General features: G+C 65.9%; 48 protein-coding genes and 1 tRNA gene (2 of these 49 cut by a window edge). 28 read left to right on the forward strand and 21 right to left on the reverse strand.

What is annotated here, in order from left to right; translation table 11 throughout:
- From ACDA63_RS05325 to ACDA63_RS05390, 14 genes are all read left to right on the forward strand, one after another.
- Positions 1-812, forward strand: partial view of a FemAB family XrtA/PEP-CTERM system-associated protein gene (locus ACDA63_RS05325; protein ID WP_373662158.1) — the 3' portion only. The gene continues 235 nt to the left of window position 1, outside the view; 812 of the gene's 1,047 nt are visible here — the last part of the coding sequence; its start codon lies beyond the left edge, outside the window; the stop codon is at positions 810-812.
- Positions 809-2,041 (forward strand): TIGR03087 family PEP-CTERM/XrtA system glycosyltransferase, encoded by a 1,233-nt coding sequence (locus ACDA63_RS05330; RefSeq protein WP_373662159.1) that lies wholly within the window; start codon positions 809-811, stop codon positions 2,039-2,041. Before ACDA63_RS05325 ends, ACDA63_RS05330 begins: the two co-directional genes overlap by 4 nt.
- Complete coding sequence (xrtA, locus tag ACDA63_RS05335) at positions 2,041-3,573, forward strand: exosortase A (protein WP_373662160.1); 1,533 nt, start codon at positions 2,041-2,043, stop codon at positions 3,571-3,573. The genes ACDA63_RS05330 and xrtA overlap by 1 nt, the downstream gene beginning before the upstream one ends.
- A complete protein-coding gene (locus tag ACDA63_RS05340) occupies positions 3,570-4,709 on the forward strand; it encodes a TIGR03088 family PEP-CTERM/XrtA system glycosyltransferase (RefSeq protein ID WP_373662161.1) in 1,140 nt (379 codons plus the stop codon). The genes xrtA and ACDA63_RS05340 overlap by 4 nt, the downstream gene beginning before the upstream one ends.
- Positions 4,710-6,304: 1,595 nt before the next feature.
- Complete coding sequence (locus ACDA63_RS05345; RefSeq protein WP_373662162.1) at positions 6,305-8,209, forward strand: XrtA/PEP-CTERM system amidotransferase; 1,905 nt, start codon at positions 6,305-6,307, stop codon at positions 8,207-8,209.
- A gap of 20 nt (positions 8,210-8,229) precedes the next feature.
- Complete coding sequence (locus ACDA63_RS05350; protein WP_373662163.1) at positions 8,230-9,105, forward strand: glycosyltransferase family 2 protein; 876 nt, start codon at positions 8,230-8,232, stop codon at positions 9,103-9,105.
- A complete protein-coding gene (locus tag ACDA63_RS05355) occupies positions 9,105-10,319 on the forward strand; it encodes a TIGR04063 family PEP-CTERM/XrtA system glycosyltransferase (protein ID WP_373662164.1) in 1,215 nt (404 codons plus the stop codon). The genes ACDA63_RS05350 and ACDA63_RS05355 overlap by 1 nt, the downstream gene beginning before the upstream one ends.
- Positions 10,316-11,539 (forward strand): glycosyltransferase family 4 protein, encoded by a 1,224-nt coding sequence (locus tag ACDA63_RS05360; protein ID WP_373662165.1) that lies wholly within the window; start codon positions 10,316-10,318, stop codon positions 11,537-11,539. The genes ACDA63_RS05355 and ACDA63_RS05360 overlap by 4 nt, the downstream gene beginning before the upstream one ends.
- A complete protein-coding gene (locus ACDA63_RS05365; protein WP_373662166.1) occupies positions 11,532-12,842 on the forward strand; it encodes a putative O-glycosylation ligase, exosortase A system-associated in 1,311 nt (436 codons plus the stop codon). The genes ACDA63_RS05360 and ACDA63_RS05365 overlap by 8 nt, the downstream gene beginning before the upstream one ends.
- Positions 12,839-13,831 carry a polysaccharide deacetylase family protein gene (locus tag ACDA63_RS05370; RefSeq protein ID WP_373662168.1) on the forward strand — a complete coding sequence of 331 codons (993 nt, stop codon included), beginning with the start codon at positions 12,839-12,841 and terminating at the stop codon, positions 13,829-13,831. The genes ACDA63_RS05365 and ACDA63_RS05370 overlap by 4 nt, the downstream gene beginning before the upstream one ends.
- Before the next feature lie 16 nt (positions 13,832-13,847).
- Positions 13,848-14,993: a glycosyltransferase family 4 protein gene (locus ACDA63_RS05375; protein ID WP_373662170.1), complete on the forward strand. Its 1,146-nt coding sequence runs from the start codon at positions 13,848-13,850 to the stop codon at positions 14,991-14,993.
- A complete protein-coding gene (locus ACDA63_RS05380; RefSeq protein ID WP_373662171.1) occupies positions 14,990-16,480 on the forward strand; it encodes a lipopolysaccharide biosynthesis protein in 1,491 nt (496 codons plus the stop codon). The genes ACDA63_RS05375 and ACDA63_RS05380 overlap by 4 nt, the downstream gene beginning before the upstream one ends.
- Positions 16,481-16,523: 43 nt before the next feature.
- Positions 16,524-17,228: a class I SAM-dependent methyltransferase gene (locus ACDA63_RS05385; protein ID WP_373662172.1), complete on the forward strand. Its 705-nt coding sequence runs from the start codon at positions 16,524-16,526 to the stop codon at positions 17,226-17,228.
- Complete coding sequence (locus ACDA63_RS05390) at positions 17,225-18,514, forward strand: glycosyltransferase family 4 protein (RefSeq protein ID WP_373662174.1); 1,290 nt, start codon at positions 17,225-17,227, stop codon at positions 18,512-18,514. The genes ACDA63_RS05385 and ACDA63_RS05390 overlap by 4 nt, the downstream gene beginning before the upstream one ends.
- On the opposite strand, the gene ACDA63_RS05395 is transcribed toward ACDA63_RS05390, so the two are convergent.
- Positions 18,489-20,561 (reverse strand): S9 family peptidase, encoded by a 2,073-nt coding sequence (locus tag ACDA63_RS05395; protein ID WP_373662175.1) that lies wholly within the window; start codon positions 20,559-20,561, stop codon positions 18,489-18,491. The two genes, ACDA63_RS05390 and ACDA63_RS05395, sit on opposite strands and share 26 nt — an antisense overlap.
- Positions 20,558-21,556 carry a glycosyltransferase family 9 protein gene (locus ACDA63_RS05400; protein WP_373662176.1) on the reverse strand — a complete coding sequence of 333 codons (999 nt, stop codon included), beginning with the start codon at positions 21,554-21,556 and terminating at the stop codon, positions 20,558-20,560. Before ACDA63_RS05400 ends, ACDA63_RS05395 begins: the two co-directional genes overlap by 4 nt.
- Before the next feature lie 179 nt (positions 21,557-21,735).
- On the opposite strand from ACDA63_RS05400, the gene ACDA63_RS05405 reads away from it, so the two are divergent.
- The 4 genes from ACDA63_RS05405 to ACDA63_RS05420 all read left to right on the forward strand — a co-directional run bounded on the left by ACDA63_RS05405 (position 21,736) and on the right by ACDA63_RS05420 (position 27,393).
- Positions 21,736-22,770: a glycosyltransferase gene (locus ACDA63_RS05405; RefSeq protein ID WP_373662177.1), complete on the forward strand. Its 1,035-nt coding sequence runs from the start codon at positions 21,736-21,738 to the stop codon at positions 22,768-22,770.
- A 406-nt stretch (positions 22,771-23,176) separates the two neighbouring features.
- On the forward strand, positions 23,177-25,414 hold the full coding sequence (locus ACDA63_RS05410; RefSeq protein ID WP_373662178.1) for a trehalose-6-phosphate synthase: 2,238 nt from the start codon (positions 23,177-23,179) through the stop codon (positions 25,412-25,414).
- A 28-nt stretch (positions 25,415-25,442) separates the two neighbouring features.
- Complete coding sequence (gene otsB / locus ACDA63_RS05415) at positions 25,443-26,192, forward strand: trehalose-phosphatase (RefSeq protein WP_373662179.1); 750 nt, start codon at positions 25,443-25,445, stop codon at positions 26,190-26,192.
- 64 nt (positions 26,193-26,256) lie between these two features.
- A complete protein-coding gene (locus tag ACDA63_RS05420) occupies positions 26,257-27,393 on the forward strand; it encodes a mechanosensitive ion channel family protein (RefSeq protein ID WP_373662180.1) in 1,137 nt (378 codons plus the stop codon).
- 25 nt (positions 27,394-27,418) lie between these two features.
- Here ACDA63_RS05420 and ACDA63_RS05425 read toward each other — a convergent pair whose 3' ends face one another.
- Complete coding sequence (locus ACDA63_RS05425) at positions 27,419-29,230, reverse strand: ABC transporter ATP-binding protein/permease (RefSeq protein ID WP_373662181.1); 1,812 nt, start codon at positions 29,228-29,230, stop codon at positions 27,419-27,421.
- Positions 29,231-29,512: 282 nt separating this feature from the next.
- Between ACDA63_RS05425 and aqpZ the strand changes: the two genes are divergently transcribed.
- Positions 29,513-30,214 (forward strand): aquaporin Z, encoded by a 702-nt coding sequence (aqpZ, locus tag ACDA63_RS05430; protein ID WP_373662183.1) that lies wholly within the window; start codon positions 29,513-29,515, stop codon positions 30,212-30,214.
- Between the two features lie 54 nt (positions 30,215-30,268).
- Here aqpZ and ACDA63_RS05435 read toward each other — a convergent pair whose 3' ends face one another.
- The 3 genes from ACDA63_RS05435 to ACDA63_RS05445 all read right to left on the reverse strand — a co-directional run bounded on the left by ACDA63_RS05435 (position 30,269) and on the right by ACDA63_RS05445 (position 35,390).
- The gene (locus ACDA63_RS05435) at positions 30,269-30,754 is read right to left on the reverse strand and encodes a GFA family protein (protein WP_373662185.1); all 486 of its coding nucleotides are present in this window, start codon (positions 30,752-30,754) and stop codon (positions 30,269-30,271) included.
- 16 nt (positions 30,755-30,770) lie between these two features.
- Positions 30,771-33,011: an amylo-alpha-1,6-glucosidase gene (locus ACDA63_RS05440; protein ID WP_373662186.1), complete on the reverse strand. Its 2,241-nt coding sequence runs from the start codon at positions 33,009-33,011 to the stop codon at positions 30,771-30,773.
- Between the two features lie 117 nt (positions 33,012-33,128).
- Positions 33,129-35,390 carry a heavy metal translocating P-type ATPase gene (locus tag ACDA63_RS05445; protein ID WP_373662187.1) on the reverse strand — a complete coding sequence of 754 codons (2,262 nt, stop codon included), beginning with the start codon at positions 35,388-35,390 and terminating at the stop codon, positions 33,129-33,131.
- Positions 35,391-35,456: 66 nt separating this feature from the next.
- Here ACDA63_RS05445 and cadR point away from each other — a divergent pair, with 66 nt between their 5' ends.
- The gene (gene cadR / locus ACDA63_RS05450; RefSeq protein ID WP_373662188.1) at positions 35,457-35,888 is read left to right on the forward strand and encodes a Cd(II)/Pb(II)-responsive transcriptional regulator; all 432 of its coding nucleotides are present in this window, start codon (positions 35,457-35,459) and stop codon (positions 35,886-35,888) included.
- Between the two features lie 90 nt (positions 35,889-35,978).
- Here the strand turns inward: cadR and ACDA63_RS05455 are convergent, their stop codons facing one another.
- The 10 genes from ACDA63_RS05455 to ACDA63_RS05500 all read right to left on the reverse strand — a co-directional run bounded on the left by ACDA63_RS05455 (position 35,979) and on the right by ACDA63_RS05500 (position 47,775).
- A complete protein-coding gene (locus ACDA63_RS05455; protein ID WP_373662189.1) occupies positions 35,979-37,826 on the reverse strand; it encodes a pectate lyase in 1,848 nt (615 codons plus the stop codon).
- A gap of 341 nt (positions 37,827-38,167) precedes the next feature.
- Positions 38,168-38,842 (reverse strand): alpha/beta hydrolase, encoded by a 675-nt coding sequence (locus tag ACDA63_RS05460; protein ID WP_373662190.1) that lies wholly within the window; start codon positions 38,840-38,842, stop codon positions 38,168-38,170.
- Complete coding sequence (locus ACDA63_RS05465) at positions 38,839-40,413, reverse strand: MDR family MFS transporter (protein ID WP_373662191.1); 1,575 nt, start codon at positions 40,411-40,413, stop codon at positions 38,839-38,841. Before ACDA63_RS05465 ends, ACDA63_RS05460 begins: the two co-directional genes overlap by 4 nt.
- Before the next feature lie 30 nt (positions 40,414-40,443).
- A complete protein-coding gene (locus tag ACDA63_RS05470; protein WP_373662192.1) occupies positions 40,444-40,887 on the reverse strand; it encodes a MarR family winged helix-turn-helix transcriptional regulator in 444 nt (147 codons plus the stop codon).
- A gap of 95 nt (positions 40,888-40,982) precedes the next feature.
- Positions 40,983-42,428, reverse strand: a complete 1,446-nt coding sequence (gene dacB / locus ACDA63_RS05475; protein WP_373662193.1) for a D-alanyl-D-alanine carboxypeptidase/D-alanyl-D-alanine-endopeptidase — start codon at positions 42,426-42,428, stop codon at positions 40,983-40,985.
- 4 nt (positions 42,429-42,432) lie between these two features.
- Positions 42,433-43,308, reverse strand: coding sequence for a LysR substrate-binding domain-containing protein (locus tag ACDA63_RS05480; protein ID WP_373662194.1), 876 nt, complete (start codon positions 43,306-43,308; stop codon positions 42,433-42,435).
- 57 nt (positions 43,309-43,365) lie between these two features.
- Entirely contained in the window at positions 43,366-44,538 is a 1,173-nt protein-coding gene (locus tag ACDA63_RS05485) for an FAD-dependent monooxygenase (protein WP_373662195.1), read from the reverse strand.
- On the reverse strand, positions 44,522-45,883 hold the full coding sequence (gene pepP / locus ACDA63_RS05490) for a Xaa-Pro aminopeptidase (RefSeq protein ID WP_373662196.1): 1,362 nt from the start codon (positions 45,881-45,883) through the stop codon (positions 44,522-44,524). Before pepP ends, ACDA63_RS05485 begins: the two co-directional genes overlap by 17 nt.
- Before the next feature lie 48 nt (positions 45,884-45,931).
- Complete coding sequence (gene murU, locus ACDA63_RS05495) at positions 45,932-46,621, reverse strand: N-acetylmuramate alpha-1-phosphate uridylyltransferase MurU (protein WP_373662197.1); 690 nt, start codon at positions 46,619-46,621, stop codon at positions 45,932-45,934.
- Positions 46,618-47,775: a PhoH family protein gene (locus ACDA63_RS05500; protein WP_373662198.1), complete on the reverse strand. Its 1,158-nt coding sequence runs from the start codon at positions 47,773-47,775 to the stop codon at positions 46,618-46,620. The genes murU and ACDA63_RS05500 overlap by 4 nt, the downstream gene beginning before the upstream one ends.
- Here ACDA63_RS05500 and ACDA63_RS05505 point away from each other — a divergent pair.
- From ACDA63_RS05505 to ACDA63_RS05515, 3 genes are read left to right on the forward strand one after another with little or no spacing between them, the layout of a single operon-like run.
- Positions 47,774-48,082 carry a YqjD family protein gene (locus ACDA63_RS05505; RefSeq protein ID WP_373662199.1) on the forward strand — a complete coding sequence of 103 codons (309 nt, stop codon included), beginning with the start codon at positions 47,774-47,776 and terminating at the stop codon, positions 48,080-48,082. The genes ACDA63_RS05500 and ACDA63_RS05505 overlap by 2 nt on opposite strands.
- Positions 48,079-48,507, forward strand: coding sequence for a phage holin family protein (locus ACDA63_RS05510; protein ID WP_373662201.1), 429 nt, complete (start codon positions 48,079-48,081; stop codon positions 48,505-48,507). The genes ACDA63_RS05505 and ACDA63_RS05510 overlap by 4 nt, the downstream gene beginning before the upstream one ends.
- A complete protein-coding gene (locus tag ACDA63_RS05515; protein ID WP_373662203.1) occupies positions 48,504-48,776 on the forward strand; it encodes a hypothetical protein in 273 nt (90 codons plus the stop codon). Before ACDA63_RS05510 ends, ACDA63_RS05515 begins: the two co-directional genes overlap by 4 nt.
- Positions 48,777-48,855: 79 nt before the next feature.
- On the opposite strand, the gene miaB is transcribed toward ACDA63_RS05515, so the two are convergent.
- Both miaB and ACDA63_RS05525 read right to left on the reverse strand, forming a co-directional pair.
- Positions 48,856-50,190, reverse strand: coding sequence for a tRNA (N6-isopentenyl adenosine(37)-C2)-methylthiotransferase MiaB (miaB, locus tag ACDA63_RS05520; protein WP_373662204.1), 1,335 nt, complete (start codon positions 50,188-50,190; stop codon positions 48,856-48,858).
- Positions 50,191-50,532, reverse strand: coding sequence for a hypothetical protein (locus ACDA63_RS05525; RefSeq protein WP_373662205.1), 342 nt, complete (start codon positions 50,530-50,532; stop codon positions 50,191-50,193).
- A 219-nt stretch (positions 50,533-50,751) separates the two neighbouring features.
- Between ACDA63_RS05525 and ACDA63_RS05530 the strand changes: the two genes are divergently transcribed.
- Positions 50,752-50,828 (forward strand) — tRNA-Met (locus ACDA63_RS05530).
- A 55-nt stretch (positions 50,829-50,883) separates the two neighbouring features.
- Here the strand turns inward: ACDA63_RS05530 and ACDA63_RS05535 are convergent.
- Positions 50,884-51,264, reverse strand: coding sequence for a hypothetical protein (locus ACDA63_RS05535; protein WP_373662206.1), 381 nt, complete (start codon positions 51,262-51,264; stop codon positions 50,884-50,886).
- A gap of 10 nt (positions 51,265-51,274) precedes the next feature.
- A complete protein-coding gene (locus tag ACDA63_RS05540) occupies positions 51,275-52,045 on the reverse strand; it encodes a DUF2092 domain-containing protein (RefSeq protein WP_373662207.1) in 771 nt (256 codons plus the stop codon).
- Positions 52,046-52,161: 116 nt separating this feature from the next.
- On the opposite strand from ACDA63_RS05540, the gene ACDA63_RS05545 reads away from it, so the two are divergent.
- The 4 genes from ACDA63_RS05545 to ACDA63_RS05560 all read left to right on the forward strand — a co-directional run bounded on the left by ACDA63_RS05545 (position 52,162) and on the right by ACDA63_RS05560 (position 57,347).
- The gene (locus ACDA63_RS05545) at positions 52,162-53,322 is read left to right on the forward strand and encodes a UbiH/UbiF family hydroxylase (RefSeq protein WP_373662208.1); all 1,161 of its coding nucleotides are present in this window, start codon (positions 52,162-52,164) and stop codon (positions 53,320-53,322) included.
- 37 nt (positions 53,323-53,359) lie between these two features.
- Positions 53,360-54,115, forward strand: a complete 756-nt coding sequence (locus tag ACDA63_RS05550) for a DsbC family protein (RefSeq protein WP_373662209.1) — start codon at positions 53,360-53,362, stop codon at positions 54,113-54,115.
- 254 nt (positions 54,116-54,369) lie between these two features.
- Complete coding sequence (locus ACDA63_RS05555) at positions 54,370-56,214, forward strand: polysaccharide lyase family 1 protein (RefSeq protein WP_373662211.1); 1,845 nt, start codon at positions 54,370-54,372, stop codon at positions 56,212-56,214.
- A gap of 125 nt (positions 56,215-56,339) precedes the next feature.
- Positions 56,340-57,347: a nucleoid-associated protein gene (locus ACDA63_RS05560; RefSeq protein ID WP_373662212.1), complete on the forward strand. Its 1,008-nt coding sequence runs from the start codon at positions 56,340-56,342 to the stop codon at positions 57,345-57,347.
- Between the two features lie 6 nt (positions 57,348-57,353).
- On the opposite strand, the gene ACDA63_RS05565 is transcribed toward ACDA63_RS05560, so the two are convergent.
- Positions 57,354-57,671 carry the final stretch of an acyltransferase family protein gene (locus ACDA63_RS05565; protein WP_373662213.1) on the reverse strand. 765 nt of this gene lie beyond the right edge of the window, so 318 of the gene's 1,083 nt are visible here — the last part of the coding sequence; its start codon lies off the right edge, out of view — the gene reads right to left on this strand; its stop codon occupies positions 57,354-57,356.

Genomic DNA, 57,671 nt, shown 5'->3' on the forward strand with positions numbered 1-57,671 from the left:
CACTCAGCTCGATGCCCTTCGCGGCCTACGGCGGCATCGTGGCGGATGACGCCGACGCGCGGGGCGCGCTCGAAGCCCACGCCGATGCGCTGGCCCGCGAACGTGGCGTGCAGCATCTCGAATACCGCAACCTGCAGGCCGCACACGCCGACTGGCCGAACCAGGACCTGTACGTCACCTTCCGCAAGACGCTCGAAGCCGACGAAGAGGCCAACCTGCTGGCGATTCCGCGCAAGCAGCGCGCCATGGTGCGCAAGGGCATCGCCAATGGCTTGCATGCCGCGCGGGACGACGATGCGCGCCGTTTCTTCGCGGTGTATGCCGACAACGTGCGCCGCCACGGTACGCCGGCCATGCCGCGTCGGTGGTTCGAAGCGCTCATGCACACCTTCGGCAACGATTGCGAAGTGATGACCGTCACCGACGGGCAGGGCAGGCCCGTGTCGAGCGTGCTGTCGTTCTACTTCCGCGACGAGATCCTGCCGTATTACGCCGGCGACATGACCACGGCGCGCGAACTGGCCGCCAACGATTTCAAGTACTGGCAACTCATGCGGCGCGCGCTCGAGCGCGGCTGCACGGTGTTCGACTACGGGCGCAGCAAGCTCGGCACGGGTCCGTACCACTTCAAGAAGAACTGGGGCTTCACACCCGCGCCGCTGTCGTACGAATACGTGCTCTATCGCCGCGACAGCGTGCCGCAGAACAACCCGATGAACCCCAAGTTCCGCGCCTTCATCGCGCTGTGGCAGCGCCTGCCGCTGCCGGTGGCGAACACGCTCGGGCCGCATATCGTGCGCAATCTGGGATGAAGCCGGCGCTCCTCTACCTCGTGCATCGCATCCCCTTTCCGCCGAACAAGGGCGACAAGGTGCGCTCGCACAATCTGCTGCGTCACCTCGCGCGCAACTACCGCGTCTTCCTCGGCACCTTCATCGACGATGACGACGACTGGCAGCACGTCGGCGCGCTCCAGGCGTGGTGCGAAGAGGTCGAGGTGATTGGCCTGTCGCCACGCCTCGCTCGCCTGCGTTCGCTCGCCGGCCTGTTCGGCAGCGAGGCGCTGTCGCTGCCGTACTACCGCTCGGCGCGCCTGCAAGCGTGGGTGAGCCGCGTCATGGCGGAGCACGATATCCGGCGCGTGGTGGTGTTTTCTTCATCGATGGCGCAGTACGCGCCGCAGGCCGACGGCGTGCGTTGCGTGGTCGACTTCGTCGATGTCGACTCCGCCAAGTGGAGCCGCTACGCCGACGATCACCGTGGTGCCCTGGCCTGGCTGTACCGCCGCGAAGGGCGGCGTCTGGCCGAATTCGAAGCCGCCACTGCGCGCCGGGCAGATGCCAGCGTGCTGGTGTCGGATGCCGAGGCCGAACTGTTGCGTGCGCTCGTGCCCGACGCGCGCACACGCATCCACGGCGTGAGCAACGGTGTCGACGCCGAGTTCTTCTCGCCCGTGCAGCAACTGCCCGATCCCTACCAGCCGGGCACGTGCGCGGTGGTATTCACGGGCGCCATGGACTACTGGCCCAACATCGACGCCGTGCAATGGTTCGTGGGCGAAGTGTGGCCGCGCCTGCGCGCGCAGCGCGACGATCTGTCGTTTTATATCGTCGGCATGAATCCGGCGATGAGCGTCAAAGCGCTCGACGGTCGCGACGGCATCGTGGTGACCGGCCGCGTGCCCGACGTGCGGCCGTATCTTGCACACGCGGTGGTCGCGGTGGCCCCGCTGAGACTGGCGCGCGGCATCCAGAACAAGGTGCTCGAAGCGATGGCGATGGCGCGCCCGGTAGTGGTGTCGCCGCAGGCGGCCATCGGCATCGATGCGCGTGAAGGCGACGAGTGGCTGCTCGCCAGCGACGTGCCAGCCTGGCTGCGGCAGATCGGGCGCGTGCTCGACGGGCACCTGCCGGGCCTCGGGCCGCGCGCGCGAGCGCGCGTGCTCGCCGCCTACAGTTGGGAGGCCAACCTCGCACGCTTCGACGCCCTCATCGAGGGCGAGACCGTGGCGTTCCGCCAGCCCGCCGAGGTTGCGCTCTGATGGCGCCCGACGAACAGGCCACCTCGCTCATGAGCGCACAGCGCTCGCGCTTGCCGCTGTGGCTGGCAGGTGCGGCGGTGCTGTGGGTGCTGGCGCTGTATGCGCCGACCGTCGCTGCAATGGTCGGCATCTGGTATCGCTCGGACACCTTCGCCCACGGCTTCGTGGTGCTGCCGATCAGCCTGTTCCTGATCTGGCGCGCGCGGGCCAGCCTGTTCGGCGCGGGTTTCGCGCCGGCCTGGGGCGCGCTCGTGCCGCTCGCGCTGTGCGGCGCGCTGTGGCTGGTCGGGCGCACGGCGGACGTCAACGCCGCCATGCAGGCCGGCGTGGTCGGCATGGCGGTGTGCGCGGTGTGGGCATGCTGGGGGCATCGCGCGGCATGGGCGGTCCTGTTCCCGCTGGCCTTCGTGTTCTTTGCCGTGCCCTTCGGCGAATTCCTCGTGCCCACGCTCATGCAGCACACGGCCGATTTCGCCGTGGCGGCGATTCGCGCCAGCGGCGTACCCGTGTATCGCGAAGGGTTGTACTTCATCATTCCCAACGGCGCGTGGTCGGTGGTGGAGGCATGCAGCGGCATCCGTTATCTCATCGCGTCGGTGATGGTCGGCGCGCTGTTCGCCTACCTCAACTACACCAGCGCATTGCGGCGCGTGCTGTTCTTTGCCGCCGCCATCGTCGTGCCGCTCGTGGCCAACTGGCTGCGCGCGTACATGATCGTCATGCTGGGCTATCTCTCGGACAACCGCATCGCCGCCGGCGTGGATCACCTCATCTACGGCTGGCTGTTCTTCGGCGTGGTGATCTTCCTGCTGTTCTGGGTGGGATCATGGTGGCGCGAGGACGCCATGCCGCTGGTTGCCGCGACGGCGCCTGCGCCGCGCACGGCAAGCGTGGCCCGGCATGCGCTCATGCTGGCCGCGGTGCTCATCGTCAGCGGCGTGTGGCTGCCGCTGCATGCGGTGCTCGCCGCGCCGCGCCAAGCCACGTCCATCACATTGCAAGCGCCGGCCGCACGCGACGGCTGGCAGACGGCGGATACCACCGTGCCGTGGCAGCCGGTCTATGAGGGCGCGCGCGCGCATCTCGTGCATTCGTATCGCAAGGGCGACGCGCTGGTGACGCTGCACATCTACTACTACGCCGCGCAGGCGCCGGGGCGCGAACTCGTGCAATGGGGCAACCGCCTCATCCCGGGCGAGAGCAACGTCTGGCGCATCGTTGGCGCACAGACCGAGGCTGCACCCGTGGCGGGCGAGCCCCTGCAAGTGCAGTACACCGAAATCGCCGGCGCCCAACGCGCGGCCGTGTGGCACTGGCTGTGGCTCGGGGATGGCGAGACGACGCTGTCCGATCAGCGGGCCAAGCTGGCGCTGCTCCGCGACCGCCTCATGCGGCAACCGGACGATGGCGCCGCCGTGTTCGTGGTGAGCGACATGACGCAAGGCTCGACGGTCGCGCGCCAGGCGCTGGCGGACTTCATGCGCGCCCACCGCGACGGCATCGACGCCGCCCTTGCCGGGGCGCGTCCATGAACGGCGGGCCGGCGCTGATCGCGCACATCGTCTACAGCTTTCGCGTGGGCGGGCTGGAAAACGGCATGGTCAACCTCATCAACCGGCTGCCGGCGACACGCTATCGGCACGCCATCGTGTCGCTGACCGATATCGACGAGAGCTTCTGCGCGCGCATCACGCGGCCCGACATCGAGTACATCGCGCTGAACAAAAAACCCGGCCACGGCGCGACGCTGTTCCCGCGCATGTACAGCCTGCTCGGCAAGCTGGCGCCCGCCGTCACCCACACCCGCAACCTTGCCGCGCTCGAAATGAACGCCCCCGCCTGGGCCGCGCGCGTGCCGGTGCGCGTGCACGGCGAGCACGGCCGCGATGTTTCCGACCCCGACGGCACCAATCGCACCTACCAATGGGTGCGTCGCGCCTACAAGCCTTTCGTGACGCACTACATCGCCCTGTCGCAGGACCTCGAGTCCTATCTTGCCGGCCCCATCAAGGTCGCCGCGCAGCGCCGCTCGCTCATCTGTAACGGCGTCAACGCCGAGCGCTTTGCGCCGTCGCGGCACGAAGTCTCGCCGGCCGGATTCCCCTTCGACGACCCGGCGCTCTACGTATTCGGCACGGTGGGCCGGTTACAGGCGGTCAAGGACCACGTCGGCCTGGTGCGCGCCTTCGCCGCCTTGCGCGCGCACGGCGACATGTCGCATGCGCGGCTGATGATCGTCGGCGAAGGTCCGTTGCGCGCCGAAGTCGAACAAGCCGTGCGCGATGCTTCGCTGGAAGGGCTGGTGTGGCTGGCGGGTGAGCGCGAGGATGTGCCGGCGTTGATGCGAAGGATGGATTGCTTCGTGCTGCCGTCGCTGGCGGAGGGCATTTCGAACACCGTACTGGAAGCCATGGCCTGCGGCCTGCCGGTGATCGCCACGCGGGTAGGGGGCAACGCCGAGTTGGTGGAGGAAGGGGTGACGGGCGCGCTCGTCCCTGCGGCCGATCGGGATGCGCTGGCGCGCTGCATGGCGAGGTATGCGGGGCAACGAGGGATTGGCGAGCGGCAGGGCATCGCCGCTCGCGTGCGGATCGAGCAGGCGTTCAGTCTTGATGCGATGGTGGGGAGGTATGACGCGTTGTATCAACGCTTGCTGAGTGGGACGTAGAGCGGCGCGGTTCTTGTCGATGCTCGGCGGCCGAATCAGCCGGCGCAGCCGAATGGCCGCGGTGGGGCGTGCGGCCCTTGGCAGGCTCGACTATTGGTGCTCGACGAGCGGGTCATCGTCTCGACAGGGGCCGGCGCTCCCTGTGTGGCGGCTTCCTTGAAAAGCCCTTTCTTGCTTCTTGGGGGCTGATTGTTCGAGCTCGGTCTCGACTGCTTGGGTGCGTTGGCCGGGAGTTCGCCCCGGCGGGCGAGTAACTTCTTTGTTATCGACAAGAAGTCACCAAGAAAGCGACCCCTGCATCGCCGCCAGCCTGCGGGTGGTTCCCTGCGCTACGCGTCAAGTCAGGCGGCTGCGGAACTCGTCGCGGGCGCTCCCCAGACAGTCCTCGCCGGCCCGCTACGTGGGCAACCTGACTTGCCTGCGTTGCTCGGCGGCTCAGAAGGGGCCGGCCATAGCAAACACCTCGAAGTGCATGGAGCTAGAGCCTCTTCATCGTGTGTGGCGCACCGTGCGTGTACCGCAAAGCGCATGCAGCAGGCGCAGCGAGATTCCAGATGTCGCGGTAGTGCGTCGGGCGGAGAAGCGAAGCGCCATCCGCCGTTCGCGAACTGACGACATCGCTCCATCAGTGAGGATGTTGAATTGGTACAAGCTCTAGCGGGAGCACGAAGAAGTAGAAGCGAGGGGTTTTTTGCCTTTCGCCCGAACAACCATGCTGCGTGGCGTGGGCACCCCATTCAGCGTCTCCGAGCAGCACAGGGCGAGAAGGTTGCGGCGTAGCCGTCGGCGAGGACTGTTTGAGGAGCGTAGCGACGAACGCCGCACCGCCTTCTCGACCGCGCAGCGCAGGGGATGGGCCGCAGGCCGACGACGCTGTGGGGTCGCTTTCTTGGTGACTTCTTTGTCGATAACAAAGAAGTTACTCGCCCGCCGGGGCGAACTCCCGGCCGACGTACCCCAGCAGTCGAGACCAGGCCTAGAAAAACGAAGCCCCAAACAAGAAAGGGCCTTTCAGCGCGGCGCTCATGGAACGTAATAGCGGATGACACTTCGCCCTTCCGCCCTACGGCCCTTTCTCCGAGGTCGATCTGAACAACCCCGAAAGCGTTACCCATGTCCCCGTACAGGTGTTACCTATGTCTCCGGTCCATACATCGATAACAAAGAAGTTACTCGCCCGCCGGGGCGAACTCCCGGTCAACGCACTCAAACAGTCGAGACCAAGCTCGAACAACCAGCCAAAAGGCAAAAAAGGGCTTTTCAATCAGCCCAACCCGAAGAAACCGCCATGGCGGATAACGCTCCGTTCAACCCCGTAACCCCCCTGTGGCCGCCAAGAAAACCAGCCGCAACGGCCCTCAAAACACCCAATGACCAGCCGCCCGCAAGGGCAGAGGCGCCCTGTAAAGGCGCCAAAGCGCCAGAGAATCACACCAACCGAGGCGCATTGCACGGCGAACGCCAGGCAAACGCGCTGTAATCCACGGGAGAACACCCAGACAGATCGCCGGTACGGGCGACGGCAACACCCTCAACAGCGAGCGCCTCACGTCCGGCGCGTGGCATCAACCGGCTTCAAACTGGAAGGCGATGGCATGTGTGGCATAGCAGGCATGTTCGACACCGTCGGTACGCGCGAGGCCCCTCGCGGACTGGTCGAACGGATGAGCAACGTACTGTCGCATCGCGGCCCCGACTCCGCTGGCTTTCATTTCGAGCCCGGCGTGGCGCTGGCGCATCGTCGCCTGTCGATCATCGACGTCGAGGGCGGCTTCCAGCCCCTGTTCAATGAAGACGAATCGGTGGTGGTCGTCTTCAACGGCGAGATCTACAACTTCCAGCAACTGGTGCCCGAGCTCGAAGCGCTGGGGCATGTCTTCCGCACGCACAGCGACACCGAAGTCATCGTCCACGCGTGGGAAGCCTGGGGCGAAGGGTGCGTGGCGCGCTTTCGCGGCATGTTCGCCTTCGCGCTGTGGGACCGCAACCGTCGCACCTTCTTTCTGGCGCGCGATCGCCTGGGCGTGAAGCCGCTGTTCTACGCGGTGCTGCCCGACGGCATGCTGCTGTTCGGCTCCGAGCTCAAAGCGCTGATGCAGCACCCGGGCCTGTCGCGGAATATCGACCCGCAGTGTGTGGAAGAGTATTTCGCGCTCGGTTACGTGCCCGAACCGCGTACCATTTTTACGTCCGCCGCCAAGCTGCCGCCGGCACATACGCTCACGCTGCGCGCTGGCGAGCGCGTACCGGCGCCGCGCGAGTACTGGGATGTCCGCTTTGCCCCCGACATCGCCATCGACGAGGCGGAAGCCGCGCGCGGGATCATCGAGCGGCTGACCGAATCGGTACGCCTGCGCATGATTGCCGATGTGCCGCTGGGCGCCTTCCTTTCGGGCGGCGTCGATTCCAGCGCGGTGGTCGCCACCATGGCCGGCTTGTCGGCCTCGCCGGTGGTGACCTGCTCGATATCGTTCGACGATCCGTCGTTCAACGAATCGCAATTCGCCGGCATGGTGGCCGAGCGCTACCGCACCGCGCATCACGTCGAACAGGTGGCGAGCGACGACTTCGACCTGCTCGACACGCTGGCGGAGTTGTACGACGAACCGTACGCCGACAGTTCCGCCATCCCGACCTGGCGCGTGTGCCAGTTGGCGCGACGGCATGTGACGGTGGCGCTGTCGGGCGATGGCGCGGACGAAAGCCTCGGCGGCTATCGCCGGCATCGCCTGCATCTGATGGAAGAGCGCATGCGCCGCGCGCTGCCGCTGGGCGTGCGCCGCCCGGTGTTCGGCATGCTGGGACGCTGGTATCCGAAAGCCGACTGGGCGCCGCGCGTGTTCCGTGCCAAGACGAGTTTCCAGGCGCTCACCCGCAGCGCGGTGCAAGCGTATTTCCACACCGTATCGGTGATGCGCGACGAGCAGCGCCAGCAACTCTACAGTGATGCCTTCCGTTCGCGCCTGGCCGGCTACAACGGCATCGAAGTGTTCGACCGCCACGCCCTGCGCGCCGGCACCGACGACGCGCTGGCCCTGATCCAGTACCTCGACCTCAAGACCTATCTGGTCGGCGACATCAACACCAAGGTCGACCGCGCCTCGATGGCGCATTCGCTCGAAGTGCGCGAGCCGCTGATGGATCACGAACTCGTCGAATGGCTGGCGCGCGTGCCCAGCGACCTGAAGATCCGCGGCAACGAAGGCAAGTACGTCTTCAAGCGCGCACTCGAACCGATGCTGCCGCACGAGGTGTTGTACCGGCCCAAGATGGGGTTCGCCGTGCCGCTGGCGCGCTGGTTCCGCGGGCCGCTGCGCGAGCGCGTGCGCCATGCGCTGCTGGGGCCGGTGCTGGCCGATACGGGGCTGTTCGATGCGGCGACCCTGCACGAGTGGGTCGATGCGCACCAGTCGGGGCGGCGCGACTACAGCGCTTCGATCTGGAGCCTGCTGATGTTCGAATCCTTCCTGCGCCGCCAGGGTGCGGCCGCGATCGCTTGAGAGTGGGGACCGACATGCGCGTGAGCATTGCCGTATTCGCACACAACGAGGCACGCCGCATCCAGCGCTGCCTGGACAGCCTGCATGGCGCCACCGAAGGGCTGCGCGTGCACATCGTGGTGCTCGCCAATGGCTGCCGCGACCACACGGCCGACATCGCCCGCGCCTGGTCGACGGGTGCTGCCGATCGCGTGACCGTGCGCGTGGCCGACATCGCGCGCGGCGACAAGGCCAACGCGTGGAATGAGTTCGTGCATCAACTCGCGGGCGAGGCCGATCACTACGTGTTCTGCGACGGCGATTGCTACTTCACCCAACACGCTGTGTCGCGCCTGCTCGATGCGTTCAGGACGGACCCGCACGCGCAGGCCGCCGCCGCGTTGCCGGTGACCGGGCGCTCCATGCGCCGGGTGCGTCCGCTCATGGCGCGCAATCGCGAACTGGCCGGCAACCTCTACGCATTGCGCGGCGATTTCGTGCAGCGCATCCGGCGCGCGGGCATTCGCATGCCGATTGGATTGGTGGGCGAGGATTCCCTGGTCGGCGCCTTCGCCAAGTTCGATCTGCTGCCGGTGCCGGGGCGTTGGGACGACTCGCGTGTACGCCCGGTCCCCGAAGCGGGTTTCGCGTTCGATTCGATCAATCCGACCGCGCCCGGCGATGTGTCGATGTACTGGCGTCGCCGCATTCGCTACAGCGTGCGCCGGTATCAGTTCCTGGCGCTGCGCGAAGTGTTCCTCGCCAAGGGCTTCGCCGCCATGCCGTCGCGCGTCGAAGACCTCGCCACGCTGGCCGACACCGCGCCGCGCCTGGCATGGCGGGGGGCCGATACGCTGTTCGACTGGCTGGCCTTGCGGCGCATGCGAAACGAATACGCGCTGACAGGGAGACATTGATGCGCGTGCTGCACGTGATGGACCATTCGCTGCCCCTGCACAGCGGCTACACGTTCCGCACCGCCGCCATCGTGCGCGAGCAGCGTCTGCGCGGATGGGAGACCTTCCACCTGACGTCGCCGAAGCAGGGCGCGTGCTCGCGTGGCCTCGAAGAGGTCGACGGCCTGGAGTTCTATCGCACCACGCCGCCCGCCGGGCCGATGACGCGCATGCCCGTGATGCGCGAATTCGCATTGATGCGCGCGCTGGAGTCGCGCCTCGAACGCGTCGTCATGCAATTGACGCCGGACGTGCTGCACGCACATTCGCCCGTGCTCAATGCGTTGCCCGCGTTGCGCGTGGGGCGTCGCCACGGCATTCCGGTGGTGTACGAGGTGCGCGCTTTCTGGGAAGACGCCGCCGTTGACCATGGCACCACCCGCGAAGGCAGCCTGCGCTACCGCACCACGCGCGCGCTCGAAACCTGGGCGCTGCGTCGCGCCGACCAGGTCACCACGATCTGCGAAGGGCTGCGCCGCGACATGCTCTCGCGCGGCATTTCGGCCGACAAGGTCACCGTCATTCCCAACGCGGTCGACGTCGACAGCTTCTCGCCCGGTGGCGCGGCGGACGCGGCGCTCGGACGTTCGCTCGGACTGGAGGGCGCCGTGGTCGTCGGGTTTATCGGTTCCTTCTACGCCTACGAAGGGCTCGACCTGTTGCTCGACGCCTTGCCGCGCATGTTGCAGCGCCAGCCGCGCCTCAAGGTCCTGCTCGTCGGCGGGGGACAGGAAGAGGCCGCCCTGCGTGCCCAGGCCCAGCGACTGGGCGTGGCCGATGCGGTGGTGTTCGCTGGACGCGTGCCGCACGGTGAGGTGCAGCGTTATTACGATCTGGTCGACATCCTCGCCTATCCGCGCCACCCGATGCGCCTGACTGAATTGGTCACGCCGCTCAAGCCGCTGGAAGCAATGGCGCAGGAGCGTCTGTTCGTCGCCTCCGACGTTGGCGGGCACAAGGAGTTGATCCGCGATGGCGAAACCGGCGTGCTGTTCCGCGCGGGGGACGCCGATGCGCTCGCCCAGGCCGTGTTGCGGCTGCTCGATGCGCGCGACGCATGGCCGCGTTTGCGCGCCAACGGTCGCGCCTTCGTCGAGCGCGAACGCACCTGGGCCAACAGCGTGGCGCGCTATGAGCCGATCTACGAACGACTGGCGCATGGAGCGCGCGCATGATGCCGCCGCGCACGCACCCCATCCGCACGCTGTTGTTCTCGACGCTTTACCCGTCGAGCACGCGGCCGCATCACGGCATATTTGTCGAGACGCGGTTGCGTCATCTGCTCGATAGCGGCGAGGTGGACTCGCGCGTGGTCGCACCGGTGCCATGGTTTCCGAGTACGCACGAGCGCTTCGGCGACTGGGCGCGCATGGCCGCCACGCCGGCGCACGAGGTGCGACGAGGCATCGAGGTGCACCACCCGCGCTACGTGCTGCCTCCGCGCGTGGGCATGAACATCGCGCCGTGGGCGCTGGCGCTCGGCGCGCGCCGCACGGTGGCGGCGTTGATCCGCGACGGATGGGATTTCGATCTTATCGACGCGCATTACTACTATCCGGACGGTGTCGCCGCGAGCATGCTGGCGCGCTGGTTCGGCAAACCCTTCGTCGTCACGGCGCGCGGCAGCGACCTGAGCCTCATCCCGCAATTCCGCTGGCCGCGCCGGCTGATCCGCGATACCGCACGGCGCGCGGCGGCTTCCATCGGCGTGAGCGCATCGCTCACGGAACTGCTCGCGGCGCAGGGCGCGGATCGGGCCAAGCTGCACGTGATGCGCAACGGCGTCGATCTCGAACGTTTCTCTCCGCAACCGCGCGAGCCGCTGCGCCGCGTACTGGGCGTGGAAGGCGACATGCCGTTGTTGTTGTCGGTGGGGCATCTCATTGAGCGCAAGGGGCACCACATCGCCATCGACGCGCTGGCAGCGCTCGGCGGGATGCCCGAGGCGCATCTGGCGATCGTCGGCGAAGGCCCGCTGCGCGAATCGCTCCATGCGCAGGCGCAACGGCTGGGCGTGGGCGCGCGCGTGCATTTTGCCGGCGCCGTGCGCAACGAAGAACTCGCCCACTGGTACAGCGCGGCCGATCTGCTGGTGCTGGCTTCCAGCCGCGAAGGCTGGGCCAACGTATTGCTGGAAAGCATGGCCTGCGGCACGCCGGTGGTCGCCACCGCTGTGAGCGGCACGCCGGAAGTCGTGAGGAGCGACGCGGTCGGCTCGCTGGTGGAGGCGCGCGATGGTGCGAACTTCGCACGCGCCATCGCCCTGCAATTGGCCCGCGCGCCTTCGCGGCAGACGGTGCGTCGCTACGCCGAAGGCTTCTCGTGGCAGGACACCACCGACGCGCAAGTCGCGCTGTTCCGCCGCGTCATCGACGGAGAGGCGATCCATGCGTGACCTTGGCTTCCTGATCCTGCTGGTGGGCACGGCCGTGTACGCGCTGCGCCATCCGTGGATCGGCATCATCGGCTGGACCATCATCAGCATGATGAATCCGCACCGCTACCTGTGGCACATCTCAAACTATCCGGTGGCGGCATTGATCGCCGCGTGCACGCTACTCGGGCTGGTGATCACGCGCGATCGCAAGGGCATGGCGTGGCGACCGGAAGTGGTGCTGCTGGTGCTGTTCTCGCTGTGGATGACGCTCATGTTCGCGTTCACCTTCTACCCGGACCAGAGCTACGAGATGTGGGATCGCGTCATGAAGATCAACCTCATGACGCTGGTTGCCATCTATGCGCTGCAGGACCGTCGCCAGATCATGGCGTTCGCCTGCGCAGTGGTGTTTTCGATCGGCTGGTTCGGGACCAAGGGCGGCCTGTTCACGCTGCTTACCAATGGTAACTATCGCGTGTGGGGACCGCCGGGCTCGTTCATCGAAGGCAACAACGAGCTGGCACTGGCGCTGATCGTGGTCATCCCGCTCATGCAGTTCCTGCGTCTGCAGGCGCCCAAGCGCTGGATGCGCAACGCCTTGCTCGCCTGCATGGTGCTGTCGGCCTTTGCTGCCATCGGTTCGCACAGCCGTGGCGCGCTGGTGGCGATCGTGGCGATGGGGGCGGTGTTCTGGTGGCGCAGCGAGCGCAAGCTGGCAGTGGGTCTGTCGATCTTTGCCGTGGCCCTGGCCCTGCTGTCGCTCATGCCGCAGGAATGGTACGAGCGCATGGGCACCATCGAGGCGTACGAGGAGGACGGCTCGGCCATGGGGCGGCTGAATGCCTGGTCGATGGCATGGAACCTGGCAGTGGACCGCCTGCCTGTGGGCGGCGGTTTTGCCATCTACGAGCAGGACATCTTTGCGCGCTACGCGCCCGACCCCGCCGACATCCACGCGGCGCACAGCATCTACTTCCAGGTGCTGGGCGAGCATGGCTTCATGGGGCTCGCGCTGATGCTGCTGATGTGGACGTGCACGTGGTTCAACTTCGGCTGGCTGCGCCGGCGTGGCGGCACCATGCCCGAGACGCGATGGTTGCGCGACCTCGGCGCGATGGGGCAGGTGGCGCTGGCGGGCTATGCGGTGGGGGGCGCGTTCCTGAGCCTGGCGTACTTCGATCTACCGTACAACATCCTGGTGCTGGGCGTGGTGGCGCGGCGCTGGTTCGAAGCGCGCATGTGGGAGCTCGAAGTCGACGGAAAACTCGTGCCGCGCGGCGAGGATGGTTTCGCACGGCCGGCGCAGGCGGTGAACTCATGATGCATTCACTCCTGCAGGCACTCTCGCCGAAGGGGCGCGATGCCCGCCTGTCGATCCTGATCTTCCATCGCGTCACCGCACAATGCGATCCGCTGTTCCCGGGCGAGATGCACGCCCGGCGTTTCGACGCTACCCTGGCGTGGCTGGCGCGCTGGTTTCAGGTGCTGCCGCTGCGCGACGCCGTCGCGCGCCTGCAGGCGGCCGAATTGCCGGCGCGTGCGCTGGCGATCTCTTTCGATGATGGCTATGCGGACAACGTTGAGGTCGCGCTGCCCATCCTCCAACGTCATGGCATGCCGGCGAGCTTTTTCATCGCCAGCGATTTTCTCGGCGGTGGTTGCATGTGGAATGACGACATCATCGAAGCCGTGCGCGCCAGTACGCTCGATGAGCTGGATGTCGGCCCGCTGGGGCATTATTCGCTGCGCACGGTGGACGCGCGCCGCCGGGCGATCGCCCAACTCATCGGTCAGATCAAATACCTGCCGCCGCTGGCGCGCGCAGAGGCCGTGCACGAAGTACAACGCCGCTCGGGATGCGGCGCCGCGCCGACGCTGATGATGCGCCCCGAAGGCGTACGCACCCTGCATCGCGCCGGCATGGAGATCGGCGCGCACACCGCCACACATCCGATCCTGGCGCGGCTGAACCGCGTCGATGCCGCCAACGAAATCGCGCGCGGGCGCGCCGCGCTGGAGGACATCATCGGCGAGCCAGTGACGGGTTTCGCGTATCCCAATGGCAAGCCGGACACTGACTATCTTCGCGAGCATGTCGACATGGTCCGCGCGCAAGGCTTCGCCTACGCCGTGTCGACCGCACCGGGCGCGGCGCGCCTGGGGGACGACGTATTCGAGCTGCCGCGCTTCACACCATGGGACGACACACGCCTGCGTTTCGGCCTGCGCATGGCGCGCAACCTGGCGTCGTCGCGCCGCCGTCCGCAATCGTGCGCGGGCGAGCGGGTGCCCGCGGTGCAGCCGGGCTGATGCGATGCGTATCCTGATGGCAGTACCGCATTCGCCGTTCGGCGATTCATTTGGTGGGCAGCAGCGCACCGCCTTGCTGCTGCGCGCCTTGCAGCGCCATGGCGACGTGGACGTGGTGATGGTGCGCGAAGCGGATCGCGACGGTGTCGTCGCCGCGCCGGAAGCGGGCGTCCACGCCGCGCTGGAATGGCGCCCGCGCGCTGGCGGGATCAACCGCTTTGCGCCGGCGCACGCGCTCGTCGCACCTGTGCAATTGGCACTGGGGCGATCGCTGGCGGACTACGATCTCGCGGTCGGCCATCACCTTTATCCGCTGTGCAAGCTGCCGTGTCCGGCGCACGTGCCGACGCTGGTCGACCTCGACGATATTTCGCCGCTGCTGTGGTCCGGGCGATGCGATGCGCGTGCGATGGTCGATCTTGCTCGCCAGGTGGTGGGGCGCACCTTGGCAAATCGACAGTTGGACCGCTTCGATCACTATCTCTTCGTATCGCAGCGTGACCGCGACCGCCTGCCTGGCCTGCGTGGGGACATTCTCCCCAACGCGCCGCGCGCCGTTGCGGCGACGCCGGATTTCGACCGGCCCTCGCTGCAGATCCTGTTTGTCGGCGCGCTGTGGTATCGCCCCAATGCGGACGCGATGGATTGGTTCACCTCGGCCGTGTGGCCTACGGTACGCCGTGCCGTACCCGAAGCCCGCTTGCTGATCGTCGGTGCCGCCTCACCCGAGGTGCGGGAACACTGGAACCGGATCGATGGCGTGCGGGCCCCGGGCTTCGTGGATGATCTGAGCGAGGCCTACCGCGACAGCGCGTTCGCCATTTCGCCAACGCGCCTTGGCGGCGGGAGCAACATCAAAGTGCCCGAAGCGTTGGCCCATGGCCGCACGTGTGTGCTCACGCCGTTCAGCCTGGCGGGCTTCCGTGGATTGTTCGAATCGGGGCGCGAGCTGCTCATGGCTGTCGATGCCAAGGATTTCGCACGTACCTGCATTGAGCTGCTGGGTAATCCGGAGCGTCGCGCGGCGCTGGCCCGCGCCGGACATGCGACCGTGGCGCGTGAGCTGGCGCCTGCGCGCAGCGCGGCGATCATCGACGCGGCCATTGCCGCAACGCTGTCGCGCCGCGCGGCACCGGTGCTCGCATCGCAGGTGCGGGCATGACTTCGGCGCAGATGACCGGTGCGCTCTTGCGCGGCACGCTCTGGTCGCTCGCCCTGCGTTGGTTTACACGCGCCATCGGGCTGGTCAGCACCATTGTGCTGGCGCGCCTGCTGCTGCCCGACGACTACGGCGTGGTGGCGATGGCGATGCTGGTCACCGGGCTGGTGGAGGTCTTCCTTGCCTCGGGCGCGGACAATGCGCTGCTGCGCCAGCCGAACGCCACGCGCGAGTACGCCGACTCGGCATGGACCATGAAGGTGATCGAGTCGTTGATCGTCGCCGCCACGGTGGCCGCGATCGCGCCCGTGGCCGAGTGGTACTTCAAGGAGCCGCGCGTGTCGCCCGTCATGTGGGCGCTGAGCCTGGGTTTCGTGATCGCCGGTTGCGGCAGCGTGGGCCCGCTGCTGGCGCGCAAGGAGCTGGACTTCGCGCTCGAGGTGCGACTGGGCGTGATCGCCAAGATCATTTCGTTCGTGGTGACCGTGGCGTGCGCATGGGGGTTGCGCAACTACTGGGCGCTGGTGATCGGCGTGCTCACTGGTCACCTGTCGGGGGCCGTGCTCAGCTATGTGCTGCACGCCTACCGCCCGCGCTGGTCGCTGCGGCACGTGCGCGAGTTGTGGTCGTACTCGCAGTGGCTGCTGGTGTCGGGCATCGGCAATTACTTCGCCAGCAAGATCGATGAGTTCGCCGCCGGCCGCATCGGCACGCCAGCCGAGCTGGGCCTGTACCGCGTATCGAGCGAACTGGGCACGATGGTGTCGACCGAACTGGGCGCGCCGATCAATCGCGCACTGTTGCCGGTACTGGCTGCCATGCAGGGCGAGCCCGAGCGCATGCGCCGCGCGCTGATGAAGACCGTGGCTGCCGTCAACACGCTCACGCTGCCGGCCGGCGTGGGGCTGGCGCTGGTGGCGCAGCCGGCCGTGGCGGTGCTGCTGGGCGCGCAGTGGGCGGCTGCCGTGCCCTACTTGCAGGCCTTTGCACTGCTAGGCGCGGTGCGCTTCATCGTCGGACCGTACTACACGATTTTCATGGCGACGGGACAGTCGCGCGTGCTCGCCAAAATGTCATGGTGCGAGCTGATCCTGTTCGGCGTCTTTGCGATTCCGCTCTCGGCGAGCCATGGTGTACCAGGCCTGGCTGCCGCCAAGCTGTGTTCGAGCGTGCCCATCGTGGCGCTGTGGGTGCTGCTCGGGCATCGCCATGGCCTGCGTTTCGGCGAGCTGGCGCGGCAGGTGGCACGTCCGCTCGCCGGTTGCCTGCTGATGGCGTCCGTGCTGTGGTGGATGCCCGTCATGAGTGCGTCGGCGTTGCTCGATCTGGCGCTGCGCGTGGCGCTGGGCGCCGTCGTGTACGGTGGGTGGATGGCTGTTTCGTGGCACCGTTGCGGGCGACCGGAAGGTGTCGAATCGATGCTGTTCCGGCGCGTGGCTCCCTGGTTCGGCCGCCGCCCTGAGAACCTGGAACGCAACGAAACGTCATGACGTTTCGCGATATTCCGGGTTCCGAGACTGCGGAGCCGTCGTGATGGTCGAGGAATCCTACGGGGAGCAATATGCCGCATGGAAAGGCTGGGAGCCCGCCCAGTTCGGCACTTGCCGCGCGCCGGTCGCACGCCAGTTTGCGGCCGAGCTGGCGCGCCTGCCGTTGCCATCGCGCGCGTTGCGCGTATTGGACGTGGGCTTTGGCAACGGCGCCTTCATCGGTTGGGCACGGGGTGAGGGGCACCGCTGCGACGGCGTGGAGCTGAACCCGGTGCTGCGCGAACTGGCGACCCGCCATGGCGTGAGCGCCTTCAACGATCTCGCGGCCGTACCGGCCGCCGCGTACGACCTGCTGACGGCCTTCGATGTATGCGAGCACATCGATGTGCAGGATCTTGTGCCCTTTTTCAAAGAGGCGCGCGCCCGTCTGGCGCCGCAGGGCGTGATGCTGGTGCGCGTGCCCAACGGCGACAGCCCCTTGTCCGGCATCTACCAGCGCGGCGACATGACGCATCGCACGCTCATCGGCAGCGGCATGCTGCGCCAGATCGCCGATCAGGCCGGCATGGACCTGCTGTTTGCCGATGCCCCCGCGCGATCGGGCGAGAGCCTTCAGCAGCGCGCCCGCGACCTCGGTCGGCGATGCGTGGAATACGTCATCGGCCGCTTGTACTACGACGGACAGGTCGTGAGCTTCGACCCCAACCTTGTGGCGGCCATGCGCCCGCGCCGGGCGGTGTCGGCATGAATCGGAGCGCCGCCGGATTCAACGTGATCGGCTACCTCGGCGCCGCCATGGGGCTGGGCGTGAGCGTTCGCATGCTGGTCCAGGTGCTGCGCGAGGCGGGGCACGATGTCGTGGGACTGGATATCGATGGTCTGGCCGGTGTGCAGCGGGCGCGCGTAGCGCATGACATCCCGCTGGTAAGCAGCGTCGAACAATTGCCTTTCCGTCACAACATCATGTGCGCGGCGGTCCAGACGCTGCCGGCCTTTCTGCTGCGGCGCCTGTCGGGCTTGCTCGCGCCCCGGTTCCGTAACGCTGCATACGTCTTCTGGGAGTTACCCGCCATCCCGCGTGCGCTGCGTCCGGCGCTGGCGCTGTTCGACGCGACCCTGGCGGGCAGCCAGTTCACCAAGCAGGCGATCGAGACTTCGGTGAGCGGCTCGCGCAGCTTCCTGATGACCCACGCCTTGCCGCGCGATCTGTACATTGCGGCCCGATCTGATGTGCGTCGCCGCTTCGGTCTGCCGGAAGATGCCTATCTGTTCTGCGCGAGCTTCGATCTGTTCAGCGGCGTGCAGCGCAAGAACCCGGAGGCGCTGATCGAGGCCTTCACGCGCGCCTTTCCCCCTCAGCAGCGGGACGCGCATCTGGTGCTCAAATGCAACGGCGATCCGGCGCTGGCGCGGGCCAGTCCGCTGATGCGCAGACTGTTGCAGCGCGTGATCGATGATGGGCGCGTGCATCTCATCATCGAGACACTGGACTACGCCGACGTCATGGGGCTGTACGGCGCCTGCGATGCGTATCTGTCGTTTCACCGCGCGGAAGGGCTGGGACTGGGGGCGATGGAGGCGATGTGGCTGGGTCTGCCGGTGATCGCCACCGGCTACTCGGGCAACATGGATTTCATGAATGCGCGCAATTCCATCCTGCTGCCGTACCGCCTGGTGTCGACGGCCGGTGCGGAGTGGCATTATTCGCCGGCTTTCTGCGGCCGCGCGGCGCAGTGGGCGGATGTCGACGTGGCGGAAGCCGCGCAGGCCATGCGGCGCTTGCACGACGATGCGAACCTCGGCCGGCTGCTCGGCGCGCGCGCCAGGCGCGACATTGCCGAACTGCAGGACGTCGCGTGGACCGCGCCATGGTTGCCGCAACTGCAGCGGGCGCTCGATGAGCGCGACGGCGGCGCGCGGCGTGCCATCGATACGCTGCGCCTGCGCTCTGCCGAATGGCTCGATCCGGTGCTGCTGCGCCTGAATGCGCAGGCAGCCATGAGCCGCGTCATGCGCCGCGTGCGGCCATCGTAGTCAGCGCGAAAGCCACCTGCCGCGCGCGTTCGCGCAATTGCTCGTAGCGGCCCGATGCGCCGCCATGTCCCGCTTCGAGGTGGGTGACGAGCAACAGCGGATTCGCGTCGGTCCTGGAGGCACGCAGACGCGCAGCGTACTTGGCCGGTTCCCACACCATTACCTGGCTGTCGTGCAGCGCCGCTTCGATCAGCATCGGCGGGTAGGCTTGCGCGGCGATGTTGTCGTAGGGCGACCACGACAGCATGCGGCGATAGTCCGTGGCGCGCTGCGGGTCGCCCCATTCCTCGTATTCGCCCACCGTCAGCGGCAGGCTCGGGTCGAGCATGGTGGTGACCACATCCACGAACGGCACTTCGAGAATGGCCGCGCCGAAGAGTTCGGGACGCAGATTGAGCACGGTTGCCACCAACAGGCCGCCTGCGCTGCCGCCCTGCGCGAGAATGCGGCCCGCCGAGGTGTAGCCGCCTTCGACCAGGCGTTCGGCACAGGCGATGTAGTCGGTGAAGCTGTTGCGCTTGTTGGCGAGCCGACCGCCGTCGTGCCAGCGCTGGCCCAGGTCGCCGCCACCGCGCACGTGCGCGAGGGCAAAGATCCAGCCGCGATCGAGCAGCGACAGTCGAGTGCTGGAGAACCACGCGTCATTGGCCATGCCGTAGGCGCCGTAGCCGTCGAGCCACACCGGTGCCGTGCCATCGAGCGGCGTGTCGCGCCGACGTACCAGCGAAACGGGGATCTGCGTGCCGTCGGCCGCTACCGCGTGGATGCGTTCCGACACATAGTGCGCGGGATCGAAATCGCCGAGCACCGGGGTGAGCTTGAGAAGCGTCGCCTGCCGCGTGGCGGGATCGTATTCGTAGATCGAATCGGGCGTGGTGAACGATTCGTACGTGTAGCGCAGCGTGGCGCTGTCCCACTCCGGCAGGTCTTCGATATCCACGACGTAGGCCGGATCATCGAACGCGACGCGATGGGTCGTCGCGTCCTGCAGATCGGTGATCGACAATTGCGGCACGCCCGCCATGCGCTCCGACACCACCAGCCAGCGTTGGTAGAGATCGATCTGTTCGAGAACGATGCCATCGGCGTGCGCGATGCGCTCCACCCAGTTGGCTTCGACCGGATCGGCAAGCGGCGCTTCGACGAGGCGGAAGTTCGGGCCCGTATCGTTGATGCGGATGAACAATCGATCGCTGTGGTGATCGACCTCGTATTCGATGTTGGCGCGGCGACGGCGCACCATGCGCCAGCGGCCGAGCGGCTGGTCGGCGGGCAGGATGCGCGTCTCGCTGGTGGTATGGCTGGCCGACACCATCATCAGCAGTTGCTGGCTGCGTGTCTTGGCGACGAGCAGATTGAAGCGTTCGTCGCGTTCTTCGAAGATGAGTGTTTTTTCTCGTGTTTTCAGATCGAGGCGCCACAGGCGGTCGGCGCGATGCGTACGCGTGTCTTCGGTGACGTAGAAGAGCGTTTCATCATTGGCTGCCCAGGCGATGCTCGCTACGCGATTGATGGCAAAACGTTGGGTGCGGCCGGTGGCGAGATTGCGCACCCGCAGCCGGTAGTGGCGGTTGCCTCGCGTGTCTTCGCCCCAGGCCAGCAGCATGCCGGAAGGGCTGACCTCGTAGTCACCCACCTCGTAGAACGTGTGGCCCCGCGCCTCGGCGTTCTCGTCGAGCAACACTTCTTCGGGCGATCGTTCCCAGCCGTCCGGCGTGATGCGGCGGCGCACGTGGATGGCATATTGCTGACCGGCTTCGGTGCGGCTGTAGTACATCCACGGCCCGAATCTGACCGGCACCGACAGGTCGGCTTCCTTGATGCGCGCGAGCATCTCGCGATAGAGCGACTCTTGCAGCGGCACCGTCGGCGCCATCGCGCGGGCGGCGTATTCGTTCTCGTCCTGGAGGAAGGCGCGCAGCGCCGGATCATCGATGCGTCGCATCCAGTGATACGGATCGATGCGTGTGTGTCCGTGCTGCGTGAGTTTGCGGTCGCGGCGCGCGGCGATGGGCGGCGTGCCCGAGAGGTCGAATTCGATCGTCATGCCAGGCGCGCGTCCAGGGAGGCGAGCGCGTCGACGACCTCGGTGACGGAAATATCGGTGGCTGCGTGGCTGGCCGGCTGGATCACGCGATAGGGCACGTCCCAGGGGTGCCAGCGTGCAACGTCGGACTGGCCGAACATGGCGACGATGGGCTTGGCCAGCGCGGCGGCAAGATGCATGTGGCCGCCGTCGGAGCACAGCAGCGCGTCGGTGAGCGACAGTCCGGCGATGAGTTCGGCCAGCGAATGCGTCGGGCAGGGAGCCAGCGGCACGTCGGTACAGGCGTTGAAAATGGCGCGCGCCTTGTCATCGTCGCCCGGATGCAGCGGATTGTTCTCGGCGCCCGGCGACCAGAACAGCGCGAAGCGTACGCCGGGCCTGCGCGCGTGCAGCGCACGCATCAGTTCTACGAAGCGCTCCGCCGGCCAGCGTTGCGAAGGCTTGCGCGAACTGATGTGTACGCCGAGCAGCGGGCCCCCATCGCGCGGCGCGAGACGATCGCGCAAGGCTTCGCGCAGTTCGGGGCGGGGGACGACGTGCGCGGCGGGCAGCGGATTCGTGGCCACGCCCAGCGCGCGCAGGATGTTGGCGGTGCGTTCGACTTCGTGGCGGGCTTCGTTCGAGGCGGGCACATCGTCCTGGCTGAGGACGCGGGCCGCGCCGATGAGGGTGGCCATCTGCTGCGCGCTGCGCTGCGTGCCGGACGCAGGCAGCAGGATCAGGTCGAGCTTGCGCTGCCGCAGCGACCACAGTTGGCGAACGCGCGCCAGCGTGTTTTTGACGAGACTTTCGCCCGGCCCCAGGTGCTTGGCCTTCTGATAGCTGAAGACTTCGTCGATGTCCGGGTTGGCGTGCAGCACTTCGGCGTTGTAGCGGGTGACGAGTGCGCCGATCCAGGCGTCGGGGTAGTGGGCCCGGAGTGCGGCGATCATCGGCAGTGTGCACACCAGATCGCCGATGTTGTCGCGGCGTATGACGAGGATGTTCAAGCTCATTGGGAATCGGTCGTTGATATGCAAACGGGGCCCGGCAGCGCGAAGGCCGCGTCATGCCGCACTGCGGCAAGCGAAGACTGCGAATTCTGCGCAGAATGGCGTGCCTTTGTCCATGGAAGACGGGTTTTGTCTTCTGCTAGCATCGGCCGTCAATACAACAATGAGACTTGTCCAGACCCATGCCGCTGTCCCATATTCACTTTTACAGCCGCAAGCGCTTCGACGTCTGGCGTGATCTCGAAAAGCTCGGCCCGGACGATATCGCAGCCGGGCAGGCCCGGTTCCGCTCCGGTGTCGATGTGTGGGTGGTTCAGACCTATCTGTATGTCGCTGCGGCGTTGCGCGAACGTGGCCTTGTCGTCACCGCCGGGCCTCAGGTGCCGCGCGATGCAATCATCGTGGCTCACCGCGACGACCTGAATCGATTCTTCGGCGGACTGCACCGCAGCTTCATCGTCGGCGTGCGCGCCGATCGCTCGCCGGTGACGGTGGCCGATATCGAAATCCTGCAGAACGACCTCGAAGTGAGCGCTGCGTATCAGCGCTACATTCCGTTGTGGCCCCAGCCCGGACTATTGCGACGCGATGCCGCGCGGGCCGCGCGCGTTCAACGGCTGGCATATTTCGGACGCGTGGATTCATTGCCTCCGTGGATGAGGAGCGACGCGTTCCTCGGTGAACTGGCGAAGCTCGAAATCGAATTCGACATTCGTGGCGTGGCGTGGAACGACTACCGCGACATCGACGTCGTGCTCGCGCATCGCATCGAAGCGCCGAGCATGCTGGCACAGAAGCCGGCCACGAAACTCTACAACGCGTGGCTGGCGGGTGTGCCGGCCTTGCTGGCGCCGGAGCCGGCGTACCAGAAACTGCGCCAGTCGCCGTTCGACTATCTCGAAGTGCAGGGGCCGGAGGATGTCATCGCGGCGCTGACTCGCATCAAGAATGAGCCGGGCCTGTATGCGGCGATGCGCGCGCAATGCGACGCACGTGCGCCGGAATTCAGCATCGAGCGCATTGCGCAGATGTGGCTGACGGTACTTGGCGAAGCGGTGGAGCACTATCCAGCCTGGCGCGCCGGGCGTGCGTCGTTCGCCGCGTGGCCCGACTACGTTCGACGCCTGATGCAGCAAAAGCGCGAGGCGGCGGACTTCCGCCAGCGCATCGACCGCGAACTCGCCGCCATCGACGCGCCCGCGCCTGTGCGGCAGTAGATCCGCCTCGGGCGATGCGGCGCGGTGCCGTCAAAGCCCCGCGCCGTGGGGCCTCCTGCCGGTGCTCGCCGCTGCGGGCGATTTTCCTCGTGGAGTGCTGTGGTCATTCGTCCTACAGTTCTGGTGTGGCGTTTGCTTCAGAATCAGGCAGACACCAACAAACCTCGAGGGCCACTGCTCTGATCGATGGCCGATGAGTCGTCGGCCGGCACGCGCAACGCGTACCGGTATGCGGTGAGGCACATCCCTCGGGAACAATGCGCCGTGTGGACACCCACGCGGATTCGCGTGAGGGCCGATCTGCAATGAACCATGCTCGATCCCGCGGGCGCACTGCGCTCCGTTCGTCAATCGTGTTGCGCGTCCGTTCCACCCATCGCCATCCGGCGGCGCGAGGAGGCCGCGCATGAATACGCTGCGCCTGCAACTGCGCTTCATCATTCCGCTGCTGATCGCGCTCGCCATCACGGCTTATGTGACGGTGCCGCTGGTCGACCGGCTGACGCTGCGATGGTCGTTGCGCGACCTGGATACCCGTTCGCACCTGATCGCATCCACACTCGACGACACCCTGGTCGATTCGCTGGCCTACAACGATCTGCCGCGCGCCGAGCAGTCCTTCGCCCGCGTCTTGCAGGACGAACGCATTCTGGCGCTCGGTCTGTGCGACCGCAATGGTTCGCTGGTGGTGCATACGCAGAGCTTTCCCGACGAAGTGAAATGCCCGGACCCGGCCGATCCCACGTCGCGGGCCGCTCACCTGCTCAAGCTCCCGCGCGGTTCGGTGCACGTGACGACGACCGCCGTCGGCGGACTGGTACCCCCTATCGGCACGCTGGTGCTGGTGCACGACGTGAGCTACGCGGAAAAGCGCAGCGAGGATACGCGCAAGTACTTCATTGGTCTGTTCATCGGGCTGGGCGCGATGATCGCGCTGATCACCATGATCATCGCGCAGTTGTCCTGGCGCGGCTGGGTGGCCGGCGCGCGCGCGATCCTGCGCGGTGAAGGGCTGTTGCGGCCCATCGAGGCGCCAATGCCGGAACTGCGCCCGCTGGCCCATGACATGCGGATGATGCTGCGCGAACTCGACGATGAGCGCCGCGCGCGCGAAGAACTCTCCGATAACCAGTGGCAGCCGCAACGCCTGCGCAAGCTGCTGCACGAAGAGCTGCGCGGCGATGAGGTCATCGTGGTGTCGAATCGCGAGCCGTACATTCACGAGGACACGCCCGACGGCATCGTCGTGCGTCGTCCGGCCAGCGGGCTGGTGACGGCCGTGGAGCCGGTCATGCGCGCCTGTTCCGGCACGTGGATCGCACATGGCAGCGGCTCGGCCGACCGCAAGGTGGTCGACCGCAACGATTGCGTGCCGGTGCCGCCGGACAAGCCGGCATACAAGCTCAAGCGCGTGTGGCTGACCGAGGCGGACGAGGCCGGCTATTACTACGGGTTCGCAAACGAAGGACTGTGGCCACTGTGCCACGTGGCGCACGTGCGCCCCGTGTTTCGCATCGGAGACTGGGAACGCTACCGCGCGGTCAACCAGCGATTTGCCGATGCCGTGGTCGCGGCGGCGCGCACCGACGATCCCGTGGTGCTGGTGCAGGACTACCACTTTGCGTTGCTGCCCAAGATGGTGCGCGAGAAATTGCCGCGCGCAACGATCATCACCTTCTGGCACATCCCCTGGCCGAACCCGGAATCGTTCGGCATCTGCCCGTGGCGCAAGGAGTTGCTCGAAGGGATGCTCGGCAGCACGATCCTGGGCTTCCACACGCGCTATCACTGCAAGAATTTCCTCGAGACGGTGGATCGCTTCCTGGAGGCGCGCATCGAGCACGAGCACACCACGGTGACCTACGGCGGCCGCGACACGCTCGTCAAGAGCTATCCGATCTCGATCCACTGGCCGACGGCAGAAGAAACCGCCGTCGTCCCACCCATTGCCGCCTGCCGTGCCGAATTGCGCGAACGGCTGGGCGTGGCGCCGGAGCATTGCGTTGCCATCGGCGTGGATCGGTTCGATTACACCAAGGGCATCCTGGAGCGCGTCAACGCGGTCGAGCGCATGCTGGAAAAGCACCCGTCGATGGTCGGGCGTTTTTCGCTCGTGCAGATCGCCGCGCCCACGCGCAGCTCGCTGGACGAGTACCGCATCTTCCGCGAGCGCCTGCAGGCACGGGTCGAAGCGGTCAATGCGCGTTTCGGCTTTGGACGCTACCTGCCGATCCATCTGCTGTCTTCGCATCACGAGCCCGACACATTGGTGCGCTATTACCGCGGTGCGGATGCCTGCGTGGTGACGAGCCTGCACGACGGCATGAATCTTGTTTCAAAGGAGTTCATCGCGGCCCGCGACGATGAGCAGGGCGTGCTGGTGCTGAGCCAGTTCGCTGGCGCGGCGCATGAACTCCTGGAGGCGCTCATCGTCAATCCCTATCACGTCGAAGAGACGGCCGACGCGTTGTATCGCGCGCTGACCATGCCTGCGGCAGAGCAGGGGGAGCGCATGCGCAGCCTGCGCTACGTGGTGCGCGAGTACAACGTCTATCGCTGGGCCGGACGCATGCTCATCGACGCGGCGCGCTTCCGCCGCCGTGGCCGCATCGAACAGCGGCTGCAGGGCGGCGATCGACAGTGAGGCGAGCACGGAAAAGAGAGGAGTCGTTGTGCGTTACCTGTTGTCACCCTCCGGGCAGGAGGCCTTGTATGCGTTGCTCAGACAGCGGCCGCTGCTGGCTTTCGATTTCGACGGCACGCTTGCGCCGATCGTGCCTTTGCCGGACGACGCGCATGCCTCGACCGCCGTGGCCACGGCCATGAGCCGGCTGTCGCAACTGGCACCCGTGGCGGTGGTTACCGGGCGCGCGGTGGCGGACGTGCGCTCGCGCCTTGGTTTCGTGCCCGGCTACATTGTCGGGAACCATGGCGCCGAAGGGCTGACTGAAGAGGCTGGGGACTGGGCGCGCTCCATCGAGCGGCAGGTGGCGCAGTGGCACATGCAGATCGAAACCTGGCGCCTGCCGCCGGGTGTGCTGGTGGAGGACAAGCGGCGCTCCATCACGCTGCACTACCGCCTGGCAAGCGATCGCGGCGCGGCACAGGCCTTGCTGGGCGACCTCGCGCGCACGCTCAATCCGGTGCCGCAGATCATCGGCGGCAAGTGCGTGGTGAATCTGCTGCCTGCCGAGGCGCCCAACAAGTATGACGCCGTGGTTGAACTGGCCCGGCGCGCTGAGGCGGGGAGCGTCATGTTCCTGGGCGATGACGACACCGACGAGATCGTCTTCCGCCACGCACACCCGGGCTGGCTGACCTGCCGCATTGAGCGGCGCGAAGACTCCGCTGCGCGCTTTTACCTGAATGCGCAGAGCGAGGTCGCCGGCCTCATCCAGTTCATCGAGCGCGCCATGCGCTAGCCGCATCGCGCAGCGCACCGGGGCGGCAGGCCGCCCGCGCTATCCAAGGAAAGGACCCCCTGCCATGTGGAAAACCCTCTCGGCGATCTATCACGACAATGCGGCCGAGCAACTGCTCGTCGCGCTCGGCGTGACGCTGGTGCTCTACCTCGTACTGACCGGCGTGCGCGGTATCCTCGCAGGCCGCCTGCAAGCCTGGGCCGATCGCACGTCGCGCCGGTGGGACGACATTTTCGCGACGCTCGTGCGGGCAACGCATGGTGTATCGATCTTCGCCATCTCGCTTCTCATCGGGCTGCGTTCGCTGGACATGCCCGACAACGCCGGCACCCTGGTCGAACGGGCGATGGTCCTGGTGCTGCTGTTGCAGGTGGGCCGCTGGGGCAGTGCCGCCGTGGCCGCGTGGCTGGATCACCGGCTCACGCATGGCGAAGCCTCGCAGGACGGCAAGACGGTGATGAATCTCGGCATCGTCGCCTTCGGCCTGAGGCTGTTGCTGTGGGTAGTGCTGGTGCTGATGATCCTCGACAACCTGGGCGTCAACATCACCGCGCTGGTGGCAAGCCTTGGTATCGGCGGCGTGGCGGTGGCGCTGGCGGTGCAGAACATCCTCGGCGATCTGTTCGCGTCGCTGTCCATTGCGCTCGACAAGCCGTTCGTGGTGGGCGACTTCATCATCGTCGACGACATGATGGGGACGGTAAAACACATCGGCATGAAGACCACGCGCATTCAGAGCCTGTTCGGCGAGGAGCTGATTTTCTCGAATGCCGATCTGCTCAAGAGCCGCATACGCAACTACAAGGCCATGCAGCAGCGTCGCGTGGTGTTCAATTTCAGCGTCGCCTTCAGCACGCCGGTCGACAAACTGCGGCGCATCACCGAGGCCGTGCGCGAGGCGATCAACCAGCATGGCGACAGGGTGAGGGTGGACCGCGTGCACTTCCAGGCGATCGGCTCGGGCGGGTTGGCGTTCGAGGTGGTGTATTACGTGATGAGCGGCGACTACAACCAGTACATGGACATCCAGCAGGACATCAATTTCAGCATCATCGAGCGGTTCGCCGCGGAGCACATCGAGTTCGCCTTCCCTACGCAGACCCTGCATATTGCATCGGTGGCGTCGTCGGACGACGAAGAAGGGTACGGCGTGCGCGGACCCGGCCGGACGGAACTTCCGCGGGGAAGAAAGCCGAACTAGCCGGCGATACGCCTCGCATGCCCCGTCAGACCGTCGCCAGTCTTTCCTCGGCGTCCTCCTGCTGCTGCAGCGCCCACATCTGCGCGTAACTGCCGGATAGCGCGAGCAGTTCGGCGTGCGTGCCGCGCTCCACCACCCGTCCGGCCTCCATGACGAGAATCTCGTCGGCGTTCATCACCGTCGACAGACGATGGGCGATCACCAGAGCGGTCCGCCCCACGGCGGCTGCTTCCAGTTGTGCCTGGATGGCCTTTTCGGTGCGCGAGTCGAGTGCCGATGTCGCTTCATCGAAGATCAGCACCGAAGGATTCTTGAGCAGGGCACGCGCGATGGCGACGCGTTGCTTCTCGCCCCCCGACAGCTTGAGGCCGCGCTCGCCTACCCGCGTAGCGTAACCGTCCGGCAGTTGCGCGACGAATTCATGCAGTTGCGCCGCGCGCGCGGCGGCGAAGACTTCTTCTTCGCTTGCGCTCGGGCGACCGTAATGGATGTTGTAGTAGAGCGTGTCGTTGAACAGCACCGTGTCCTGCGGAACGATGCCGATGGCTCGGCGCAGGCTCGACTGGCGCAGGCGACGCACATCCAGGCCGTTCAGCGTGATGCCGCCGTCGACGACGTCGTAGAAGCGGAACAGCAGGCGTGCAAGCGTTGATTTGCCTCCGCCCGAATGGCCCACGACGGCCACCGTGCGGCCCGGCGCGATGGTAAAGCTCACGTCGTGCAGCACGGGGCGGCGAGGGTCGTAGGCAAAACTCACGTTCTCGAAGGCCAGGGTCACCGGGCCCGGCGGCAGGTCGACTGCGTCCGGCGCGTCTTCGACTTCGCGCTGCGTGCCCAGCAGGCCGAACATGCGTTCGATATCGATCAGCGCCTGACGGATCTCGCGGTAGATCACGCCGAGGAAGTTGAGCGGCACGTATAGCTGGATCATGAACGCGTTGACCAGCACGATGTCGCCGATGGTCATCTCGCCGCTCTCCACGCCGCTCGCCGCGCGCCACATCATGGCGGCGATGCCGGTGGCAATGATCAGCGCCTGCCCCGCGTTGAGGGCCGACAGCGAATACTGGTTGCGCACCTGGGCGTGGATGTAGGCATGCATCTGTTCGTCATAGCGACGGGTCTCGAATGCCTCGTTGTTGAAATACTTGACCGTCTCGTAGTTGAGCAGGCTGTCGATGGCGCGCGAGTTGGCGGCTGAATCCAGCTCGTTGGCCTGCCTGCGCAGCACGCTGCGCCAGTTCGTCACCAGCACCGTGAACAGGATGTACGCGATCAGCGTGACGAAGGTGATCAGTGCGAACACCGGTCTGTAGTTGCGCAGGAGGATGCCCATGACCAGGGCGATCTCGACCAGCGTGGGCAGGATGCTGTAGATGGCGAAGCTGATCAGCGAGCCGATGGACCGCGTGCCGCGCTCGATGTCGCGCGACAGGCCGCCGGTCTGGCGCTCGAGGTGAAAGCGCAGGCTCAGCGCATGCAGATGCTGGAACACCGCCAGCGCGATGGCGCGCACGGCTTCCTGCGTCACCCGGGCGAAGAGGATTTCGCGCAGCTCGGCGAAGGCCGAGCTGGCAAAGCGCAGCGCGCCGTAGGCCACCAGCAGCGCTGCCGGCACGACGACGACGGCCTGCTGGGGCGTGACGGTGAGCGCATCGACCACGTGCTTGAAGACGATCGGCACGGTGACGTTGGCGACCTTGGCCGCGATCAGGAACACAAACGCCAGGGCGACGCGGCCGCGCCAGCGCCACAGGTAGGGCAGCAGGCCGCGCAGCGTCGACCACGGATGAAGCTCGCCCGGCGCGGGCGGGGGCAGGGAAGAGTGACGTCTCATGCCTACATTCTAGCGGCGAGTGCTGCTCCACATTTACTGATGGTGTCGGACAAGTCTCGGTGAAGGGCGCCTGTTCTTGATGAGATATTCAGCGTATCTCGGAACGCAGGCGGATGTTTCCTACGCATGGCGCGCCTGAGCGCTAAGACAAGCAAGCGCCCTTGCCCAACCTCAATGCCTTTTGTCGCCCGCCCATACAGGCTTGCCGCCGAGTCTTAGCGGCTCGCTCCGACACGCGCTCATCGCGCGCGTGGGGCTCCACATGACAAGAGGAAAACACATATGAAACTCACCACGAGAATGTTCGCCGAAGTCTTCGGCACGTTCTGGCTCGTCCTCGGCGGCTGCGGCAGCGCCGTGCTGGCCGCAGGCTTTCCGCAACTGGGCATCGGTTTCGTCGGCGTGTCACTGGCCTTCGGCCTGACGGTGCTGACCATGGCCTACGCGATCGGCCACATTTCGGGCTGCCACCTGAACCCGGCCGTGACCGTCGGCCTGGCTACCTGCGGCCGCTTCAGCTGGCGCGACGTCGTGCCCTACATCGTTGCGCAACTGGTCGGCGCCATCGCCGCCGCCGCCGTGCTGGCTTTCATCGCCCAGGGCAAGGAAGGCTTCGACCTGGTCGCCAGCGGCTTCGCCGCCAACGGCTTCGGCGCGCATTCGCCCGGTGGCTTCGCGATGGGCGCAGCGTTCGTCGCCGAACTGGTGCTGACCGGCATGTTCCTGTTCGTGATCCTGGGTGCTACCGATCGCCGCGCGCCGGCAGGCTTCGCACCGATCGCCATCGGCCTGTGCCTGACGCTGATCCACCTCATCAGCATTCCGGTCACCAACACCTCGGTGAACCCGGCGCGTTCGACCAGTCAGGCCCTCTTCGTGCAGGGTTGGGCGCTCGACCAGTTGTGGCTGTTCTGGGTTGCCCCGCTGATTGGCGCGATGATCGCCGGCCTGATCTACAAGTGCTTCTTCGAAGCCCGTCAGTAATGCTGGCGTAATCGCACGGGTGGGCGTTGCGACGCTCGCCTGTGCGGCACGTGCTCAGCGCAGCAAACCCTGCCGCGCGTGCCAGTCGTGCAGTGATTCTTCCGGCCACAGCGCGCAATGCCTGTGGCCGCGTCCTTTTGGCACATCCACCCACGGCGCGGCGTACGCCAGCGCTGCTTCCACCACTTCCGGCGGCCGGGGCAGCGGTGTGTCGATGGCCGACGCGTGCGGATGCACCAGTTCCGGCCAGCGCGGATCCCACAGCCACAGCGCGCTGCCGCACTTGAGGCAGAAGTGGCGCTGCGCCGGCGACCTTCGGGCGCGTTGCCCTTCTTCTCGCATCACCGCGTGGTAGATGCCGATGTGCTTGCGTCCGCGTACCTTGAGCGTGCCCGCATCGCCCCCCAGGTTGATCGCATAGCCGCCGCCCCCCGCTGTCTTGCGGCAGATCGAGCAATGACAGTGCATGAACGGGTAGGGGGAGTCCGATTCCAGGCTGAAGTGGACCGCGCCACAGTGGCAGGAGCCTTCCAGGTGCATGCTTGATTCTCCCGCGTCAGCGCTGCTCGGCGACCGGCTCGTCGACGATGCCGGCGAGGGGGTCTTCCTCGCCGGTGGCGTCGTCTTCGTTGATGGGCGCCGGCGGCGATGCCGCCGGTTCATTGACGAGCCCGGCGTAGGTGTCTTCTTCGCCCGTCGGTTCGGTCGCCTCGGTGCCATCCAGCGGACCCGCGGCGGCGATGACGCTTGCCCGCGCCTTGAGCGCTTCGACCGCGCCGTCCGGCATCGTGCGACGCCATGCGCGCAACGCCTCCGCCACGCTCCATGCCTGCGCGATCGTGCCGCGCGGCGTAAACGGCGGGTCGGCGTCGAAGATCTCGCTGATGCTGCCGATGCCTGCCTCGCCCAGATGCGTCGCCAGTCGCGCCAGCATGTGGCGCGCTTCGGCGCGCGTGGCGGCGGAGTCTCCGCGCACCAGCAGCCAGGCGTCGACATACGGGCCCAGCAGCCATGGCCATACCGTGCCCTGGTGATAGGCTGAATCCCGCTCGCGCAGCGTGCCTTCGTAGTGGCCGTGGTAATCCGGATCGTCGGGGGCGAGCGTGCGCAGGCCGTACGGCGTGAGCAGTTCTCGCGTGACGGTTTCGAAGACGGCGCTCCAACGCTCGGTGTCGAGCACGCTGTGCGGCAGCGACAGTGCCAGGATCTGGTTCGGACGCACGCGCGCTTCGTCGCCGTCGGGACCGTCGATCACGTCCAGCAGGCAATTGGCCGCCTCGTTCCAGAAGCGTCTGTTGAAGGATTCGCGCACGCGCTCGGCCGTCCCCCGGTAGTAGCTGCCGTCGCTTCCCAACTGGTCGGCCCAGGCCGCCATGCAGCGCAGCGCGTTGTACCACAGAGCCTGGATTTCGACCGGCTTGCCGCGCCGCGGCGTGATGACGTCGCCATCCACTTTGGCGTCCATCCAGGTGAGCTGGTAGCCCTCCGCGGAAGCGCGCAGCAGCCCGTCGTCCGGGTCCGCGCCGATGCCGAAGTGCGTGCCGCGCAGGTGATGGCCGATGATCGATTGCAGAGTGGGGAACACTTCGCTCAACAGACGCACGTCGCGCGTGTAGGCGAGGTAGCGGTCGATCGCGTGGAAGAACCATAGCGTGGCGTCTGCCGTGTGATAGCGCGCCTGGCGCTCGCCTTCGGGGAACAGGTTCGGCAGCAGGCCGTCTTTTACGTAGCTGGCAAAGGTGCGCAGGATCGCGCGCGCTTCGCGCAGGCGGCGCGTGCACAAGGTGAGCCCTTCGAAGGAGATCATCGTGTCGCGGCCCCAGTCGTTGAACCAGTGGTAGCCGGCCATCACGGAGCGCACATCCGAGCCGCCCGCCGCCGCGAGCAGGGTTTCATCGCGCCTGCTGCCGGGGGAGACGATGAACTGATCGGCCGCCATGACCAGGTGCTGCGCGAAGACGTCGTCGCCCACGCCAGCGAGGCCGACCAGTTGCGTCAGCCTGGCCTGTTCGGCCGCGAACAGCGCGGACGGATTGATGGACATCGTCTCCCAGTGTTCGGTGCTGAACAGCAGGGAGGCTTCGCGATCCATCGACAACTCGAAGTCGTAATAGCCGGGACTGTGCTGATGTTCGAAGTGGTCGTAGCCACGATCGCGCTCGACGGCGAAGAGTACGTTGTAGTCGATCTGCCGTTCGGCGTGGAAGGGCACCGCCGGCGTCGATGCAATGCGCACCGTCATGCCCGCAGTGGTGCGCAGTTCTACGCGCTCGCCTGTCATGTGCAGCGCAAACGGCCAGCTTTCGTCGCGCGGCACTGGCTCATTGAGCCGGCGCGCGGCACCGAATACCCGTACGCGCAACGACACGGGCGGACCCGCGAGCACGCGATAGCGCACGCAACTCGTATTGAGCCCCTGCGGCATGACGATGGACTTTTCGAGCAATGTCTCGCCGATTTCGAACAGCCACACCGGCGTCATTGCATCGAGGCGGAATTCGCGCAGGAAGTGCGCCACGTCCGAGGTCGTGTGGCGATCGCGGAATTCGGCGCCCGAAAGATCGGCGCTCAGCGTTTCCGTGCTTACCCTTTCGTCCAGCCGCGAGATGCACACGAAACGTCCGGTCGGCTCTGTGAGATTGGGCACGAATACGCCGTGGTAATGCCGCGTCGGCACCCCCAGCAATGAGCCCGAGGCGTAGCCGCCCAGTCCGTTGGTGGTCAGCCACTCCCGCTCGCGCAGGGCCTGGGGCGCCGTGCCCGGGGTCCAGCGCAGGGTGATCGGTGAAAGTGCCATCGTCCCCGCCTCCGCTCTGCGTTGTCACGCCTGCGCCGATCCGGTCGGCGCGATGCGTGATCTTCAGAATAGGACGCGCGGGGGCGAAATGTTGTAGCCGAAACGACGACAGCGTGCTTACTTGCGCAGCAGCCGCAGGCTGTTGCCCACCACGATGAGGCTCGCGCCCACATCTGCGAACACGGCCATCCATAGTGTGCCGATGCCCGCGACGGTCAGCGCGAGGAACACCGCTTTGATGCCGATGGCGAAGGCAATGTTCTGCGTCAGGATGCGGCGGGTGTCGCGCGCCAACTGGAGGAAGGCAGGAATCTTGCGCAGGTCGTTGTCCATCAGCGCCACGTCGGCGGTTTCCATCGCCGTTCCGGTGGCGGCGCCCATGGCGAATCCGACGTCTGCGCTGGCCAATGCCGGCGCATCGTTGATGCCGTCGCCCACCATGCCGGTGGGGCCCGCTTCGCGCAGCGCCGCGATGGCGGTGAGTTTGTCCTGTGGCAGCAGTTCGCCACGCGCATCGTCGATGCCCACTCGCTGCGCGATGGCGGCCACTGCCCCGGTCGAGTCGCCGCTCAGCATGCACGTATGAATGTCCATGGCATGCAGCGCAGCGATCGCCTCGGGTGCTTCGGCGCGCACGCTGTCGGCGATCAGGAAGAGGCCGAGTGCGGCGTGCTCGTCCGCGAGTACGACGAACGAAGCTCCAGTCGCCGGCAGCGTGGCGATGTGCTCGTCCAGTTCTTCCGACCCCAGGCCGAGCTCATCCATCAGCCGCGCGTTGCCCAGACGATAGATGCGGCCTCCGATGCGTCCTTCCACGCCACGCCCCGGCAGCGCACGGAAGTCGCTGACCTCGCTCGGTGCCACGCCTTGCCCGCTGGCGTGGCGGGCGATCGCCAGCGAAACGGGGTGGTCCGAGCGCGCGGCGAGACTGGCCGCCGTCGCCTGCGCGAAGCCGACGTCGACGTCGCCGAGGGTGAGCAGCGACGTCTGGGCCGGTTCGCCGCGCGTGACCGTGCCGGTCTTGTCCAGCGCCAGCATGCGCAGGCTTGCTGCGCGTTCGAGATATGCCCCGCCCTTCACCAGCACGCCCCGGCGGGCCGCAGCGGTGAGTGCGCTGACAATGCTCACCGGCGTGGAGATGACCAGCGCGCAGGGACAGGCGATGACCAACAGCACCAGCGCGCGATAGACCCAGTCGAGCCATTCGCCGCCCATCGTCATTGGCGGCACCACTGCCACCAGCAGGGCCAGCGCGCACACCACGGGCGTGTAGATGCGCGCGAAGCGATCGACGAAGCGCTGCGTGGGGGCCCGCTCGCTCTGTGCCTTTTCGACGGCGTGGATGATGCGTGCCAGCGTGGTGTCGTTCGACAGCGCGGTGGTGACGAACGCGAACGCACCGTCCAGATTGATGGTGCCGGCGAAGACGCAATCGCCCACGACCTTGTCGACCGGCAGGCTCTCGCCCGTGATCGGTGCCTGGTTCACCGACGAGCGGCCTTCCACCAAGGTGCCGTCGAGCGCGATACGCTCGCCCGGCCGTACGCGTACGCGCGCACCGATGCCGACTTCCGATGCGCGTTGCTCCACCCATTGCCCGTCTGCGGTCTGCACCGTCACGCGATCGGGCGCGAGTGCCACGAGCTCGCCGATGGCGCGGCGTGCACGATCCAGCGAGCGCGCTTCGATCAGCTCGGCGATGGTGAACAACACCATCACCATCGCTGCTTCGGGCCACTGGCCGATGACCAGCGCGCCGGTCACGGCGATGCTCATCAGGGCATTGATATTGAGTGCGCCGTGGCGGACGGCGATCCAGCCCTTGCGGAAGGTGCCGCTGCCGCACGCCATGATGGCCGCGATGGCGAGACCGGCCGATACCCATTCCGCTGCGCCGAACCAGTGCGTCGCTTCGGATGCGATCGCCATGGCACCCGCCAGCCAGATGGCCCGCGATGCACGGGGCGGTGACGGCATGTCGGTGATGGCATCGCCGTGTGCTGCAACGGGGGTGAAACCCAGTTCGCGGATGGCGCCGAGGATCGTATCGAGCGTGCCGTCGTCGTGGCGCACCGTCAGTACGCGCCCGACGAGGTTGAACGACAAGCCGCGCACGCCTTTCATGCGCCCGAGGCGATCGCGCAGCAGTTGTTCTTCGACGGGGCAGTCCATCTGGTCGATGCGCAGCGCCGTCTGCACGCCACCTTCGCCGTCCGGCTCGGCAATGTTCACGGACAATGGCGCGGCGCTGCATCCACAACCGCCGCAGCAGGGCGTCACCGTCTGCGCGGGTACGGGTTCGTCATGCGCGTGATCGCGGTGGTGATCGTGATCGTGCGGCGATTCAGGACGTTCGAGGTGAGGGTGCGGGTGATTCATTTCTAGACCTGCCACTGTACGTATGCTGTAGTTAAAACCTTGGAGCAACTACAGGGTCAAGCCATTATGAAGATCGGTGAACTGGCGCGTGCCGCGCAGTGCACGGTCGACACCGTGCGTTATTACGAACGCGAAGGTCTTCTCCCCGCGCCTTCGCGTACGGACAGCAACTACAGGCAATACGGGCCGGCCCACGTGGAGCGCCTGCGCTTCATCCGCAATTGCCGCGCGCTGGACATGGCGCACGAGGAAATCCGCGCCTTGCTGCAGTACTCGGATCAGGCGGGCAGCGATTGCAGCGGCGTCAACGCCCTGGTGGATGAGCACATCGCGCATGTGGATGTGCGCATACGCGAGCTCGAACAGTTGCGGGGGGATCTGATCGCGCTGCGGGCGCGGTGCGCGCATGACAGCGACGTGGGGTCATGCGGGATTCTGCAGGAGTTGTCGCATCGCGAGACGGACGGGCGGCCGCCAAAGCACACGCATCTGGGGTAACGGCCAGGCGCGCATGCGCATGTGGTGCCGAGAGGTCCACGAAACAACGGGCATGCCAAAGGCATGCCCGTTGTCGTCAGGGCCGGGAAATCAACCGTTCGTAACCGGAGCTACGAATGCGATCAACTTGCCGAGATTGCTGACGAAGTTGCTCGTCGAAATCCCCTGCGGCCGATCTTTCTTGACGTAGGGCGAGACCAGCGGCGGGTCTTGCGGATCGTAGGGCGAAGTGTCGTAGATGTCGCCCACGTGCTTGCTCATGTACTCCGTGCCGGTGTAGGCCGCGGTCGGGCCGTCGCCGCGATACGGATTGGTGACGGACGAGATCGCGGTGAGCCAGTAGTTCTTGTCGCCCAGGCTCGTGACCAGTGCCGCGGCCGCGTCCGCCGTCACCGTGGGCGTGGTCATCACCGCTCCGTCGAAGAGGTCCGGGAAGTCCACCTCGCGGATCGAGAAGTACTTGGGCAGCGCGCGGACGGCGGTGGTCTTGAGCGGCGAGCCTTTCACCATGTCGGCGATCTGCGCGTCGGTCATGGCGTTGTACTTGTCGTACGTCTTTTGCAGCGCGGCCACGTCCACGTTGCGCCCGGCCGAGTAGTGGCTGGGTGTGCCGCGCATGTCCTTGTCGACGTAGTACGCGCCGTTGTGGATGTTCGATCCATAGCGATGCACGTAGCGCGCTTCGTTGGTGCCCAGTTCGACGAAGGTCGGGTGTGTGCGCCCCGCGAGAAGCGGGTTGACGGTGGCGGCGTTGGCGGGCAGGCGGCAGGTTTCCAGCCAGGCGATGGCTTCCGGCACACGGGCGAGATACTTGCGATCGCCGGTGATGAGGAAGTAATTGAACAATTGCTGCACGTTGGTCTGGGTGGTGTGCGTGGCCAATCCGCGCGGCTCATAGCTGCGTGCGGCAGCCGGAGCGCCGGCGGGGCGGCCGTTGGTATCCACCGACAGATGCTGCAGCCCCCAGCCGGCCTGCGGCGCCGGTTGCTGCAGGCGGCGCAGGCACTCCATGGCGCGCTCCACCGGCGCGATGAGGTCGGTGCGGCCGAGCCCGATCACGCATAACAGCAGGAACTTGATGTTCTCGCCCGCGACGTCGTCGTTGAAGGTGACGAAGCGCGTGTAGTCGCCGTCTTCCATGCCGCTGAAGGCGCCTGCCGGCAATTGCTGCGGATTGGGCGGATTCATGGCCGCGATCGCGCCATCGTAGACGGGCCAGCGCTGCGGCCAGCCGCCATCGGCCACGCCGCCGGAGAACTGCGACTTGACGACGAAATCGATAGCGCGGTTGAGCGGCGCCAGGAAGCGCTCGTCTTTCTTTTCCAGGTACATGCGCAGCATGAACTGCGATGCGACCGCCGTGCCGGCGTCATCGAAGGTGGCGTTGCCGTAGTAGTGCTGGAACTCTTCGAGCCGCCAGCCGTTGCTGCCGACGGTTTCGTACCAGTGCTTGAGCGAGTCTTCGCCGGCAAAGTCGTAGATGTAGTTCCATCCCCCGGCCGGGTGCTGCGCTTCGATCAGCGCCAGCCCGGTGCGCAGCGCGGCGTTGTAGAACAGTTCGTCGCCGGTGGCATGGTAGGCGTCGAGAATGGCGTGGCCGGCGGTCGGCGTGCCGGGCGGCTGGATCCAGCACATCGTGCGCTTGGCCTCCATTTCGCCCCAGGTGGTGGTGAGGTCCGGCAGATAGGCCCAGACGTAGCCGCCGCGGTACGAGACGGTCTGGTCCATGTAATTGACGGCCCGCTTCATGGCGTCGATGGCGGCGACGTGCGCCGCATCGACCGATGAAGACGAACTGCTGCTCGAGCTGCCGATGGAAGAACTGCTGCTCGATGTGCCGCCGTCGCCGTTCCCGTCGTCATCGTCGTCGCCGCAGCCCGCGGCCGTCAGTGCGATAGGGGCCAGCATCGACGAAACAAGGAATCTTCTGCGCTTCATGAATCTCTCCTTTGTGTGACACCACATTGAACGCGACTGCCCAGGGTGCGCCGCGCGTTATGTCCCCGCAGCCGCGATGGCCGCGTAGTGCATCGGGTCGCTCGGCCGGTCAGGCGTGCAACCACGTGATGTGATCGGTACAGAAAGAGGTGAAGAGGTGCTACGAACGCCGAGGGGGACACGCGTGACGCGATTCCCGGTATGGCGTGTAAAGATTTGTCAGCGAATTATACGCGTTGTCAAACAACTTGCATCGGTACAAATGGAATGCCCGACGAGGGAAGGGCGCACGCGGCGGTCGGAACGATCCGACGCGGCGGACGCCGCGCCGTGAGGGAGATTCAATGCAGCGATTCGACCGACTGGGCTGGATCGAGCTGCGCGCGCAGGAAGTCGCAGGCGTCAGCCAGCATGTCGGGCGTGATGTTGTGGCCGGTCGGGTATTCGCGGAAGCCCATCATGACGTGTAGGTCGGCGAACAACTCGCGCGCGGCATAGCCCTCGCTGACCGGAACCACATCGTCCTGCGTGCCGTGCTGGATCAGCAGCCGCAAGTGGGAGAGCGAATCCTGCGGTGCCGCCAGGCGGGCGATTTCGGGGAGTACGCGGCCGGCCACGGCCACCACGCCACGCAGCTTTTGCGGCGCGGTCAGCGCCAGCGCCAGCGCCATCATCGCGCCCTGGCTGAAGCCCATCAGATAGACCTGGCGCGGGTCGGCGCCGAAGGCCATGGCGGCGTTGTTGATCTCCTGGATGAGCATCTTGCGTGAGGCTTCCAGCTCCTGCTGATCGATGACGCGGCCGCTCGGTGTTTCGCTGCGGTCGAACCAGCGGTAGTAGCCCGGCGCCATTTCGAACGGCGCACGCAGCGACAGCACCAGAAAGCGTTCGTCGAAGTGCGGCGCCAGGGCGAAGAGATCTTCTTCGTTGCTGCCGAGCCCATGCAGCAGGATCAGTAAGGGAGGGCGGTGCGTCGTGTCGCCGATGGGGCGACGGACAAGGTACGTCAGGTTCATCGAGAAGCTCCGGCGGGCGAGGGCTTGTGCATTGAGTAGTGCGGCAACCGCAGGCTGATGACGAAACTGATCACCACCAGCACGGCACAGCCAAGATAGGCGTGATGCACGCCGGTGACCAGCCCCTGTTCGATCTGGTGGACCAGTCCGGCCACGTCGAAGCCGAGCTTGTCGGCGAGCTGGCCCAGCAACTGGCGGTCTTCGTCGCGAATCAGCACCTGCGGAGTCTGCAGCAGCTCAACCACCTGCGGATCGGTGATCGCGCGGGCCGACATGGCGCGGGCGGCCTCGTGCGTGAAGGTGAGATTCACCGCTGCGGCGCCGGCGCTGGTGCCGATCATGCTGCCCAGCATGCGCATGGTCTGGATCAGCGCGGACGCTGAGCCGAGGTCCTTGCGTTCGACGCAGGCCTGGATCTGCAAGGTCAGATTGGGCAACTGGAAGCCCAGCGACAGGCCGCAGATTCCGAAGGCCGTCATGAGCAGCCAGCGGGGCGTGTCAGTATCCACGAAGACCAGCGCGATGCAGCCTACGAACAGCAGCGCCAGGCCGTAGCTCAGCAAGCGTTCGGGATTCTTCATGCGGGTCATCAGCCGGCCATTGGTGATGCTGCCCACGGTCACGCACACCAGCAGCGGCGTGAGCGTGACGCCGGCCGTGTTGGGCGACATGCCGAAGCCGCCCTGCAGCATGAGCGGCGAGTAGAACACCAGCCCGAACATCACCAGCCCTGTCAGGACGGCGAGCACCGTAAGCCGCCGCACGCCAGCGCGCGCGAACATGCCCATGGGAATGACGGGCGCGTTCGAGTGATATTGGTGTCGCACGAACGTTACCGCCAGCACGCCGGTCGCGATGATGAGCCCGATGAACCAGATGTTGGCGAAGCCCGCCGACTGGCCTCTTTCAGTGCCCAGCAGCAATGTGGCGATGGCCAGTGCCAGCAGCACGGCACCCAGCCAGTCGACTGAACGGTTGCCGAAGTGATGCACGATGCGCGGCAGGAATCGCCACACCATCGGAAAGGCCAGCAAAGCCACCGGCAGGTTGATGTAGAAGACGCTGCGCCAGCCCGCATGCTCGGTGAGCCAGCCGCCCAGCGCCGGCCCGACCGCCGAGGCGATGCCGAAGGTGGCGGACATCATGGCTTGCCAGCGTACGCGCTGCACGCGCTCGGGGAACAGGTCGGTCACGCAGGCAAAGGCCACGCCGGTCAGCATGCCGCCGCCGATGCCCTGCAGCCCGCGCGCGAGCACCAGTTGCATCATCGTCTGCGAGGCGCCGCACAGGGCCGAGGCCAGGGTGAATAACACCACCGATACGAGCACGAAGGGTTTGCGCCCGTACAGATCGCCGAGCCGGCCGATGATGGGAATCAGCACGGCGTTGGTCATGAGATAGGACGAGGCGATCCATGGATACAGGTCGTAGCCCTGCAGTTCGGCAACGATGCGGGGCATCGCCGTGCCGACTACGGTGGAGTCGAGTGCCACGAGCATGATGACGAGGCAGATGCCGACCATCGCCCAGAGCGATTCGGCAAAGGTGCGCTGCTTGCTGGTTGCTGTCATAGAGGGTGTGGGGCGTTTTTGTGTCTGGACTCACCCGTGCGTGGCGGGTGTCGTTTCGGGCCGCTCGATCACGGCGTCGAGCAGGCGTATGGCCTGCATGACCAGCGCCTGCTCATCGGGCGCAAGCCGTTCGAGCACATGGCTGGCGTGCCGATCGATCTCGGTGCGCAGCATGCGCGCCCGCGCATCGCCCGCGGCGGTGAGTGTGAGGTTGAATGCGCGCCGGTCTTTCTGGCTTTGCGTGCGCTCCACCCAGCCGTGTTCGACGAGCTTGTCGATGGCGCGGCTGACCCAGCTCTTCTCAAGACTGAGCTTGCGGCCCAGTTCCACCTGCGACAGGGCGCCGTGCCGCAGCAGGATCAAAAGCATGCGGGACTGCGTGAGAGGGCCGTGCTGGACAAGCAGGCGACGCTGTTCGATATCGAAGAACAGCATCGTCTGCCGCAGCAATTCGGCATCGGACAAACTGGCCATGGGGAGAAGCGATTGTGCCTGCGAAGGCCGCAATGCTAGTCTAGTTGGTTGCGTTTAGCAACTATTTGCGAGACATCGGCCGTGTGGACGGGAGATCATTGCGTCGGCCCGCGCCAGACCGCCTCCACCGCCTGGATCATGGCCGTTTCGGCACGCTCCGGGTTGTTGCCGTTGACCATCATGACGAAAACCTGCCAGCGGTTGCGGGAATCCAGTACGTAGCCTGCGGCGCTCATCACGTTGTTGAGCGAACCCGTCTTGAGATACGCCCGACCGGCCGAACCCTGGTTGGCGAAGCGCCGGCGCGCCGTCCCGTCGATGCCGGCCACCGGCAAGGAGGCGACGAATTCGGGCATGCGCGGGCTGCGCCACGCCGTGCGCAGCAGCGAGGCCAATCCTTCGGCGCTGATCCGCTCCGTACGCGACAGGCCGGCGCCGTTCTCCAGCACCAGACCCGGCAGCAGCAAGGATTGGCGGGCCAGCCAGTCGCGCATGAATTGCTCGGACGCCGCGTTGCTCGCTGCGCCGTTGCCATCGCGTCGCCCCAGTGTCAGATATAGCTGGCGCGCCATGACGTTGTTGGAAAACTTGTTGATGTCGCGCACCACATCGGCCAGCGGCGGTGACTGCCAGTTTGCCAGCCGCACTGCATCGGCCGGCACGCTGCCTTCGCGCACCTTGCCCGACCACGTGCCGCCCAGCCCTTGCCACAGATCGCGGAATACGCCGCCCGCCATGCGCAGGCCGTCCTGCACCGTCAGGTGCAACAGGCGTTCGCCGCAACTGGCCGCGATCTGGCCGCTCAGCGTCAGCCGCAGGCCAGCGCCATCGGCATCGAGCTGTTGCTTGATGCCGCCGCGCCAGTCCGGGCATGCCCCGGCCACGGTACGCACGCTGCTGTCGATGGTCAGCGGCGAGTAGGGCGTGACCGATGTCGCCAGCATGGGTGTGCCCGCCGTGCCCGGCGAAAGGCGGATGCTGATGGCTTTGAAATTCACCAGCAACGCATCGGGCGTGGCGTTGTAGGCGCGCAGCGGCTGGTCGTCGAAATCCGCTCCCGCGGGCGGCTCTGCGGCGAACAGACTGCGGTCGATGACGAGATCGCCCTGGATGTCGCGCAGGCCGCGACTGCGCAGTTCGCGCAGCAATTGTTCGAGCCGGTCCCAGGTCAGCGACGGATCGCCGCTGCCGCGCAGGATGACGTCGCCGCGCAAGGTGCCATTGACGATTGGCGCGCTCACGAAGGCGTCGGTCGACCATGTATACGACGGGCCCAGGGTGTCGAGCGCGGCGAATGTGGTCAGTGTTTTCATGACCGAAGCCGGATTGAACGGCGTGCCGGCGTTGTGTTGCCACGTGGCCTGGCCGCCGTCGGCGGGGCCGCTCCAGAACGCGACTTCGCTGGTCGGCACGCGAGCCTGCTGCAGCGCTTGCGCAACGGCGCGCGGGAGTTCGGCGTGCGCGGCCGAGTGGACGAACGCGAAGGCCAGCACGGTGCCGCAGACGCGGATGGCAAGGCGAGAGATCGATGCAGGACGCATGGGTTCAGTTTGCGATGAGCGCCTCGAAGGCAAGCGCCGCGGCGCTCACCGGGCGGCGTGGCAGGCGCAGGCGATGCAGCATGCGCGTGATGCGGTCTTCCGGCAGGTTCAGCGCGACCACCCGGCCGACGGCCAAGGCGTCGCGCACGCAGATCAGCGGCACCATGCCGATGCCGGTTCCGGCGGCGACCATTTCGACGATACCTTCGTTGCTGCCGACTTCGAGCTGACGATGTGGTCCGATGTCGCGCTCGGCCAGCGCGCGTTCGACCACCTCGCGGCTGCCCGAGCCGCGCTCGCGCATGATCCACATCGGCTCGCCCAGTACCGCGGCGTCGAGCTTCGGGCGGCGGCCGAGTGGAGACGACTTGGCCGCGATGATGACCATTTCTTCTTCTTGCCACGGGCGGACTTCGAGCCGCTCGTCGCGCACCGGGCCTTCGACCAGCGCGACATCCACGGCGCAATCGAGCAGCCATTGCGCCACGTGCTGCGTGTTGCCGGACATGAGCTGCAACTGGATGGCGGGGTACTGGCGCGAGAACTCGGCCACGTACTTGGGCAGCCAGTAGGCGGCGATGGTGGTGCTGGCGCCGATGGTGAGCTTGCCGCGATCGAGCGCGTAGAAGGCCTGCACCGCTTCAGTCGCGGCGCGCTCCATCGAGAAGATGCTGCGCGCGTACTCGTAGAGCACCTTGCCGGGTTCCGATAGCTGGAATTGTCGGCCGCCCCGATCGAGCAGCACGACTTCGAGTTGCGATTCGAGTTCGCGCACGGCCTTGGACACGGCCGGCTGGCTGACTTCGAGCGCCTCGGCGGCGCGCGAGAAACTCTGTTGTTCGACGACGGTGGCGAAGATGCGCAGGAGATGAAGGTTCAAGATGGCCGGTGACGCGAAAGGTTGATCGGGGCTGCACTGAGTGGGCGGCGCCCGGCGTCACGGCCACGCGCGGGCGCCGAACATCATGCGCTTGGCGACGAAGTGCCGCAGCGGCGGCGCGATGTCGAGCGCCAGCAGGCCCGCGCCGCGCAGATGCTTCATGAGCGGGTTGTCGGTCGAAAAGGCGCGCACCAGCGAATCGGTGAAGCCGATGATGCCGGCGCGATCCACGCGTCGACGGCGCACGTACGCGGCCAGCGTCGTCGCGGCGCCGGCATCGCCCGTCGTGCCGAGTTCGTCAGCCAGTTCCCAGGCGTCGCGCAACGCGAGGTTGAAGCCTTGCCCGGCGACGGGGTGCAGCGTCTGCGCTGCGTTGCCCAGCCATACCGTACGTGCGCCGACGGGCTCGTGGCGCACACGCAGGCCGAGCGGAAAGCTGGCGCGGTCGCGCAGTCGGGTCAGGCTCACACGGTGTCCGCCGAATGCGCCCTGCAACGTGGCGAGCAAGGTGTCGTCGTCGAACTGTTGCAGTTCGGCGAGGCGTTCCGGCGAAACCGTCCACACCACGGAATAATCCGCGCCGAGCGGCAGCAGCGCGATGGGGCCGTCGGGCGTGAAGCGCTCGAAGGCCACATGTCCGTGCGGTGCACGCGGAGTCACGCGGCAGAGCAGGGCATGTTGGCGGTAGTCGCGTTCGAACACGCGCGCGGTCGCCGTGTCGACGGCCCCTTCGCAACACGCCGCGAGCCGCGCGTGGACGTCGCGGCACGTACCGTCGGCTGCCGTCAGCTCCAGCGAGACGTCGTCCGTGCCCGGGTCGATTCCGGTCACGCGAGTGTCGTAGTCGATCTGGATGCCCGCATGCGCGGCAGCGGCGGCGAGCGCTTCGACCAGCAACGAGGCGGGCGCGACGTAGCCCAACGCCGGTACGCCATATTCACTGCTGCGGATGAGCGTGCGGCCGAGCGCGCCGCGTTGCGACACGTGGATGGTGTCGATGTGCGTCGCGCCGCCCTCGGGCCACGCGCCCAGCGAATGCAACAACTGGCGGCTGCCGTGCGACAGCGCCAGTACGCGCGCATCGCGGCGCGTCTGCTCGGCGTTGCGCGCATCGAAAACGTGGACGCGGCGACCGTTGCGTGACAGGGCGAGTGCCAGCGCGAGGCCGAGCGGGCCGGCGCCGACGATGGCGACGTCGACGGGCGAAGCGGTGTCAGATGGCGTGAGCATCGTGCATGACCGATTCAATCTCGGCGATGGTCTTGGGCGTGCCTTCGGTGAGGATCTCGTGCCCTTCGGCAGTGATCAGCACATCGTCCTCGATACGCACCCCAATATTCCAGAAGGCCTCCGGCACATCGTCGCCGGGGCGGATGTAGCAGCCCGGCTCGATGGTGATGACCATGCCTTCTTCCAGCGCACGCCATTGGCCGTCGGCGGTCTTGTATTCCCCCGCGTCGTGGACGTCCATGCCCAGCCAGTGCCCGGTACGGTGCATGTAGAAGCGACGGTAGCTGCCGGTTTCGAGCACTTCGTCGAGCGAGCCGTGCAGCAGGCCGAAGTCGAGCATGCCCTGGGCCAGTACCTTAACTGCGGCATCGTGGGTCTGGTCGTAGGTGCGGCCCGGTTGCGCCTCGGCGAGTGCCGCGTATTGCGAGGCGAGCACCAGTTCGTAGATGTCGCGCTGTGCGCCGGAGAAGCGTCCGCTGACCGGGAAGGTGCGCGTGATGTCCGAGGCATAGCCGTCGAGTTCACAGCCGGCGTCGATCAGCAACAGGTCGCCATCGCGCAGGCGGCAGTCATTGGCGATGTAATGCAGTACGCAGGCATTGGCGCCGCCCGCGACGATGGACGTGTAGGCCGGGGCGGCGCTGCCGCAGCGACGGAATTCATGCAGTAGTTCGGCTTCGATTTCGTACTCGAAGCGTCCGGGGCGCGTGGCGCGCATGGCGCGCTGGTGAGCGCGGCGGCTGATCTGTGCCGCTCGGCGCATGGTGTCGACTTCGCTGGCGTCCTTGCGTACGCGCATCTCGTCGAGCACGGCGCGCACGTCGCGCACCGTTTCGGGGGCGCGGACACCCGCGCGCGAATTGGCGCGCACGGCGTTGAGGGCATCGGTAATGGTCTTGTCCCACTGGGCGTCGTGGCCGAGCGAATACCACAGAGAGGCTTGATTGCCGATGAGTTCGGGCAGGCGTTCGGTCAACTCTTCGATGCTGTAGGCCTCGTCGAATCCGAATGCTTCGCTGGCTGCGGGCGGGCCGTAGCGGAAGCCGTCCCAGATTTCGCGCTCTTCATGCTTGGGCCGGCAGAACAGGATGCTGCGCCCCTCGCCCGAAGCGGGCGCGACGAGGACGACCACGGCTTCCGGTTCGGTGAATGCCGAGAGGTAATAGAAGTAGCTGTCGTGCCGGTACGGAAAGCCCGTGTCGCGGTTGCGCGCACGCTCGGGAGCCGTTGGCACGATCGCCACGCCGCCGCCAGCGGCCTGCATGCGCGCGGCCAGAGCGGCACGGCGCGCAACGAACGGTGCGGTGTCCGGGTTCGGCCGACGCAGGGTTTCGGGTGCGTTCATGGTGTTCTCTCTCTGTATCTTCGGACCGCCAGCGGCGGGTTCGCGCCGTCAGCGGGCGCGCAGTGTCTCGTCCAGTTCTCGCAGGCGTTCGGGGGTGCCGACGTCGATCCATCGACCGTCAAGCAGCTCTCCGCTCACGCGGTTCGCCGCCATGGCCTCGCGCAGGATGGGCGCGAGCTTGGCGCGCTCCCCCGGCACGATGCCGGCGAACAGCTCGGGCCGGTATACGCCCACGCCCGAGAAGGTCAGCCTGGATTCGGCCTCCTGGCTGACGGTTCCGTCCACGCCGAGCGCGAAGTCCCCTGCTGTATGGTGGGCCGGATTCGGCACGAGCGCGAGGTGTGCATGCGCGCCACGCGTTGTCATGCGGGTCAGCGCGCGTGCGGCAAAGCCGCGGAAATCCAGGTCACAGAATACGTCGCCGTTGACCACCAGGAAAGGCGCGTCGCCCAGTAGACCCAGCGCCTTCGCGATGCCGCCGGCGGTTTCCAGCGCCTCGCGCTCGGGCGAATAGCGGATCTGCACGCCCCACGCGCGGCCGGAGCCCAGCGCGGATTCGATCAGGCTACCCAAGTGGGCGTGGTTGATGACGATATCGTGGAGGCCGGCCTGCGCGAGCCGTTCGATATGCCACACGATGAGCGGCTTGCCGCCGACTTCGAGGAGCGGCTTCGGGCATATGTCGGTGAGGGGCCGCATGCGTTCGCCGCGCCCGGCCGCAAGAATCATCGCCTTCATGCGTTGTTGCCCTCTCCCGGCGGATTGTCGTTGGCCGCGGCGCGTTCGTAGGCATCGACGATGCGGCCGACCAGGGGATGGCGGACGACGTCTTCCTTGAGGAACTGGGTAAAGCCGATGCCACGCACGCCGTCGAGCACGCGGGCCGCATCGAGCAGGCCGCTCTTGTGGCCGCGCGGCAGATCGATCTGCGTCAGATCGCCCGTGACGACCGCCCGCGAACCGATGCCGATGCGGGTCAGGAACATCTTCATCTGCTCGGGTGTGGTGTTCTGGGCTTCGTCTAGAATGATGAATGAATGGTTGAGCGTGCGGCCGCGCATGAATGCCAGCGGGGCAATCTCGATGCATTGGCGTTCGAACAGTTTGGCCACGCGATCGAAACCGAGCAGGTCGTACAGCGCGTCATAGAGGGGGCGCAGGTAGGGATCTACCTTCTGGGCAAGATCGCCGGGCAGGAAGCCGAGCCGTTCCCCGGCCTCGACCGCCGGCCGGGTGAGGATCAGCCGCTCGATGAGTTGGCGCTCGAATGCATCGACGGCACACGCGACGGCCAGGTAGGTCTTGCCGGTGCCGGCCGGCCCGATGCCGAAGGTGATGTCGTGCTCCTGTATCTTGCGGATGTACTCCACCTGCCGGGGCGTGCGGCCGTGCAGTTCGCCCTTGCGGGTGAGCAGGCCCGTTACTTGCGTTGCAGCGGCATCACGGTTCTTTTGTTCGATGACGCCAAGCTGGATGTCATCGATGGAAAGTGGATCGTCCGCCCCTTCGTAGAATTGACGGATGGCGTTGGCGGCCAGATGCGTCTGCGGGGCGTCGCCGGTAACGCGGAAATGCTCGCCACGACGGGCGATGGACACGTCGAAGGCGGTTTCTATCTGGCGCAGGTTTTCGTCCAGAACGCCGCACAGATTGGCCAGTCTTTGGTTGTCGAGCGGCGCCAGGGCAAAATCAACAGGTCGTGTTTTCAATGGGATAGGGAAACTTGTGTCGTTTTGAGAGTCGAACCGGGCGCGGGCGGGCCGCGCATCGACAGGGGATGCTTTCATTTTGCCGCAGGTCAGCAGGCTGCGCCAAGGCGCGACTAAGGTGAGGAAGGCGGCAGCGTCCGCCAGAGCTTTGCTTTCAACAACCAATGAAAAGGGGTGAATCATGGCGTCAATCAAGGACAAGGTCGTAGACGGCGGTCAGTCGGTACTGGACGAGGCCGAAGCTGTCATGCAGGAAGCCGAAAGCCTGCTGGCCAATGTCGGCGAAAAGGGCGAGGCTGCCATGGCTCGCGTGGCCGAACGGCTGAAGGTGGCGCGCGAAAAGCTCATTGAATTCGAGCGCGTGGCCGTGGCAAAGACCAAGGAAGCGGCCGTGGCCACCGACGAGTACGTCCACGACAATCCCTGGAAGTCGATCGGCCTGGCCGCGGCCGTCGGGGTGGTCGTGGGTGTTCTGATCGGCCGTAAATGAGCAGCGGACTGAGCGCCCGGCTGCGGCGCATCAGCGCTCACGTGGTCGCGCTGGGCTCGTCGCACCTGCGCCTTGCCGGCCTGGAGTGGCAGCAGCAACTGCGTCGCCAGCTCAGCATCCTGGTATGGCTTGCCGCCGCAATCGTGTGCGGCGGCATGACCATCCTGCTGATCACGCTGTCCATCGTGGCGGCGTACTGGGATACGCCGCAACGCGTGACAGTGGTACTGGCGCTCGGAGCGGTGTTCTTCGTGGCAGCACTGGGGATCGCGCTGGCGATCCGCCACGTGCTGCACAACGCCCCGGTGCCCTTTGCGTCGCTGCTCGAAGAGCTGCGCCGTGACGCCGAGATGCTGGGTGACGATGACATGCTCGAAGACGCACCGGAGGATCTCGCCCCGCCTGTCGTGCAGGAGAAGCCATGAGCGCCAAACGCAAGCTGGAAATCGAGATGACGATCCTGCAGGCGCAGATTCATCGGCGCGCGATCCTGCATGACGTCCAAGGGCTGCGCGAAGCACTGACGCCGATGCGTTCGGCATCCGGCATGCTCGCCGGGGCGTTGTCGCTGCTGAACCTGCGACGCAGCCTGCATCGGCATGAAGGCGAAAAGCGCAGCCGTTGGACCTTGCGCGCGCTCGTCATTGGCTACGTGCTGGCCAAGCGATTGATGCGCAAGTCCGGCTCCGCCTGAAACGGTCGTTTCGTCAGGGCAAAACAAAGGGCGCGACCCTCTCGGGCGCGCCCTTTCCCTTTATGCCGGTCTGGCGCGCTTACCGCGCGATCACGACTTCACCGCGCAGCGAGTGCGGCAGCGCCTCGGTGATGCGCACGTTGATGAAGTGGCCAATCTGGCGCGCATTGCCCGGGAAGTTCACCACGCGATTGTTGTCGGTGCGGCCGGCGAATTCGCTCTCGTCCTTGCGCGAATGGCCTTCGACCAGGATGCGCTGGACGGTACCGACCATGCTGCGGCTGACATCCTGCGTCTGCTCTTCGATGCGCTTCTGGAGACGGGCCAGGCGCGCCAGCTTGAGTTCCTGCGGCGTGTCGTCTTCCAGGTCGGCCGCCGGAGTACCGGGGCGCGGGCTGTAGACAAAGCTGAATGCGTTGTCGAAACCGACCTCATCGATGAGCTTCATCGTGGCTTCGAAATCGGCTTCCGTTTCGCCCGGGAAGCCGACGATGAAATCGGACGACAGCGAAAGATCGGGGCGCGCTGCGCGCAGCTTGCGCACGACGGCCTTGAATTCCAGCGTCGTGTAGCCGCGTTTCATGGCAGCCAGCACGCGATCGGAGCCCGACTGCACTGGCAGATGCAATTGCGACACCAGCTTGGGCAGGCGCGCATAGGCCTCGAAAACGCGCGGGGTCATCTCGCGCGGATGCGAGGTGGTATAGCGGATACGTTCGATGCCCGGCAGATCGTGTACGCATTCGAGCAGGAAAGCGAAGTCGCCGATTTCGTCCGACCCCTTGCTGAGCGGCGCGCGCCAGGCATTGACGTTCTGGCCGAGCAGGGTGACCTCCTTGACGCCCTGCGCCGTCAGCCCGGCGATCTCGGTGAGGATGTCGTCCAGCGGGCGCGAGACCTCTTCGCCTCGCGTGTAAGGCACCACGCAAAAGGTGCAGTATTTGGAACAGCCTTCCATGATCGACACGAAAGCCGTCGCGCCTTCGACGCGGGCCGGCGGCAGATTGTCGAACTTTTCGATCTCGGGAAAGCTGATGTCCACCTGCGAGCGGCCGCTGGTCTTGCGGCGCGAGATGAGCTCGGGCAGGCGATGCAGCGTCTGCGGCCCGAAGACGACGTCCACGTACGGAGCGCGCTGCACGATGGCCGCGCCTTCCTGGCTTGCCACGCAGCCGCCCACGCCGATGATCAGATCGGGCTTGGATTGTTTGAGCAGGCGCACGCGCCCGAGGTCATGGAACACGCGCTCCTGTGCCTTCTCACGCACCGAACAGGTGTTGAACAGGATGACGTCGGCGTCTTCCGGGTTGTCGGTCTTGACGATTTCTTCAGTGGCGCCCAGCACGTCGGCCATCTTGTCCGAGTCGTACTCGTTCATCTGGCAGCCGAAAGTGCGGATATACAGCTTCTTCATTTACGGTCTCTGTGATGCAGGCGTTACCGTCCTGGCCTTTGCTTCCTCGGGGCTCAGCACCCATACGCGGATGACGTTGCCCTGGCCATCGAACGTCACGCGCACGGGGTATTTGCCACTCATCGACTGGGTCAGCAGCAGACGGTCGTTGGCGTCGCGGATCTGCGCGGCGGGCGACAGGTTGTAGGCCTTGCCGTTGAGCGAAACGATGCCATTGCCGGTGACTTCCATGTCGGCGCGCTGCGCGTCGGCGGCGATCGGGTAGATCCGCGCCTGGGCGCTCAGGGCCGCAGCCGAAAGCAGCAGGACGATTCCGCCACGGGCAAACCAGTGCTTCGTCATGGTGTCGAACGCCTCATCGAGTTGAACGGGGATAGTCGCCGCAGGTGGCAGGAAAGCCAATTTGACGGGCCGCAATGATCCGTCCGGGGGGCGCCAAAGTCAATTGCAGGCCGCCCAAGTGCATGAATTGGCGGATATTTGTGAGCATTCGATACACGGCGCCTCAAAAACGGATATTGACCGCCCCAAAAAGCGTTAGCTATACTTATGGGCTCGCGTGGTGATGTAGCTCAGATGGTTAGAGCGATGGATTCATAACCCATAGGTCGGCGGTTCGACTCCGCCCATCACCACCACCGGACAAATGAACGGCGCACACGTCAAACGTGTGCGCCGTTTTCGTTTGTATGCTCAGCGCGGCGGATTGACGACGACGTACTGCACCGTGGTGCCTGCGTATTGCGGTTGGTACCACGTAGAGCCGCACTGCTGGTACGTGATTCCATTGACCGACACCACAGAGCAACTCGGCGGCAGCGAATGGACGATGCTGCCGACGACGGCTGCCGTGGTCACAACCGCTGCCGTTGCCACCGCTGCCGTGGCGATCGGGTGGTAGTAAGGCGCTGGCGGCGGGGGAGGCGGGTAGTACGGCCGCCCGGCGACCGCTGTGCGTGCCACGCCTCCGTTCGGTCCGACCACCGTACGCGCTGCAACCCAGGCGCCCGCAGGCGTCGAGAGGACGAACATCGCCACCAGGCTGGCACCGATTACACAGATTTTTACGTGCATGGCGGGCTCCTCAGCGGGCCGACGAACTGCTGGCGGCGGCCTCGCGCGGCGCCAGGACGATCCGCGCGGCACCTTTCGGCGGCACGAAACGGAACGTGTTGGCAGTAAACGTCGGTTTGGTCTGCCAGTGATAGGCGACGCTGTAGCGAGGGCGCTCGCCATTGCTGCGGTCGGCGATGACCAGGCGGCATGGCAAGGGTTGCGCCCCGGTACGTATCCACAGTTGCCAATCGGCGTTCGGTTGGCGGAAGGCATAGTGCGTGCACGTCGCATCGCCGATGCGCTCGTCGCCGATCTTGCGCGCCGAGGTCAAGTCCGCCCCGGCGTCGTGGTCTTCCAATCCCCAATAGAAAAGATCCGCCAGTGGCGTCTGGATTCCGTATTTGGTCGCCAGGTCGTCGACCAGTTGCCGGATTGTCGGCGGCGCCGGTACTGAGGCGTAGTAGTTGTGCTGCGTGCCGTACAGGGTGAAGGTCTTGCCGTCGTAGTACATCGTTCGCGTGGTGTCGTCGCCCCGGATCGACGCCCTCAGCCTGTCGGGGCGGTCCACGTCCACGACGTGCTGGAAACCGAATGTCAGCACCTGGCCGTCGTCATCCACGTAGTCCACGCTGGCATCGGCCGTCACACTTATTTTGTCGAGGCTGCGCAGATACGCGCCCATCGCTTTGAGTGCGGCAACGGCTTCCGGCGAGACCGCTGGTTCTGCAGCCAGTGCGAGCGATGATGTGGTGGCCGCAAGGGCGACGATCTTTCCCCACGTCACGATTCTCGCGCCCATGGTGCTCTCCGTTGTCTGACTGTTCGTTGGACTACTGAGCATAGGCGGCGGACAGCGCCTTGTCAGGCGGGGCGCGACGATGACGCACGCGGGCGCTTGGGGCACAATCGCCTGCCATGAAGCTGGATATTCTCATTGTCGGTGGCGGCCTGTCGGGCGCCAGTCTGGCCTGCGCATTGCGCGGCAGTCGCTATCGTGTCGGCCTGGTCGAGCGCACGCCGCCCGTGCGGGCCGAAGGCTGGGATGCGCGTATCTACGCCATCAGTCCGGCCAACGTCCGTTTTCTTGAACGCTGCGGCGCCTGGAGCCTGCTGCCGCATGAGCGCGTGCAGGCCGTCGAGCGCATGCATGTGTGGGGCGATGCGGGCGGCGAACTGTCGTTCTCCGCCTACGAATGTGGCCTCGATGCGCTGGCCTGGATCGTCGAAAGCGGACGCCTGTCCAGCGAACTCTGGGAGACCGCGCGTCGTCAGACCAATATCGAGGTGCTCTGTCCGGCCCTGCCGGAAGGGCTGGAGGTCAACAGCGATGGCGCAACGCTGACGCTGGCGGACGGCCGCCGTATCGAAGCCCGACTGGTCGTGGCCGCTGACGGCGTGCAGTCCTGGGTTCGTCAGCAGGTTGGCCTGCAGGCCAACATCGAGCCATACGGAGAACTCGGTGTCGTCGCCAATTTCAAATGCGAGTTGCCACACGAGCGCACCGCGTATCAATGGTTCCGTGCCGACGGGGTGCTGGCTTATCTGCCTCTGCCGGGAAACCAACTTTCGATCGTATGGTCAACGCCCGAGTCCCATGCGCGAGAGCTACTGGCGATGGCGCCCGAAACCTTTGCGGCACGGGTGGCGGAAGCGGGCGCGCACCGGCTTGGCCGCCTGGAGCAGGTGACGGCACCGGCGGGTTTTCCGCTGCGCCTGATGAAGGTGGATGCGGTGGCCGGCCGCCGGGTCGTGTTGATCGGCGACGCGGCGCATGCCATTCATCCGCTGTCCGGGCACGGCATCAACCTGGGCTTTCAGGATGCCGCGTCGCTCGCCGATACTCTGCTCGCGCTGCCATCGTTCCGCGATTGTGGTGAAGACGACGTGCTCCGCGCCCACGGCAGAAAACGCGCGGAAGAAGTCGCCCTGGTGCGCGGTATGACGCATGGGTTGAATCGGTTGTTCAAGCCGCAGAATGGTCCTTTGGCGACCTTGCGCAACCTTGGCATGAGCGCGACGGGCAAACTTCCGCTCCTGCGTTCGGCGCTGGCGCGGTATGCTGCCGGGCTGCTGTGAATGGGGTTCGCCCCGGGTACTACTAGGAGACCTGATTTTGAGTTCGACGATTAAGCGAGTTCTGCTCGCATTTGCATGTGTGGCAGTAGCGGGTCACGCCCTGGCGGCCGACCCCAAGGGGAAGGTCTCCGCAGGTGAAGCGCAGGTCCGCAAGGGCCTGGAAAACGTGACCGCGCCGGGTTCGGTGGAGTCGGTACGCAAGGCTGGCTACGGTAACTTCTATGAAGTGCTGCTCAATAACGGCGACATCATCTACGCCGACGAGACCGGCAGCTTCTTCTTTGGCGGCCCGCTCATCGACATGAAGACCCGCCAGAACGTCACGCAACAGCGCGAGAGCGAGCTGGCCCGCATCAATCCAGCCGACCTGCCGCTGTCGCAGGCGCTGAAGCAAGTGCGCGGCAACGGCAAACGCACGCTGATCACCTTCGAAGACCCGAACTGCGTGTACTGCAAGCGCCTGGCCAAGGATCTGCAGAACATCAAGGACGCCACGGTCTACACCTTCCTGATCCCGATCCTGTCGCCTGATTCGGCCGAAAAGGGCAAGAACATCTGGTGTTCGGCCGATCGCGCAAAGACCTGGAATGACTGGATGGTCGATGGCAAGGTGCCGCCGACGGTGGGCAACTGCGATAGCAATCCACTGCAGAAGAACTCCGAACTGGCGCAGAAGCTGCGCATCAAGGGCACGCCGACGATGTTCCTGTCAGACGGTAATCGCATCGGTGGCTACGTTGCGCTGACAGATTTGGACAAAATGATCAACGACGCAGCAGGGGCCAAGAAATAAGGGCTGCTGCAGAGCAGCGTCATGCAACGACAAGGAAGGCGCCTGAGTGGCGCCTTTTTTTTGCCTGTGTCTGGTGCGCTGCACTACAAATGCATATGACGCGCTTTTGCATGGCTATGATTTTATTGGCGTTTATGCCAAATATTGCTGCGAGTCCACATGGATGATTGGCGCTAGAATCCGCGCCACTCTTCGTATGTGATCGGTAACGCGATCACGGAGAGACCACAACAAGATCATCCAGGAGACTCACCATGCGTTTGAAGACGATTGCCGGCATCCTCGTGCTGCTGGCGTCAGGTAGCGTGCATGCGGCGACCGACTATCCGGCGGGATTCACCAAGTGCGCGTCCGATCCCAACACCTGCAGCTTCACCGGCACGCGACAGGTGGCCTATGGTGCTGCGGGTCTTTTCGTATACGGCACGTTCACCAACGGGGTGACATGTGTGCTGAGCAATTTCGGCGGGGTCGACCCGAATCCGAACAAATCGGCAAAGTACTGCTCTTACGGCCCGGCTTCTTCGAGTTCGTCGTCCTCGTCATCGAGCAGCAGCGTGGCGTCGAGCAGTTCATCGAGCAAGTCGAGTTCGTCGGCTTCCTCCAGCAGCGTTTCGAGCAGTTCTTCCAGCGCGACCTCATCGTCTGCGAGCAGTAGTTCCGCTGCCAGCTCCAGTAGTTCAAGCGGTACCAGCGGCGCCATCGATGCACGCACGCTGACCGGTTCGAGCACGCCCCTGCAATTGGCCGGCTACGGGGTGCGCAACTATTCCGCGCCGGTCCTGGTGGACGGCCTGCATGATCCGTCCAACTATCGCGCCGCGCCAGCGCTGCCGACGTGGCAGTTCGCTACGTCCGATCCCACCAATGGCGCGCTGAGCTTTGAACGCGAGACTGCGCCCACGACCGGCTGGCACAACTATTCACGCAAGGGGCAGGTCATCGTCACAGGCGGCTCTGCGGCAGCGTCCAACCGCATCTACACGGTGTTCAACAAGGAGCAACTGCTCAATGCACTGAATGAAGCGGGCAACGATCCGAAGATCATCCGTATCGTTGGGCACATCGATTTCCGGTGGAGCAACAACAACACGGTCTTCCGCGAGTACACCAGTTACTCGGATCAGAAGTTCGGCGGCTCTTTCATGATTCCTTCCAACACTACGCTGGTCGGCATCAATGATGCGCAGGGCCGGCCGGCGCGCATCACGGGCACGTCGATCCTCATTGGCGCCGAACGTGCGCTGGCGACGGGCGGCGACCCGGAGGCGGACTTCAAGTCCTGGATCGCTGCGGGCAAGGACGGCGAGGACTATCCGACGTGGACGCGCAACGTCATCGTGCGCAACATCGCCCTGGATACGCCGTGGGACGTCAATCCGGAAGACTCCGGTAATGCCTATGCAGACGGCATTACGCTGACGCGCGCGCAGAATGTGTGGATCGACCATATCTCGATCACCGATGGCGACACGCCGGATTCGCTCGCGACCGACACGCGTCACGATGGCGCGCTGGATATCGTGCGAGGGTCGGACTACGTGACGGTGGCAAACAGCTACATCACCAAGCATCACAAAACGACCTTGGTGGGCAACGGTGACTCGGGCCGCGCGTGGAGCGATGCGGGCCGCCTGCACGTGACGCTGACCGGGATGTGGTGGCAGAACACCGGTGCGCGCTTGCCATTGGTGCGCTTCGGCCAACTGCACATGTTCAACAACGTGGTCGAGGGCAGCACGTCGACGACCAATGCGGACCTCAAGTTCGAGAGCGCTTTGAACGTGCGTTATCAGTCCAACGTCATCAACCAGAACAACTACTACAACTTCACCGGCCTCAAGCCCAGGGAGGTCTGCGGCAAGCTCGCCCAGGGCAAGGATTACGTGGGCTACCGCAGCGCGGGCCACATGTTCCTGAGTGACAAGGCCGACGACGGCACCGCGATGACGGCCGCCATTGCCGTCGACCTGCAATGCGGGCTGACGGCACCGACTGGTTCCGACGTGTGGACGCCCCCTTATAGCTACACGTTGAAGTCGGCCGCGGACACCCTGACGTGGGTGAAGGCCAACGCCGGAGCAGGCAAGTTGCGCTGATACCCGCGCAGGCGTTGTGATCGCAATCGAAGGGGCGGCGCAGGCCGCCCCTTTTTCGTGGTGAGCGCCCGGCGGGCACGGCCCATCATGAGACAATGCCGGCCGTTACACAGGACCGGCATGGCATGACCCAACCTTCTCCGCTCGCGACCGAACTCATTCTTCATCGCCTCATCAAAGACGCTCACGGCCCGGCCCGGGTCGAACTCCGTTCCACACCGTTGCCATCGTCAGAAGCCGTTCTGCGCTTGATCGAGCGCATCGGCCAGCATTACGCGGATCGGCCCGGCAAGGGCTATGGCAAGTTCGAGGAGGACGAAGAGCAGTTCCCCGTGGCGCACCTGTTGCGCAGCCACGTTGTCGAGCGGAGCCTCGACTTTGTCGGCCTGTCGCAACGCATGATGGAAGTGCTGCGCGTGCGCGCGAGCGAGGAATCACTGGCGGAAGGTGGATATGTATTGATCGCGCGCGTACGCAACGACGCATCCGACTGGTTATTCGTGGCGGTGATTTCGGAGGCTTCCGGATCGAGTGTGTCGCAGGGGCTCGACGTCATCGACAGCGCACACCTCGACATCGGCAATCTGCGCGTGGCGGGGCGCGTGGACCTGACGGCGTGGCAGCAGGGTGCCGAGCGGTACGTCAGCTTTCTCAAGGGGCGCGGTGACGTGGCGCAGTACTTCAAGCTCTTCCTGGGCTGCAACGACCTCGTACTGGCCCTGAAAGAAACCCGCAAGCTGGTCGAGACGCTGAACCACTTCGCCGATGTCGAAAAGCTCGAGGCGCCCGTGCGGGACCAACTCATGGAACGCGCACACGTCTATCTGGACGAATTGGGCGAAGCGTCGGAGCCGGTGGATCTGGATCAGATCGCGGCGCAGGTCTGGCCGCAGGAACCGCAACGCCTGGCCACTGCGCTGCACGATCAGGACGCCGAGCTTGCCGGCGGCTTCGTGCCGGACCGCCGTGCCATCAAGTCCCTGGTCCGTTTCAAGGCCAAGGCCACTCACTGGAAGCTGGAGTTCGATCGCGGAAGCCTGCGCAATGGTGCAGTCGTCTATGACCGTACGGCCGATACGCTGGTGCTGTCGAACATTCCCGACAGTCTCAAGCGTTTGTTGCTGGAAGAGTAAACGCCGTCAGGGGGCGCGCGAAAAGCGCTGCAGGCCGTCGCGCGCCATCGCCAGCCATTCACCCGCGCGGCTTTCCACTGCGCGATAGAACAAGGTGCCGCAAGCCACGCTGGCTGCCCAGGCCACTGCGATGCCCATCAGATTGATGACGGGGTCTTCGGGCATGAAGCGATCGAAGAAGGCATTGATCAGCAGGCACACGGGGAAGTGCACCAGAAATACCGAATACGATATGCGACCAAGGAACGCCAGTGCCTTGCTGCTGGGCCAGCGCTCCAGCCCGCCGCGCCATTCTGCCAGTGCGAGAGCCAGCGCAACCACGCC

The sequence above is a fragment of the Uliginosibacterium sp. sgz301328 genome (genome assembly GCF_041807905.1).
Lineage (GTDB): Bacteria > Pseudomonadota > Gammaproteobacteria > Burkholderiales > Rhodocyclaceae > JBGVSA01.

Coding starts and splice junctions, on each gene's coding strand:
- ACDA63_RS05405 (WP_373662177.1), top strand. CDS start 21,736: ATGCCGCTGTCCCATATTCACTTTTACAGCCGCAAGCGCTTCGACGTC.
- ACDA63_RS05440 (WP_373662186.1), bottom strand. CDS start 33,011: ATGGCACTTTCACCGATCACCCTGCGCTGGACCCCGGGCACGGCGCCC.
- ACDA63_RS05425 (WP_373662181.1), bottom strand. CDS start 29,230: ATGAGACGTCACTCTTCCCTGCCCCCGCCCGCGCCGGGCGAGCTTCAT.
- ACDA63_RS05525 (WP_373662205.1), bottom strand. CDS start 50,532: ATGACGAAGCACTGGTTTGCCCGTGGCGGAATCGTCCTGCTGCTTTCG.
- ACDA63_RS05380 (WP_373662171.1), top strand. CDS start 14,990: ATGACTTCGGCGCAGATGACCGGTGCGCTCTTGCGCGGCACGCTCTGG.
- ACDA63_RS05410 (WP_373662178.1), top strand. CDS start 23,177: ATGAATACGCTGCGCCTGCAACTGCGCTTCATCATTCCGCTGCTGATC.
- ACDA63_RS05445 (WP_373662187.1), bottom strand. CDS start 35,390: ATGAATCACCCGCACCCTCACCTCGAACGTCCTGAATCGCCGCACGAT.
- ACDA63_RS05390 (WP_373662174.1), top strand. CDS start 17,225: ATGAATCGGAGCGCCGCCGGATTCAACGTGATCGGCTACCTCGGCGCC.
- ACDA63_RS05545 (WP_373662208.1), top strand. CDS start 52,162: ATGAAGCTGGATATTCTCATTGTCGGTGGCGGCCTGTCGGGCGCCAGT.
- aqpZ (WP_373662183.1), top strand. CDS start 29,513: ATGAAACTCACCACGAGAATGTTCGCCGAAGTCTTCGGCACGTTCTGG.
- ACDA63_RS05370 (WP_373662168.1), top strand. CDS start 12,839: ATGATGCATTCACTCCTGCAGGCACTCTCGCCGAAGGGGCGCGATGCC.
- dacB (WP_373662193.1), bottom strand. CDS start 42,428: ATGCGTCCTGCATCGATCTCTCGCCTTGCCATCCGCGTCTGCGGCACC.
- ACDA63_RS05330 (WP_373662159.1), top strand. CDS start 809: ATGAAGCCGGCGCTCCTCTACCTCGTGCATCGCATCCCCTTTCCGCCG.
- ACDA63_RS05470 (WP_373662192.1), bottom strand. CDS start 40,887: ATGGCCAGTTTGTCCGATGCCGAATTGCTGCGGCAGACGATGCTGTTC.
- ACDA63_RS05500 (WP_373662198.1), bottom strand. CDS start 47,775: ATGATTCACCCCTTTTCATTGGTTGTTGAAAGCAAAGCTCTGGCGGAC.
- ACDA63_RS05340 (WP_373662161.1), top strand. CDS start 3,570: ATGAACGGCGGGCCGGCGCTGATCGCGCACATCGTCTACAGCTTTCGC.
- ACDA63_RS05560 (WP_373662212.1), top strand. CDS start 56,340: ATGACCCAACCTTCTCCGCTCGCGACCGAACTCATTCTTCATCGCCTC.
- ACDA63_RS05535 (WP_373662206.1), bottom strand. CDS start 51,264: ATGCACGTAAAAATCTGTGTAATCGGTGCCAGCCTGGTGGCGATGTTC.
- ACDA63_RS05510 (WP_373662201.1), top strand. CDS start 48,079: ATGAGCAGCGGACTGAGCGCCCGGCTGCGGCGCATCAGCGCTCACGTG.
- ACDA63_RS05540 (WP_373662207.1), bottom strand. CDS start 52,045: ATGGGCGCGAGAATCGTGACGTGGGGAAAGATCGTCGCCCTTGCGGCC.
- ACDA63_RS05360 (WP_373662165.1), top strand. CDS start 10,316: ATGATGCCGCCGCGCACGCACCCCATCCGCACGCTGTTGTTCTCGACG.
- ACDA63_RS05400 (WP_373662176.1), bottom strand. CDS start 21,556: ATGAGCTTGAACATCCTCGTCATACGCCGCGACAACATCGGCGATCTG.
- cadR (WP_373662188.1), top strand. CDS start 35,457: ATGAAGATCGGTGAACTGGCGCGTGCCGCGCAGTGCACGGTCGACACC.
- murU (WP_373662197.1), bottom strand. CDS start 46,621: ATGAAGGCGATGATTCTTGCGGCCGGGCGCGGCGAACGCATGCGGCCC.
- ACDA63_RS05485 (WP_373662195.1), bottom strand. CDS start 44,538: ATGCTCACGCCATCTGACACCGCTTCGCCCGTCGACGTCGCCATCGTC.
- ACDA63_RS05345 (WP_373662162.1), top strand. CDS start 6,305: ATGTGTGGCATAGCAGGCATGTTCGACACCGTCGGTACGCGCGAGGCC.
- miaB (WP_373662204.1), bottom strand. CDS start 50,190: ATGAAGAAGCTGTATATCCGCACTTTCGGCTGCCAGATGAACGAGTAC.
- pepP (WP_373662196.1), bottom strand. CDS start 45,883: ATGAACGCACCCGAAACCCTGCGTCGGCCGAACCCGGACACCGCACCG.
- ACDA63_RS05355 (WP_373662164.1), top strand. CDS start 9,105: ATGCGCGTGCTGCACGTGATGGACCATTCGCTGCCCCTGCACAGCGGC.
- ACDA63_RS05460 (WP_373662190.1), bottom strand. CDS start 38,842: ATGAACCTGACGTACCTTGTCCGTCGCCCCATCGGCGACACGACGCAC.
- ACDA63_RS05395 (WP_373662175.1), bottom strand. CDS start 20,561: ATGACGATCGAATTCGACCTCTCGGGCACGCCGCCCATCGCCGCGCGC.
- ACDA63_RS05435 (WP_373662185.1), bottom strand. CDS start 30,754: ATGCACCTGGAAGGCTCCTGCCACTGTGGCGCGGTCCACTTCAGCCTG.
- ACDA63_RS05365 (WP_373662166.1), top strand. CDS start 11,532: ATGCGTGACCTTGGCTTCCTGATCCTGCTGGTGGGCACGGCCGTGTAC.
- ACDA63_RS05465 (WP_373662191.1), bottom strand. CDS start 40,413: ATGACAGCAACCAGCAAGCAGCGCACCTTTGCCGAATCGCTCTGGGCG.
- ACDA63_RS05420 (WP_373662180.1), top strand. CDS start 26,257: ATGTGGAAAACCCTCTCGGCGATCTATCACGACAATGCGGCCGAGCAA.
- xrtA (WP_373662160.1), top strand. CDS start 2,041: ATGGCGCCCGACGAACAGGCCACCTCGCTCATGAGCGCACAGCGCTCG.
- ACDA63_RS05385 (WP_373662172.1), top strand. CDS start 16,524: ATGGTCGAGGAATCCTACGGGGAGCAATATGCCGCATGGAAAGGCTGG.
- ACDA63_RS05515 (WP_373662203.1), top strand. CDS start 48,504: ATGAGCGCCAAACGCAAGCTGGAAATCGAGATGACGATCCTGCAGGCG.
- ACDA63_RS05555 (WP_373662211.1), top strand. CDS start 54,370: ATGCGTTTGAAGACGATTGCCGGCATCCTCGTGCTGCTGGCGTCAGGT.
- ACDA63_RS05505 (WP_373662199.1), top strand. CDS start 47,774: ATGGCGTCAATCAAGGACAAGGTCGTAGACGGCGGTCAGTCGGTACTG.
- ACDA63_RS05375 (WP_373662170.1), top strand. CDS start 13,848: ATGGCAGTACCGCATTCGCCGTTCGGCGATTCATTTGGTGGGCAGCAG.
- ACDA63_RS05455 (WP_373662189.1), bottom strand. CDS start 37,826: ATGAAGCGCAGAAGATTCCTTGTTTCGTCGATGCTGGCCCCTATCGCA.